This window comes from Flavonifractor plautii ATCC 29863 (assembly GCF_000239295.1).
Classification (GTDB): Bacteria; Bacillota; Clostridia; order Oscillospirales; family Oscillospiraceae; genus Flavonifractor; species Flavonifractor plautii.
This window is the reverse complement of the sequence record NZ_JH417652.1, coordinates 41157-83864: the sequence shown is the minus strand read 5'-3', so window position 1 is coordinate 83864 and position 42708 is coordinate 41157. Positions and strand designations below refer to the sequence as shown.

Below are 42708 nucleotides of genomic sequence, written 5' to 3'. Positions count from 1 at the left end.
TTTTCAATTTGCGAAAATTATTGTACCTTATCAAGGATTTAGCCATAGGCTTAACAGTAAAAAACAGTTATACTTTGCCCTGTAAAAAAAATTTGAGAATGGGGGCGACCCTATGGGGTATTGAAGTTTATGGGCCGGATCGGTCTTTCGGTTCTATTGGGATTCTTGATCGGATTAGAGCGCCAGATTACCGGCCATCCCGCCGGAATCCGTATCAATGTTCTGATTTCAATGGGGGCCTGCCTGTTCCTGATGTTTCCGCTCATGTCCGGCTCGGATGAGGTGTACCGGATTGCCAGTTACATTGTATCCGGCGTTGGATTCCTGTGCAGCGGGGTGATTTTTAAGGAGGGCGGAACCGTCCGTGGGCTAAATACAGCAGCAACTCTTTGGTGTACGGCCGCTGTCGGTGTACTGTCCAGTTCCGGCAGCTGTCTTTTTGCGGTTGCCGCAGCGGTTATTCTGATTCTTTCAAATCTGCTGTTCCGGCCGCTGGCGGTAAAGATCAAGCCCATTACCTGCGGTGAAGAAACGGAACGAACCTACCGCATTTCTGTTACCTGTCAGGAAAATGCGGAAACAGAAATACGCGCGCTTCTGATCAACAGCAATTCGTGTAAAACATTGTATCTTACGAATTTGGAGAGCAGTGATGTAATTGGCGGCAAGGTAGAGATTCAGGCGGATTTTCTTTCCGTTGGTAAAGCAAAGGCTCAGATGGCCGAGGCGATTGTAAACCGACTTTTGACGCTCTCCAGCGTAGTCAGCGCCGGATGGGAATTGGTATAGGAGGGACAGATATGAAGTTTGAATTGCTCTTATCGCATTGGCTTAGAGTGACAAATATTATTTATGCGGCGCTGTCCTCCGGTGTTTTAGCGGCAGTTCTTGCCTTTCCAGAATTCCGCAGGATTCTCTTTCAAAGCTGGCTGGTTGTAACTGATGTGTTTCAGCTTTTTCTCATTATCCTGCTTTTTATACTGCTCTCTAAAATAGCCCAGTTGAACAGGATTGGAAATGGGTGGAGAAATGAAAAAAGGAAGGAGAAGAACCTATGAATCGCGCTTGCCTTTTCCTTGGCATTCTTTTTCTCGCTGCGGGTATTTACTTCTATTCCGGTAAGGCGGTTAATCATATTGCAGCATGGAAGACAATGCCGGAGGAAGAAAAAAGAAAAATCCACATTCGTCCCCTTTGCCGAAATGTGGGGATGATGATCGCCACAAGCGGTATCATTTTTTTACTCAGCGGAGCATGGTACGCGTTTCGTAAAAGCGGGTTTTTATGGTGTATGGTCGGCTGGATGGTCCTATCCGGCGCGGATGTGTACTGGATCGGAAAATCCGGCCGGTACCAGAGTTCAGGAAAATAGCCGGCAGCGTTCCTTACGGTAAAGGAGGTGGTTTTATGGATGCTGGCCCTTCTCGAAGTAGATCGAGCAACCGCACCCGTAAGACTATGGATAGATTTTGGGGGTGGCTGATGCTCATTTAAAAAGTAAAGGAGGTATCGACCCCAATGTATCAAAAGGAAAAGAACCAAATCACGGTTCATAAAACGGCTGCGGATATGGTTCGCAGGGATGAGGCCAACAAAAAGCTGGCCTTTGCAGCAGGCAATAAAATCAAACCGGTTTTGAAGCAGCTTGATACTGCGCTGACCGGACTGGGTGATAAGGCGGTGATTTCCCATCGGATCGCTTTTGGGCGGAATAAAGTAACGCATGAAAAGAAAAAATCGCTTGTTGCAAGATTGGCAGGGGCGTTTATCAATCCATTTACCGCAATTTTGTTCTGCCTGGCAGTCGTATCTATTTTTACCGATATTGTTGTACCGATCCTTCAGCATGCACCGGAGGATGTGGCTCCGCTTACCATCATCATAATTTTGACGATGGTATTTATTTCCGGTACACTTCGGTTTGTCCAGGAATCCCGGTCGGGGAATGCCGCGGAGAAGCTGTTGGCGATGATTACCACCACTTGCACGGTTACAAGAAAGAACAACGGGAAGCAGGAGATCCCTCTGGAAGATTTGGTAGTCGGTGATATTATTCATCTCTCCGCTGGCGATATGGTTCCGGCGGATGTACGGGTGCTGGAGGCCAAAGACCTGTTTATCAGCCAGTCGGCCCTGACAGGGGAGAGCGATCCCATCGAAAAGATTCCGGTTGTCTGTGAGCAGGAATACGATTCCATCACAGATTACCCGAACATCGCCTTTATGGGAAGCAATGTCATCAGCGGGAGTGCAACGGCGGTCGTGGTAGCCGTAGGTGATGATACCCTTTTCGGCTCCATGGCGGTGTCTGTCGCGGGAGAAGCAGTGGAAACCAATTTTACGAAAGGCGTAAACGCAGTTTCCTGGGTCCTGATTCGCTTCATGCTGGTGATGGTACCGGTGGTATTCTTCATCAATGGTCTGACCAAGGGTGACTGGCTGGAAGCGTTTCTGTTCGCCATTTCCGTGGCAGTGGGCCTCACCCCTGAAATGCTGCCGATGATCGTCACCACCTGCCTTGCCAAAGGTGCGATGTCCATGTCAAAGAAAAAGACCATCGTGAAAAACTTAAATTCTATTCAGAACTTTGGGGCGATGGATGTACTCTGCACGGATAAAACCGGCACATTGACCCAGGACAAAGTGGTTCTGGAGTACCACATGGATGTGACCGGAAAGGAAGATATTCGTGTTTTAAGACATGCGTACCTGAATAGCTACTTCCAGACCGGATATAAAAATTTGATGGATATAGCGATTATTGAGCGGACAGAGGAGGAAGAAGCGGCCAATCCCCAGTTGGCCGATCTCTCCGCAGTTTACCACAAGGTAGACGAGATTCCGTTTGACTTCACCAGGCGCCGCCTTTCAACGGTTGTAGAGGATACCAGCGGGAAACGGCAAATGATTACCAAGGGTGCCATAGAAGAAATGCTCTCCATCTGTTCTCATGCGGAATATCAGGGAGAGGTGCAGCCACTTACCGATCAAATTCGGCAGGCGATTCTGAAAACAGTAGCCGATTTGAATGAGGACGGGATGCGCGTAATCGCCATTGCGCAAAAACGGGCGCTTCCTGCCGCTGATACATACAGCGTCAAGGACGAGTGCGATATGGTTCTGATGGGATACCTTGCATTTCTTGATCCACCCAAGGAATCCACCGCGGAGGCGATTCGGGCATTGAAAGCCCATGGCGTCACCACAAAAATCCTCACCGGAGATAACGACCGTGTGACCCGCTGTATCTGCAAGCAGGTGGGCCTCAAGGTAAGCAATCTTCTGCTCGGCTCCGATGTGGAACGCATGAGCGATGACGAGCTGATCCAGGTGGCAGAATCTACGGATGTATTTGCCAAGCTCTCGCCGGATCAGAAGGCACGTGTTGTGACGGCCCTGCGGAGCGGCGGCCATACCGTAGGCTTTATGGGGGATGGCATCAATGACGCTGCGGCGATGAAATCGGCGGATATTGGCATTTCCGTGGACACTGCAGTAGATATTGCAAAAGAGTCGGCGGACATTATCCTGCTGGAAAAAGACCTGATGGTACTGGAGCAGGGTATCATTGAGGGCCGCAAAACCTATGCCAATATGATTAAGTATATCAAAATGACGGCCTCCTCCAACTTTGGAAATATGTTTTCGGTATTGGCAGCCTCGGCACTCCTTCCCTTCCTGCCGATGGAGAGCGTCCATCTAATCTTGCTGAACCTCATCTATGATCTGAGCTGTACCGCCATCCCTTGGGACAACGTGGATGAGGAATTTATCGCTGTTCCACGCAAGTGGGAAGCATCCAGCATTGGGAATTTTATGATCTGGATCGGGCCTACGAGTTCTATCTTCGACTGGACAACATACGCCTTTCTGTACTTCGTTTTCTGCCCGATATTCGTTTCCGGCGGCGTGCTTTATAATGACCTGTCTGCTCATTACAGAGGAGCGGAACTGGCACAAATGCAGACTACTTATGCGGCCATGTTCCATGCCGGGTGGTTTGTGGAATCCATGTGGAGCCAGACGCTGGTGATCCACATGATCCGAACCCCGAAACTGCCGTTTATCCAGAGCCGCGCCTCGGCCCCGGTGACGTTGCTGACCTTTACCGGCATCGCGGTACTGACGGTCATCCCCTTTACCGCATTGGGAAAAATGCTCGGATTTGTCGCCCTCCCCGCAGCTTATTTTGCTTACCTGATCCCCTGCATTTTGTTGTATATGGTGTTGGCGACCAGTATTAAGAAAGCCTATGTGCGTCATTTTGGGGAGCTGCTGTAACAGGAAGGGAGTGTGCATGATATGACAATCAATTGGAACACAATATGGATGAATTTGTTCGGAAGAACGGAGCTGTTCGGAATCAATATGGGGTTTTGGGCAGCGATAACCGTGACGGGACTTATTGTGATCCTGATGAATGTGGTCTTTTGGACACGGAAAAGATTTCATTCATACGGAGACAGTTTATAGCTATTGAACCCCCTGGAGAGCTCCTTCCTGATCCACAAGGCCATGCGCTTTGACAGCAAGGGCGGGAGAATCCTGGATGTGATTTCCGATAACTATGAAAAGCTGGCGCCCTCCGCAGACACCCGGCTGCGGGTCAACCGTAGCGGGATCCAGCAAAAAATCATTATGAAATTCTTGCACATATAACGTAAAACAAGAAGCCCGTTGCAGAATAAAACGGTTCTGCAACGGGCTCCTTTTCACACCAAAATGAAAAAATGCTATAAAGTTGTGGGCAAATATTTAAAGGAAGGGTAAAAGGGGCAGCAACGCAGGCCCTGGGGCAAGTGACGGGCCACCTTCTCCCGTCACGCCGCCTCGAACTGGCTGCGGTAGAGGGAGGCGTAAAAGCCGTTCCGGGCCATCAGTTCCCTGTGGGTGCCCCGCTCCACGATGTCGCCGTCCCGCACCACCAGGATCAGATCCGCGCTGCGGATGGTGGACAGGCGGTGGGCGATGACAAAGCTGGTCTTGCCCTCCATTAAACGTGCCATGGCCTTCTGGATCTCCACCTCGGTTCGGGTATCCACGCTGGAGGTGGCCTCGTCCAACACCAGGATGGCCGGGTCGGTGAGCATGGCCCGGGCGATGGTCAGCAGCTGCATCTGTCCCTGGGACACGCCGGTGGTCTCCCCGGAAAGCGGGGTATCGTACCCCTGGGGCAGGGTGCGGATGAAGTGGTCGCAGCAGGCCGCCCGGGCCGCCGCCACGATCTCCTCCCGGGTGGCGTCCCGCCGGCCGTAGGCGATGTTCTCGGCGATGGTGCCCTCAAAGAGCCAGGCGTCCTGGAGCACCATGCCGATGCGCCGCCGCAGCTCCCCCCGGGGCAGGGCGGTGATGTCCTGTCCGTCGATGGAGATGGAGCCGCCGTCCAGCTCATAGAAGCGCATCAGCAGGTTGACCAGGGTGGTCTTGCCGCCGCCGGTGGGGCCCACGATGGCCACCATCTCGTTGGGGCGCACCTCCAGATTCAGATCGTGGATCAGGGTGCGCTCCGGGGTGTAGCCGAAGCGCACGTGGCGAAACTGCACGTGGCCCTGCGTGATCACGGAGGCATCCCCTGCCGCATCGGGCCGCTCCTCCTCCTCGTCCAGCAGGGCGAACACCCGCTCGGCCCCCGCGATGGCGGCCTGGAGGGAGGTGATGACGTAGGAGGCCTCGGTCACCGGCTCGGCGATCTGGTTGACATACTGCAAAAAGGCCTGCACGGCGCCCAGGGTGATAGCCCCGCCCAGGGCCATGCCGCCGCCCAGGACGGCGGTGGCGATGAAGCCAAGCTGGCCCAGCACGCGGATGGCGGGGTAGATGGCGTAGTCGGCGAACTGGGCCCGGCGCTGGGCGCGGAACTGGGCCTCATTGAGAACCTCCGCCTCCTCCAGCATGGCCGCCTGCCGGTTGAACACCTTGACCACCCGGTTACCCGCGTACAGCTCCTCCACCTTGCCGGTCAGCGCCCCCATGGCCGCCATATTGCCGCCGTAGGCCCGCTGGGCCAGGGCGGAGACGTAGCCGGTGGCCGTCATGCTGAGGGCCAGGGAGACCAGCACCACCAGAAAGAGCCTGGGACTGAGCATCACCATGGCAGCCGCAGCCAGAGCAATGGTAAACACCGCCGACACCAGCTGCATCAGTCCCACCTGCATCACGGAGGACACCTTTTCCAGATCGTTGGTGACCCGGCTCATGATGTCGCCGGTCTTGTGTCCGTCAAAGTAGCGCAGGGGCAGGCGGTTGAGCTTGGCGCTGACGTCCTGGCGCAGGGAGAGGGTCAGCTCCTCCCCCACTGTGGCGATGATATACTGCTGCACATAGGACATCAGGCTGCTGAACAGCGCCGCGGCGGCCACCAGCAGCACGGGCAGCCCCAGGGCTCCGGCGGCGGTCTCCACCACGCCGGCGGAGCCGTCAAAGGCCCGGATGGCGTCCACCAGCCGGTCGATGCCCATTCCAACCGCCAGGGGAATGGCGGTGAAGGAGGCGGAGCTGAGCAGCGCCGCTCCGGCCACCAGCAGCAGCTTCCCCCGCTGGCGGGCCATCCGGCCCAGCAGCCGCCGGGCGGTGGCCCTGGTGTTGCGGGGAATGTCCTCATGGGAGAGCTCCCGCTTTTCGGTTTTCTTTTTGCGTGCCATGCTCACGCCCCCTCTCTCTGCATCTGACTGTCCGCGATGGCCCGGTAGACCGGGCAGGTCTCCAGCAGCTCCCCGTGGGTGCCGGCACCCACCAGCCGCCCCTCGTCCAGCACTAGAATCAGGTCGGCGTCCAGGATGGTGCTCACCCGCTGGGCCACGATGAGCTTGGCGGGGCGCACCACCTGCTCCCGCAGGGCGCGGCGGAGGGCGGCGTCGGTCTTCACGTCCAGGGCGGAAAAGCTGTCGTCAAAGAGGAGCACCCCGGCATCCTTCACCAGCGCCCGGGCGATGGACAGCCGCTGCCGCTGACCGCCGGAGAAGTTGGTGCCCCCCTGGGCCACCGGGGCATCCAGCCCTAAAGGGAGCCGCTCCACAAAGTCGGCGGCCTGGGCAATGCCCAGGGCCCGCCACAGCGCCTCGTCCGTAGCGTTCGGCCGGCCCATGCGCAGATTCTCCGCGATGGTGCCGCTGAACAGGAACGCCTTCTGGGGGACGCAGCCGATGCGCTCCCGCAGCTCCTGCTGGGTGAGGGCGCGCACGTCGGCACCGTCCACGCGGATGGCCCCCTCCCCCACATCGTGGAGCCGCAGCAGCAGATCGGCCAGGGTGCTCTTGCCCGAGCCGGTGCTGCCGATCACGGCGGCGGTCTGGCCTGGATACAGGGTGAAGGAGATATCCCGGAGCACAGGCTCCTCCGCCCCTGGGTAGGAGAAGCTCACGTGGTCAAACTCCACCGCCGGGCGGCCGGGCCCGGCCACAGTGGCGGAAGCGGCCCCGTCCTCCACGTCGGGCCGGGTATCCAGCAGGGCGGTGAGGCGGGCCAGGCAGGCCCTGGCCTTGGGCAGCGTGGTGAGCACCGACACCGCCATGAGCAGGTAGCCCATGGTCAGGATGGAGTACTCGGTAACGGCGGTGATCTGCCCCACCTCCATGCCGCCGCCCAGGGTGAGCACGCCGCCCGCCCACAGCACCACGGCCATGAGGGCGCCCATGAGCATCCACACCACCGGAATGGCCACGGCAAAGAGCCGGTTCAGGCGGATCATGTTGTCGGCGTAGGAGCGGTAGGCGTCGCCGGAGCGGGCCTCCTCATAGGCCTCGTTGCCGAAGGCCCGGATCACCCGCACGCCGGTGACCGCCTCCCGCACCACACGGTTGATGCGGTCCAGGCGCACCTGGATGCTGCGGGAGAGGGCGTTGGACTTTCGAAGCACCACGGCGGCCACCGCCGCCAGCGCCGCCATAAAGCCCACCTGTATGACGGCCATGACCGGGGTGACCATGGCCGTCATCACGATGGACGCGCCTACAATGAGGGGAGCGGGCACCACCATCTGGAGCACCATCCCCATGGTCTGCTGCAGGTTGGTGATGTCGGAGGTGGTGCGGGTGATCATAGATGAAACGCCCACCTCATCGAACTGGTGGAGGGAGAGCTCCTGGCTCTTGCGCAGGAGCAGGGGGCGCATTTCAAAACCGAAGCGGGCGCCCAGGTCGGCGGTCACCCAGCTCCCGGCGGCGGCCACCGCCGCCGACAGCAGGGCCACGGCCAGCATCTGCCCGCCCGTGCGGAGAATGGCGTCCATATCCCCAGGCAAAATGCCCAGGTCCACCACGTTGGCAATCAGGGCCGGGATGAGCAGCGTGCCCACCACCTGGCCCAGCAGAAGGAGCAGGGCCAGCGCCGCCATACCCCGGTGCCGCTTGTAAAAGGATCGCAGGTATTTCATGAGGGCCTCCTTTGCCGTCTTGCTTTTTTTACCGGCAAGAGGTATCATAAACTTTAGAGCGACTTCAATGTCAAGAAAAAATTAAGAGAGCCGGAGGCCCGCCATGAATCAGAAGAAAAAGCTCTCCATCCTGGAGTTCTCCCGCCTGACGGGCATCAGCCGGGACAACCTGCGCTTCTACGACCGCATCGGTCTGCTCTGCCCGGAGCAGCGGGGGGAGAACAACTACCGCTATTACGCCCGGCACCAGCTCAACTCCGCCTATCTGATCGGCTCCCTCCGGCTGCTGGAGGTGGGGCTGGAGGATATCCGGCACTACTCCGCCGGCCGCACGCCGGAGCGGATGCTCGCCCTCTTTGCCCGGCAGGAGGAGCGCATCCAGGCCGAGATCGCCCGCCTGCGGGAGACCAGCGAAATCATGAAGCTGCGGGCCTCCCTGGCCCGGGAGGCCTTGGCCCACGCGGAAGGCGCTTATCTGCTGGAGGAGCGGCCCCGGGAACGCATCTTTTTGTGTCCCCCCGCCCCGGACGGCCTCAGCGGCGAGGAGAGCGAAATCTTTGCCTACGAGTATGCCGCCGGGAAGGGCGTCCATCTGGGCCACCCGGCCGGAGTACTCATCACACCGGACAGCACCGCCAGTGGAGAGCCCGTTTGGCGCTACCGCCTCTATTTTAAAACCGGCGGCCGACGGGGTAACGCCTGGAAGCCGGCTGGGCGGTACGCCGTCGCCTATGGACGAAGCATTCCAGACGATTTCGAGCGGGCTTGGGCAGGACTCCACGCCTTTCTGGCGAGCCGGAGCCTGCGCCCCACCGGCAGCGCCTACGGAGAGCTGCTGCTGGACGAGCTCTCCGTCCAGGATACGGGGGACTATTTCGGACGGTTGGAGGTCCCGGTGACGGTTGATTCCTGTTTGGAAAGAGGAATCTAACTTTTTTTGTGAAGACCCCCCATAAATCTTGTGTTTTCCGGCCATTCCTCTCCGTCTGTACCCTTGACGGAGTATCGCAGGTCTGCTATGATAATGGATTGGAAAAGACAGATTTCGCCTGGTCCCGCCGGGCTTTCCCGCACTGGCGCCAGGCCCCGTTTCAAAGGAGAATGCCATATGTATTGTACCCGCAAGCTGACAGAGCAGGTCTGGTGGGTGGGCGGAAGCGACCGCCGGCTGGCCCTGTTCGAGAACCTCTTTCCCATCACCCGCGGCGTCTCTTACAACTCCTATTTGATCCTGGACGAGCAGACCGCCGTGGTGGACACCGTGGACTCCTCCATCTCCCGCCAGTTCCTGGAGAACGTGCTCCACACCCTGGACGGCCGCCCGCTGGACTACCTGGTGATCAACCACATGGAGCCCGACCACTGCGCCAGCATTGAGACGCTGCTGCTCCGCTTCCCCACTCTCAAGCTGGTGGGCAACGCCAAGACCTTCGCCTTTATGGGGCAATTCTACGATTTCCCCCTGGACGGGCGCACCGTCACCGTCAAGGAGGGGGATACCCTCTCCCTGGGCGGGCATACCCTCCACTTCCATATGACTCCCATGGTCCACTGGCCGGAGGTCATGATGACCTATGAGTCCAGCGAGAAGCTTCTCTTCTCCGCCGACGCTTTCGGCTCCTTCGGCGCCACGGGCGGCAATCTGTTTAACGACGAGCTGAACTTCGACCGGGACTGGCTGGACGACGCCCGCCGCTATTACGGCAATATCGTGGGCAAGTACGGCCTCCAGGTGCAGGCCGCGCTGAAGAAGCTCTCCGGACTGGACATTGCCATGATCTGCCCCCTCCACGGCCCCATCTGGCGCAGCAATCTGGACTACCTTCTGGACAAGTACGACAAGTGGAGCCGCTACGAGCCGGAGGAGCGGGCCGTTGCGGTGCTGTACGCCTCCATGTACGGCGACACCGAGAACGCTGTCAACCTTCTGGCTGCGGGTCTGGCTGACAGCGGGGTAAAGAACATCGCCATGCACGACATTTCCTCCACCCATGTCTCCACCCTTATCTCCGAGGTCTTCCGGTGCAGCCACCTGGTGCTGGCCGCCCCCACCTATAACAACGGGGTCTATCCCGCCATGGCCACCTTCCTCCATGACATGAAGGCCCTTGGCCTGCAAAACCGCACGGTGGCCTTGGTGGAGAACGGCTCCTGGGCTCCGGTCAGCGGCAAGCTGATGCGTGAGATGCTGGGTGAGCTGAAGGGTTTCCAGGTGCTTGAGCCCGTGGTCTCCCTCAAGTCCGCCCTCAAGGACAGCTCTCTGGAACCGCTCTTCCAGCTCAGAGACCGTATTCTGGACTCTCTCAACGGGTAAGTCAAGCAGACAAAATGCGGCCCATCGGTCAATGACCGACGGGCCGCGTTCGTTTTTCAGCCGGGCCGCTCCGTAGCCGGAATCCAGTCCTCCAGAGACAGAAGCCGGCTCCCCACCAGTTCCTCAAACTCCGCCGCAAAGGTGTCCTGATCCACCTCCGCGTCGTCCACCAGATAGGTGAATACCTCCGTGCCATCCTCCTGCGTATCCTGGTGTACCGCCAGGGAGGCGCACTCCTCCGTCTCCCCATCGGGCAGATAGCGGAACACCGTGTAGAGGTTGGAATACCGATTGGGCCCGGTGCCCGTGTCATACTGCCGTACCATGGCGCCGTCCTCCAGGGGGTAGTCCCGGCAGCTCATCTCCACGATGTCGTACTGCCAGCAGCTCAACTCCCCGTCCCCATAGTGGAACACGGCGTTGAACTGTTGGGGCTGCTCTACCATCTGCACCACCAGCTCCGCCCCGCCGTCCCCGTCCAGATCCAGCAGCACATACTCCAGCTCCTCCGCCGGGGGCAGGGTGACCTGGTGCAGCTCCAGCCCCTCCGGCGGGCGATCCAGCGCCCCCGGCTCCCCTGCCAGCAGGGCCCGGTAGTCCGCCAGGGCCTCGGCCGACACAGGCGCGGGGGACAACGGAGGCGAAACAGGCATGGAGTTGGCGGGTTCTTTCAGAGCTTCCAGGGGGGCGGACGCGGGGCTGCTGGACGGTGCCGGCGGCTCTCCGCCTCCCGCGCAGGCGGTAAGGGCAACGGCCAGCAGACAGGCCAGCCCCGTTATGGACGTGTGGTTCACAGCGGTATTCCTCCTTCGGGCCGTTATGCCGTCATGATAACACCCCCACAGCCCGAAGGGAAACCCCTACGCGGTTTCAAATGGTGAAAATTTGGTAACAGGCCCTCAGAAGCCCGGGGCGGAGGCCAGCCGGAGCAACCGCTTCCGCAGGCAGGCGGTCAGCTCCACCTTTTTGGTGCCAACCTCGTCGAAGGCGATCACCGCCACCGCGCCGGAGCGGCTCACCACCATGCCGGGCCCGAAGGCCCGGTGCACCACCGCCGTGCCGGGCAGGTAGTCCTTCTCCCACGCCGCCACCGCGGCGGCGTCAGGCTCCGCCGGGGCCTTGCCCGGAGTCCTGGGTCTCTGGGACGCCCACTCCGGCGTGCCCAGGAACTGCCCCACGAAGGAGGCCGGGGGTGACGGCTCGCCAAAGCGGTTGTCACAGGTGAGCAGAACAAGCTGCCGCCGGGCCCGGGTGGCCCCCACGTAGAAGAGCCGCCGCTCCTCCTCCAGGGCCGCCCGCTCCTCGTCGGACAGGTCGTTTCCCTTCCGGGGGTTCACCGATGGGAAAATGCCGTCCACCGCGTCGATGAGGAACACCCGGTCATACTCCAGGCCCTTGCTGGCGTGGATGGTGGAGAGCACAAAGGGGCAGGCCGGGTCGCCGCCCCCCGCCTCCACCGTGTCCCGCAGCGCCTCCAGGCGGCAGAGAAAGCCCTCCACCCCCGGCTCCTGCCGGGCCAGGGCCAGCAGCAGCTCCACCCGGCTCTTGTCGCCCCCCTGGCTGGACAGGTAGTCCCCATAGCCCATGTATTTGACGATGCGCTGGAGGGCGGCAAAGCTGGAGAGCTGGGGCAGCTTGGACAGGTGGGTGCGCAGGGCCTTGAGCCGCCCCGTCTGCCAGGGCTCGACGCCGCCCCCGTCGATGAGGGCGTCCAGCACCGGCGCGCCCTCCGGCACCCGGCGCAGCTTCTCCTGGAGGATGCTCCGCTTGACGCGCACCTCCAGCTTGTAGTAAATCCGCAGAAACCGCTCCCGATCCGTGCCATCTAAGGCAAAGCGGAGCACGTCGGTGAGATCCCGCACCGCCGGGCTGGTGAAGAAGAAGCTCTCCCGCTGGCGGCAGGCGTAGGGGATGCCCCGGCGCTCCAGCAGGTCGATGAGGGGTAGGGCGCTGTCGTTGTTGCGGTAGAGCACGGCGGTGGACTCCGTGCAGTCCGCCGCCGCCTGGGCCAGATAGTGGGCCTGCTGCCCGAAGTCGTTGAGATTTACGTGGCGCACCGGCTCCCCCTGGGGACGGCTGGCCCGCATGTGCTTGGGGTGGCGGCTGCCGTTGCGCTGGATGAAGGCGTCCGCCTTCTCCACGATGGCCCCGGCGGAGCGGTAGTTGGTCTCCATCAGCAGCACCTCCCCCTCCGGGTAGATCTGCCGGAACTCCATCAGCGCCTGGGGCCAGGCCGCCCGGAAGCCGTAGATGCTCTGATCCTCGTCCCCCACCATGAACAGGTTGCGGCTCCGGGCGGCCAGCAGGCGGAGGATGGCGTGCTGGATTTTGGAGGTATCCTGGGCCTCGTCCACGCAGAGGTAGGGGTATTTGCTCTGGAAGTGGGCCAGGATGTCGGGATACCGGCGGAGAATCCGCAGGGCAAAGACCATCTGGTCGTCGTAGTCCATGCGGCGGTTGCGCTCCAGGTACTCCCGGTAGCCGAAATAGACCGCGGGAAAATCCACCCCGTCCATCTCGATGGCCCGCACCTCCTCGTCCCGCAGCATCCCGTTCTTGCAGCAGGTGATGCGGGTGCGCACCTCCTTCACCTCCTGCTCCCCCGGCCACTCGGCCCCGTGGGACTGCATCAGCCAGCGCACCAGGGCGTTCAGCTCCCCCTCGTTGGTCCACAAAGCGAAAGGCTCCGCCCCCTTGGCCCAGGCGTAGTAGGAGATGATGGACTGGCAGATGCCGTTGATGGTGCGGAAGGCCAGCGCGCCGGCGTGCTCCTCCCCAAAGAGGGCGGCGAAGCGCCGCTTCATGTCCCCGGCGGCGGCCACGGTGTAGGTGACGGTGAGGATGCGCCCCGGCTCCACCCCCAGGCAGTGGATGAGATAGCCCAGCCGGGTCACCAGGGTGGTGGTCTTGCCGCTGCCCGGCACCGCCAGCAGCAGGGTGGGCCCCTCGGCCTGGAGGATGGCCGCCTCCTGCTGGGGATCGGGGGTGAGGGCGTATCTGGCTTTGAATTCGGGGTAGGTCATGGCGTGTCCTCTCTTTCCGTGCGTACTGTTCAGAGTACCCCAGCCCCGGCGGAAAGTCAAGCGGCAGTTGCGGCATGGTCTGGGGCTTGCTATACTGGGTAAAAAGGAGGAATGTCCCATGTCCGCCAACACCCCCCGTCTGGAGACCGAACGCCTGGTGCTCCGCCGGTTTACCCCGGCGGATGTGGAGCCGCTGTTTTCCCTGATGCGCGACCGGGAGGTTAACACCTTCCTGCCTTGGTTCCCGCTGGAGACCGAGGCGGACGCCGCCAGATATCTGGAGGAGCACTACCTGGACTACTACCGCCGCCCCTCCGGCTGCCGCTACGCCGTCTGCCTGCGGGAGAACGACAGCCCCATCGGCTACCTCCATGTGGACGACGGGGAGAGCCATGATCTGGGCTACGCCCTGGCCCGGCCATCCTGGGGCCGCGGCTACATGACCGAGGCCGCCGCCGCGGTGGTGGAGCATCTGCACGCCGACGGCCTGCCCTTCCTCACGGCCACCCACGACGCGGACAATCCCAAGAGCGGGGCGGTCATGGAGCGCATCGGCATGACCTACCGCTACTCCTACGAGGAGCTGTGGCAGCCGAAAAACCGGCTGGTCATCTTCCGTATGTACCAGATGGATTTGAATGGCACGTGGCCCACCTACCGGGCCTACTGGGACTGCTGGCCCCGCCACTGGGTCTGAAATCCGCCCTTGCAATTTGCGGAAAGGCGTGCTATAGTTGCCACAGAAAAGTCTGCACAACTGAATGCTGGGGGGCCGGATGGAATCCGGCTGAGAGTTAGGCTGTTCTGCCTATGACCCATGGAACCTGTTGGGTAATGCCATCGTAGGGAGCGCGGTTCACGCCGTTTTGCCGTTTTTTGCAAAGTCGCTCAGCGAAGGCTGTGCGGCTTTTACTTTTGCCTAAAACGGAGGTATCTGCAAGAATGAGACGAGAACCCTGGAAACTCAAGGACGTGGTCATGATGGCCATACTGGGTGTGCTGTTCGCGGTGGTCTACATGGCCGTGTTTTACGGCGGCACCGCCATTTCGGTGGCCCTCACCCCCCTGGGCCTGTCGGCCTTCGGCTTTGAACTCATCTACGGCGTGTGGTTTATGGCCGCCACCATCGCCGCCTACATCATCCGCAAGCCCGGCGCGGCCCTCATCACCGAGGTACTGGCCTCCGCCATTGAGCTGCTCATGGGCAACTCCGGCGGCGCCACCGTGGTGCTCACCGGCCTCATCCAGGGCGTCGGGTGCGAGCTGGGCTTCGCCGTATTCCGCTACCGGAAGTACAACCTGCTCTCCATGGCCCTGTCCGGCGTCTTTGCCGCCGTGTGCATCTTCTGCTACGAGCTGTACTACCTGAGCTACTATCTGCTGGCCCCCACCATGCTGGCCGCCCAGTTGGCCGTCCGCTTTGCCAGCGCCGTGGTCTTCTCCGGCGTCATCGCCAAGCTGGCCTGCGACGGCCTGGCCCGGACGGGGGTACTGCGCAGCTACGCCGTGGGCGCCCGGCTTGCCCCGGTATCCATCGACGATGAGGAGGAATAAGCAATGGGTAAACTGAATGTGGTTCTGGACTGGTTTGCAAATACCAATCACACCGGCTTTCTGCTGGCGGAGAAGCGGGGCTACTTCGCGGAGGCGGGCCTGGAGGTGCACATCGACGGCGAGGTTCACGGCGTTATGGATCTCCACGGCGCCGATTTCGTGCTGGGCCCCCAGATTTCCATGCTGGACTGCATGTCCCGCGGGGTGGAGCTCACCGGCGTGGCCGTCCTCACCCAGCGTTCCGACTCCGGCATCGTCTCCCTGAAGGAGAGCGGCATCACCTCCCCCCGGCATCTGGAGGGCAAGCGCCTTACCCACTGGGCCCCCCGCTGGTTCCACGGCGTGATCGGCGAGGCCGTGCGCCTGGACGGCGGCGACTACGGCAAGGTGGAGCTGGTGCCCATGGACGTGGGCGACATCGTATCCACCCTGGGCGCCGCGGCCGACGCCACCTGGGTCTACGCCAACTGGGAGAATGAGGAGCTTATCGCGGCGGGCAAAGAGATCAACTTCATCAATCTGGCCGACGTGGATCCCCTCTTCGACTTCTGCGCCCCCGCCATCGCCGCCACGCACCAGGTTCTGCGGGACCGCCCCGCCGAGGTACGGGCCTTCCTGGCCGCCCTGGACCGGGGCTATCAGGAGGCGGCCCGCGATCCGGAGGGGGCCGTCCTGGCGGTGAAGGACGGCCTGCCCGCCGTGTCCGAGGCCATGCTGGTGCGCAGCCAGAGGCACCTGGCCCCCCTGCTGCTGGATCAGCGGGGCCACTGGGGCGCCATCCGCCCGGAGCGCTGGGAGCGGATGGCCGACTGGCTGGTGGCCAACGGCTACTACGACCGCCGCCGCCCCACCGAGTACACCAATGACTTCCTCCCCGTCTGAGGTGGGCCGCATCACCCTGGAGCGCGTCACCTTCCGCTACCTGGAGCAGAGCAAGCGCCCGGTGCTGGACGAGGTCAGCGCCTCCTTTGACCGGAGCCGCATCACCGTCCTCACCGGCCCCTCCGGCTGCGGCAAGAGCACCCTGCTCTATCTGGCGGCGGGGATCTATCCCCAGAACGCCGGGTTCCTCCAGGAGGGCACGGTGCGGGTGGAGGGACAGGAGCCCGCCGCCCTGGGGCCGGGGGAGCGGTGCGCCCTGGTGGGCATGCTGTTTCAAAACCCGGAGCTCCAGTTCTGTATGGACACGGTGGAGAACGAGCTGTTCTTCTGTCTGGAGAACCGGCGGGTGCCCCGGGCGGAGATGGAGGAGCGGCTGAGCGCCGCCCTGGACTTCTGCGGCATCGCCCACCTGCGCCGCCGCCCCCTCCGCTCCCTGTCCGGCGGGGAGAAGCAGCGGGCCGCGCTGGCCTGTCTGGCCGCACTGCGGCCGGCCTGGGTCCTGCTGGACGAGCCCTTCGCCAATCTGGACGACCATACCGCCGCCCTTCTCTGCGGGCAGCTCGCCCGGCTCCACCGGGAATGCGGCACCGGCATTCTGGCCATCGACCACCGGCTGGATCACTGGCTGCCCATCGCCGACGAGATACGCCTCATGGCCCAGGACGGCACGCTGGACGGCGCCGCCTATGCCCCCAGCGCCCTCTCCCCTCAGGCGTGGGCGGAGCGGGGCGTCAGCGTCCCCGGCTGCCCCTACCAGGCCGCCCGGCCGGTCAAGACCGGGCCGGAGGAGGTGGTGCTCTCCCTGCGGGGCCTGCGGGTCTCCCAGGATGGGCGCGAGGTGCTGCGGGACGTGAACGCCGACTTCTTCCGGGGGCGCATCCACGCCATCGTGGGCCCCAGCGGCAGCGGCAAGAGCACCCTGTTCGGCGCCCTCAGCGGCCTTTACCGCTATCAGGGCTCCGCCCGGCTGGAGGGGATGGAGCTGTCCAGGCACCGCCGCCGGCTGACCGGCCGCATGGGCTTCGTCACCCAGAGTCCCCAGGACCAGTTCGTGGCGGACACCGTTCTGGACGAGGTGACGGTCAGCCTGCGCCACAGCGCCGGGGCGGGCGATCCCGCCGCCGGGGCCGAAGAGGTGCTCCGCCGGATCCAGCTCTGGCGCTTCCGCCGCCTGTCCCCCTATATGCTCAGCCAGGGCCAGCAGCGGCGGCTGGGGGTGGCCGCCCTGCTGGCCTACGACTGCCGGGTGCTGGTGTGCGACGAGCCCACCTACGCCCAGGACCGCGGCCGCACCGCCGCCATCATGGACGCCCTCCAGCGGGAGGTGGTGGAGCGGGGCCTCACCCTCATCCTGTCCACCCACGACCGGGCACTGGCTCAGGACTACGCCGACATTCTCTACGAGCTGAAGGAGGGGAGCCTGTATGAAGTCGCTCAATCCCGCCTGTAAGCTCATCGGGCTGGTGGTGCCCACCCTTCTGCTGGCCGGACTCCATCACCCGGCGGTCAACCTGGCAGTATTTGCGGTATGTCTGGCCGCCCTGCTTCTCTCCCGCGCCAACGTCAAGGTGCTGGCCGGGGCCCTTCTCCCCGTGCTTCTGGTGGCGGTGGGCATGTTCTCCACCGGCTACCACTTTCACGCCGGGGCGGGCATGCCCATCAACGCCGCCGCCCAGGCCCTCACCGGGGCGGCGGTGTGGAACGGGCTGGTGCTGGGCAGCCGGGTACTGGCCTTCGCCGGGCTGGGCCTGCTCTTTGTCCTCACCACCGACCGCATCCTCCTAGTGCGCTCCCTCCAGCAGCAGCTCCGCCTCCCCCCGGTGTTCGCCTACGGCCTGCTGGCCGCCTGGGGCATCCTGCCCAATATGATGGAGGAGTACAAGCGCACCCGCGCCGCCTTTGCCGCCCGCGGTATCCGGGTTTTTCCCGTCTCCCCCGCCCTGCTCAAGCCCCTGCTGGTCAAGTCGGTGCGCTGGTCGGAGGAGCTGTCCATCGCCATGGAGTCCAGGGGCTTCGACGGCCGCGTCCCCCGCACGTGCAGCCAGCCCCTGCGCCTGCGGCCGGTGGACGTCCTCTTCCCCATCCTGTCCTGCGCCCTGTTTCTGGCCCTGTTCTTCCTGCTGGGACGCTGAAAAACCGCCGCGGAGCGAGGCTCCGCGGCGGTTTTGCTTTACGGCTTGCACTGGCCGCAGGGGGAATAGCCCTCGTCCAGCAGGGCCTCCCGGCTTCCGGTGTAGTCCGTCCGGTTCTCCGGCTTCATGTCCTCCACGCTGGCGCAGGTGGGCAGGTGGAATTTCTTCGTGTTGGTATTCAGCACGTAGGCGGTACCTGCGGGGGTTGGGCTGGACTGGATCTCCCCCTGTTCCCCTTCCGCCCAGCTCGCGCCGGTGGCGTAGTCGATGCCGATGCCCGGCTGGACGTTGTAGACATAGACGTTGAAGCAGATGCCCTCCCTCTCGTCCTCCACGCTCCCGGCCTCCATCAGCACTCCGCTGGCCACCAGATTGTCCCCCTCATAGAGCGGGGTGACCCGGTAGAGGACGTGGTTGGAGGTCTCCTTCACATAGTCGGCCACCAGGTTCTCAAAGGGCAGCATGCCCTCCACATTCATGTAGCGGGTCCCGGTGATCAGGTTGCGCTCGTTGGCGTTCTCGCCGGTGAGCTGGAACCCGATGAGGTGGCAGCGGTTATAAAGGTACTGACCGCCGTACTCCACGTTGATCCAGCCGGAGGGCTTCACCGAGCTGATGCTCTCCCGCGCCTCGGTGGGCATCAGCTCCTCCCCCACGCAGGCGTAGGCCGTGCCGCAGCGGCCCAGCCCGTCCAGCGCACTGTAGGTCTCAAAGGCCTCGGTGGTATATTCCTCCTCCCCAAAGAAGGGCTGGTTGTCATTGATGACCACATAGGGCTCGCCCGCATAGGCGGGCACCTGGTCCAGATCGTAGCTGACCGCCGGGGCGGCCTCCCCCTGGCAGCCGGCCAGCAGCAGGGCCAGGAGCAGCAGGAGCGGAAAGACGCGTCTCATCGGGTGTAGACCTCCTTTGTAATGCGCTCGTGGGAGTGGCCGGAAAACTCCTCCCGGCGGGCCAGAGTCCATCCCGGAGGGCCGGGCCGCACATCCAGCCAGGCGTCGGCGGGGTAGCGCCGGTTCCAGCGGTAGAGCACCAGCCCCTCCAGCCGGTCCAGCCAGGGCAACAGGGGCGGCTCCTCCACAAAGCAGAGCTCCCCCGGCCCGGCCTGGGCCAGGAAATCCTCCGCCGCGGTCAGATACTCCGGATACGGCGCCTCAAACAGCCGGAGCGTGTCCCGACTCATCCACAGCCGGCGGCCCGCCGCATCCTCCAGGATGCGGGCGCACACCGCCCGGTCCCTGCTCTGCCGCCGCCCGTGGAACGCCATCCCCCAAGCCTCGTCCACGCAGACAATTGCTGTCATCCGGCTACATCTCCTCTCGGCATAAAAAGAAAAGCACCTGTGTAACACAGGTGCTCTTCCGTTGGTGCGCGAGGCGGGACTTGAACCCGCACGTGCGTAATGCACACTAGAACCTGAATCTAGCGAGTCTGCCAATTCCACCACTCGCGCATGTCCCTTTGTTCAGAACAGGTTGTATTTTACCATCTTCTCCCCACCTTGTCAACCCCTTTCATCAAATTTATGACCTCTATTTTTTCTTATTTCAAAATCTGTGCAGCGATTCTCTTTTTAGCTTGATTCTTTTTTCCGTCTTTGATATAATGCTTTTGAGATAAAAATTCTCAATATATTATTCTCAAGAGTGGAGGATCGAAATGAAGCGGATGTTTACAAAGAGCAAGACCAAGGCAGATATCCTGTCCATGCTGGACAGGATGATTGCGCAGCACGGGGATGCAATGTCCATTCCCATGCTCCGTGTGGATCAGAGCGACCACCTCAAACTCTACACCTGCGCTCTCACCACCGGCTTCCTACAGGCTATGATCTGCCGCCTCCCCCGCAGCCTGGAAAACCCAGAGGGCATTCAGCGCGCTCTGGTCATGAAAAAGGTCTCTGAAATTGAGGAGCGCCTCTCCAGCGGCCCGTATGGCTTTCCCAACGCCATTGTTATCATCCTCAGATGCCAGGACAGCCCCTATATAACTGTTGCCCCTCTGGAGAGCCGCACCAGCGACTCCTCCGGCATTGTCCTTTTGACCGTCGCTCTCCACCGTTACCGTGAGCACATCGCAGCCTGTGCGGCAGACGAGGCGGGCTATCTTCTAGCCCCAGAGCAGGAACTGCTGGGCTATATGATCGACGGCCATCACCGCACCGAAGGGGCTTATGCGGCGGGCAAGCTGGACTACCCCTTCCTCACCGGCGTCTACTTGGATCTGGATCTGCGCAAGATGGCGGCCTCCTTTGCTGAGATCAACTGCAACCAGGAGAAGCCCTCCGCCATACATACCAACGCCATCCGCAACCTCTCCGGCCTGATGTCCGACCGGGAGAACACCGCCTTTGACCTGATGGACGAGCTCAATGGCCGGGCCGGCCTCTTTCATGACCGGATCAAGATGTTCGACGGCCCCCGTGCCCGCTCTCTGCCCCGGGCTTATGTCAACTCCAGCAAAATGCAGAAGCTGCTGGAGCATTGGCTCGAGATCAACCTGCAGAACGGCTTTAACTACACCACTTTTTCCGCCCGGGTGGAGGCCATCGAGACTTATTTTTCCGCCTGGAAGGCATGTTACCCGCAGGCCTGGGACAGTTCCGCGCACGTTCTGACCAAAACAATGGGAATCGACATCCTGTTTGATCTATACGGACTGCTGTCGGAGTTCATGCGTTCCTCCATTCTCGCCCCCGGCGCTCTTCCGGAACGGGAGGACTTCATTACCGCCATTCACAGGTGCTTTTTCGACCTTCAGGAGCAGGACGGCACGGCCTTCTATCTTCCCAAGCGGCTCGAGCTCGATGCCCAGAGCGGCGAATCTATCCCTCTGACCTGGGAGAGCTCCACCTTCGGTGGACTGTCCAGCGGCAAGGGAATCCACTTCCTGAAGGGAAAGCTACGCGAGATGATCGCCCTCACACGGCACAGCTTCCCCGTACACTGACTACTCCAAAGCACCCGCCGGACTGCTCCGGGAGGGCGCTTTGCATGGTATGATACGCCTCAGCGGGCGGCTCCAGCCCCGGCTGTTTGCCCGTACAATGACAAACTCCCGGTAGCAGGTCCATATTCCCCAGGGCACGCGCCCACCAGTCGCACTGAACGTTGGAGAACTTCGTCCCCTCCGCCCACCACAGGAATTTCTCGTTCTCACTCTCGGCAATGCGGGAACCGATGAACCGGTCTGCCCTTACCACTTCTTTCCCATATTGATGATTTAATTATCGCAGTCTAATGATCAATATATCAGCTCTGCCCTCTTCTATCAAAAAGCATGCATAGAAGAAGCGCACCAGCCGGCGGCCGGTGCGCTTCTTCTATGTATTTTGGGGGTTAGTCCTCCCGGTCCAGGGTGATGTGGGGGACCATGGTGGTGGTAAAGGTCAGCTCAGGCTGGGAGGTGTCACAGTGGCTGAACTGTACCGGCATATCCATGTCGCTCTCCACAACCACGGCATAACCGACATTCATGGGAACGGGCTCACCCTTGTCGTTCTCCATCAGGTCGAACCGGGCATGCTTGGTCCGGCGGGCAGGCACCACGCTGGTATAGCCGGTCATGGGCTCACGATCCTGGAAGTAGAAGGTGAAGCGCACATGGGCGTCCCGGTCGGTCTCGTTGATGAAGGCGCAGCCCTCATGGCTGGTGAAGTAGCCGGTGCCGCGGGAATGAAGGTAGGCGTCGGGAATATACCACTTGTACTTGTACTCCATATTGATCCACTCACTTTCTATTGTAATTGTTTGTTGCAGTTCACTCAGACCGGCGCGGGGCCGTAGGCTCTGGGATCCGGGTCGTCCACCCAGCCCCAGGAGGGGCACACATCGTGGGCCACGAAGATCCGCTCCTTCTGGATGCCCAGCACCTGACTCAGATCATTCATGAACTCCTCGGAGAGCATCTCGCAGTTCTTGGGGCCGATGTCATAGTCCCCATGAATTTTAAAATTCACAAAGGCCGCGGGGGTATCCCTGCCGCTGAAGAACATCTGCTGCTTGTCCTCCATGACGATCATGAGCCAGCGCTCCCGCTTGGTGGGCACCTTCTCCCATGATACGGCCAGGGCAGTTTTCAGCTCCTTTGCTCTGTCGCTGGGAATCTCCACATTGGTCCTGATGATGATACAGGGCATATGCAATACCTTCCTTTCTGCAATGTTCAGTTCTTGACCCAGCCCCAGGAGGGACATTCATCGTGAGCCACAAAGATCCGCTCCTTCTGAATACCCAGTACCTGACTGACATCGGTCAGGAACTCCTCGTTCAGGATCTCGCAGTTCTCCCTGCCAAGGCTGCCTAGAATCTTGAAGTTGACAAAGGCCGCAGGGGTATCTTTGCCGCCGAAGAACATGGTGGTGTTGTCCCGGATGGTGGTCATGAGCCACCGCTCACTCTTGCCCGGAAGCTTCTCCCAGGAAACCACCAGGGCTTTTTTCAGCTCCTCGGCCTTCTCCTTGGGCACCTCCACATTGGTATACATAACAATACAGGGCATGTCCGTATCCTCCATTCCAATCATTTATCAGCAAGGGCGGTCCCCTTCTCTGGCCGCCGGATTAAAACGCCTCCAGATAGATCTGCTTTACCTCGTCCCGGGTAAGCGCCTTGGTATGATTCCGCATGCTTCCGGCAAAGACGTTGATGCAGTTGTCCGTCATCCAGTCGATTCCGGACTCCTCCACCCCCAGCTCCCGGAGCTTGCAGTTCAGATCAATGGACTTGAGGAAGCGCTCCACCGCCTCCGCGCAGTCGGTCTCGTCCTTGCCGCCCAGCAGACGGGAGATGGCCGCGTAACGCTCCGGCTTGGTGTTGTAAGAGTGGCGGAAGAGGGGGGGTGTCAGGGCCGCCAGTCCCTTTCCATGGACCACGTTATACATGCCGCTGACCGGATGCTCCATCCCGTGGCCGCCGCCCACGCCGGCGGTGTTGATGACAATGCCGCCCAGCAGGCTGGCCAGGGTGATGTTCTCCCAGTCCTCCTGTGTGCCCTCACCGTGGTACACCTTGGGCAGGCTCCCGGCTGTCAGGCGGATGGCGTGCAGGGCAAGCTGGTCGGTAATGGGCTGGCTTCGGGTGGCCAGGTAGCCCTCCATGTTGTGGGAGAGGGCATCGAAGCCCACCGAGGCCAGCACCTCCTTGGGCATGGTCTTCATCAGCTCAGGGTCGATAAAGGACACTTTAGGATAGATCAGGTCTCCCCACAGGGACTTCTTGTCCTTGGTCTCGGGGTTGGTCAGCACCGCAAAGGGGTTGGCCTCGCTCCCTGTGCCGCAGGTGGTGGGTACCTCCAGAATGGGCAGGCAGCCGGTACCCTGCTTTCCACCGGAGATATAGTCATTCACGTCACCGCCGTTCACCGCGCAGAAGGCCACCGCCTTGGCCGCATCCATCATGGAGCCGCCGCCCATGCCGATGACTAGGTCGCACCCCTGCTCCCTGGCCAGGGCCGCGCCCTCCATAACCGTGGTGGTCAGGGGGTTGGGCTCCACCTTATTGAATACCGTGGCGCGGACGCCCGCGGCCTCCAGCAGGGCGATGGAGCGGTCCAGCAGACCGGAGCGTTTCGTGCTGCTGCGGCCCGTCACGATCAGGGCGTGGGTGCCATAGCTCTTGGCCGTGGCGCCCAGTTGGTCGATCACATTGGCGCCAAACAGCAGACGGACCGGCATAAAGTAAGAGAATTCCATACGATTACCTCATTTCTTTGATTTATATCAGCAGGTATAGAGCTCCGGGCGGCGGTCCCGCAGGAGCGGGCCGTTGATCCGGGCCCTATCCGCGTCCTCCAGCTCCATCTCTGCCAGCACCACCACGTTCTCCGCCTCATCTGCCTGGGCCAGTACGGAGCCGTCCGGCCCCAAGAGCATGCTGTGGCCGAAGAACGTGTATTCTCCCTCCTGCCCGGAGCGGTTGCAGGCCGCGAGAAAGAGCTGGTTTTCAAAGGCCCTGGTCTTGAGTTCCGTCTCGAAGACGGGCAGCTCGGAAAAGCCCCCCGGCATAATGCTGCTGGAGATGGAGATCAGAATCAGCCTGGCCCCCTTCTTCATCAGCTCACGGCAGGTCTCCGGGTAGCGCCGGTCGTAGCAAATGGCCAATCCCACCTTCCCGTACCGGGTATCCGCCACCACAAACTCCGGTCCGGGTGTGAAATAGTATCGCTCATAGCTGCGCGTACAGGGTACATGTACCTTCCGATAGACCGCACCGATCGTCCCCTCCGGCGTCAGCAGAACCAGGGAATTATAGTAGGTACCAATCAGACTCTTTTCAAACAGCGGAAGGGCCAAGTAGATCCCCAGCTCCCCCGCCAGGGAACGAAAGCGCCGGACGGTTGGCCCGTCCAACTCCTCCGCGTAGGCAAAGTAGCGGGTGTCCTTATACAGCGGGAAAAACTCATCCAGCGCCAGCTCCGGCAGCACGCAGAGATCGGCCCCCTGCCTGGCCGCCTGAATCAGCAGCCGCTCCGCGCGCTCCACGTTTGCCTCCCGCCCTCCGATGTCCGCCGACATCTGTATGGCGGCAACCTTTACCTTCATTGTTCCGCCCCTTCTCTCCGGCCGGTCATCTCTGCACCACCCAGTCGATCATGTTCTTCCAGAACAGGTGGATATACTCCCATTCACAGAAAGCGGGGGGCATCCAGTGGGGCGCGCAGTCCGAGGCCCAAGCGAAGCTTCTGCCCTTTCCGTACTCATAGAAGGACAGGATGGGGTCTCCCTGGTATTCCACCGCCACCTGTGCCCCCGGCTTGGCTACGGCCTTGTTGTAGCCAAGCAGATAGGGCCATTCCTCGGGCAGCCCCTTCAGTGCCGGATGGCGCTGGGGGTCCACCTTCAGATCAATGCCTTCCGGGTGCTCCTGCCGGTCGTCATAGGGGAGAAAATCGACCGGGAGTGCCTTCTCGATGGGCGAACCGTGGTAGCAGCCCTTGCCGCCGATGCCCTGGAAGGTCATGTAGCCTCCCATCATCCCCAGGGCGCCGCCCTGCTCTACATAGTCCGCCAGGAGCTGTAGGCGGTTGGGGAAACGGACGCTTTGGGTAAACACCAGGGGGTGGAGCAACAGGGTATTGGCCCCCACATCGCTGAGAATCACCACATCATACGTCTTCAGCTCCTCCATCGTAGAGGGGAATTTCTCTCCCACCAGATGGGAGGGCAGGTGGGTGATCTCTGCAAACTCGTCCATCGCGGCATGGATTCGGTCGATCTCCGTTCCATACCCGCCAACCGAGAAGTCGTCCCACCCCTTTACCTCCATGTTATGGGTCAGCCAGGACTCCCCGGCAAACAGCATCTTGTACTTTTTCATATCAAGCTCCCTTCCATCGGTTCAATCGGTTGATTCTGTGCGGCGCAGCGGTGACACTTCACGATGTGGTCCCGTCCCACCAAGGCAGGCGCCGGAATATGCTTGGAGCAGTTCTCCGTCCGGTACGGGCAGCGGGGGTGATACCGGCATCCGGAGGGCGGCCTGATCGGGCTGGGCAGCTCGATCGGCGGCTCCCTGTTGGCCGTACTTAGGCGGGCGTCTCCGCTGATCTGGGGAATGGAGCGCAGCAGCTCCTTGGTATAGGGGTGCCTGGGGTTGTGATAGAGCTCCTCGGAGGTGCTGTACTCAATGACCTCGCCCAGGTAGAGCACCGCAATATGGTCGCTCATGTACTCCACTACGCTCAGATCATGGGAGATAAAAATAATCGAAATGCCGAACTCCTTCTGCAGGTCGTGGAACAGGTTGAGTACCTGCGCCTGCACCGACTTGTCCAGTGCGGACACCGGCTCGTCGGCCAGGATGATTTTAGGCTCCATTGCCAGGGCCCGCGCCACCGCCACGCGCTGCCGCTGCCCGCCGCTCAGGCTGTTGGGGTATTTGTTGAGGAAGGACTTCTGCATTCCAACCGCGTCCAGGTAGCGGTATGCCCGCCGGCATGCCTCATCTCTGGGCACCTGATTGGCCGTCAGGCCGAAGGTGATGTTCTGCAGTACATTCATCTTGGGGTTCAGGGAGGAGTAGGGGTTCTGAAAGACCATCTGCATATTCTTCCGAAAGGTCTGCACATCCTGCCCCGTGGCATGGGCCATGTCGTACTCCTTCCCGCAGAGCTTCATTGTGCCGCTGTCCGGCCGGATGCTGTGAAGGAGCAGCCGCGCAACCGTGGATTTTCCGCAGCCGGACTCACCGACGATGCCCAGCACCTCCCCCTCCTCCAGGCCGAGGGAAACGTGATTTACTGCTGAAACCACGTCGTTTTCACCCAGCAGGCGCTTTTTTACCACAAAGGACTTGCACAGGTCGTTGACCTCTAAAATCTTGCTCATTGTACGCTCTCCAATCACGGCGCGCCGTCATACCGCGCGGGCTTAGCTGTTGGCCTCCATGGCGTCCTTCAGGCCGTCTGAGATGATATTGACACTCAGGGCTGTGACAAAAATGAACAGGCCCGGAATAATGGTAATCAGGGGATTGATGTAGATCTGCTGCCGCAGGGCGTTCAGCATGGAGCCCCATTCCGGCGTGGGGGGAGAAATGCCCAATCCCAGAAAGCTCAAGCCAGAGGCCGACAGGATGCTGACGCTGAATTGCGTGGTACAGTAGATGAAGATCCGCCCAAAGGTGTTCGGTATGATGAAAAACACGATAACCTTCAGTGGGCTGGCCCCGGAGGTCTGCGCCGCCTCAATAAAGTCCTCCGGCATGATATCCTGCACGGTAGATTCGGCCACCCGGGCGATGGGCGGAACCAGAATGACGGCGATTGGAATGATGATGCTGGACAGGCCCGAGCCCAGAACCGAGGACAGCGCGATGGCCAGCAGAATGGAGGGGAACGCATAGAAAATATCCAGGGTGCGCATGATGATCTGGGCATAGGCCTTGCCGAAATAGCCGGAAATGATCCCCAGGATACTGCCCACGATGGTGGCCAGCGCCACCGGCAGGAAGCCCATCAGCAGGCTCAGGCGCCCGCCGTACAGGCAGCGGGTCAGGATGTCGCGCCCCTGCTCGTCTGTTCCCAGCAGATGGCCGGCCGTGCCGATGCCCTGCAGCCGCTCCGCCGCATTGCCCTCAAAGGGGGTATACTGGGTGAGCAGCGGCGCGCCGAGGGCGCACAGCACCACGATCACGAACAGGATCAGCGCGGGAAGGGCCGCCGGGTAACGGAGAAAGGTCCGCACAAAGCGGCTGCGCGCCTCCCTGCGGAAATGGAGCTCCTCCGGATCCGCCGCAGCTCTGGAGCCAATGGATGACAGCAAAACAATCACTCCTTTGTATCCCGCAGGTCTTTATTTTCTCAGGCGCGGATCTGCCACAATGCGGAGCAGATCAATGAGCAGGTTGATGCTGACAAAGATCGCCGCCACAATCAGGATGGCCGCCTGGGTCACGGGAAAGTCGCTGGTGAAGATGCTCTGATAGATGATCAGGCCGATTCCCGGCCAGGAAAAAATGGTTTCCACCATCGTGGAGCCGCCCATCAGGTAGCCGAACTGCAGGCCCGCCACGGTCAGCAGCGTGGGAAAGCTGTTGCGCAGCACATGCCGCATGATGGCCGGCTCACTGAGTCCCTTCGCCCGCAGGGTAGTGACAAAGCTCCGGCTGCGCATCTCGGAGACTGAGCTGCGCACCATCCGCGTCATAATCCCCAGTGTCATGGCGCCGGCCGCGATAGCGGGAAGAATCAGGTGCTGTATGAGGGAGGAGAAGGTATAGTCCCCACTGGTATACATGCCTGTAGACGGCAGCAGGCGCAGGGTGACGGAGAAGATACCGATCAGGATCAATGACAGGCAGTAGTTTGGAATACTGATACCGCCGATGCCGAATACCGTGCCGATCCAGGAGAAGATGGAATTCGGCCGGTACGAGCTGTAGACACCGATCAGGATACTGAGCAGGAACGCGAAGATGCTGGCCCCCAGCGCCAGAATCAGGGTATTGTGGAGGGCCTCGCTGACCACGCTGAGCACGAGCCGGTTGTCGCTGACAGAGTTCCCAAAATTGCCGCGCACCGCGTTGCCCAGCCACATGAAATACTGCATATAGAGTGGCTGGTCAAAACCATACTGGTCGATGATCACCTGCCGGAGCTCCTCCGAAGCATCCAGAGGCACAATGCTGTCAATGGGTTCTCCCGGCATCATCTGCAGCAGGGCGAATACAATAACCGTCACACCGAAGAGCGTGAGGAACGCCAGGCCTATTCGTTTCAAGATAACTCGGACCATACTAACTCCCCTTGTATACTGCGGCCTGCGGCCAGGTTTCACTGGCCGCAGGCCAGAGTCTTTTGCCGGAAATGACAGCGCTTATGAGACGGGGTTCTCTTACTCGACGGTAACCGTCGTCAAATCGACATACCAGGTCTGGGACTGGGCAAAATTCTGCACATTGGGGGCCAGGACCCGCAGGTTCCGGTCGTTGCAGACGATCACCCAGGGCAGCTCCTCGGTAAAAATCTTCTCGGCTTCAATGAACTGCTGGGTGGACTCCGCCTCGTCCGTGGCCGCATAGGCCGCCTCGATACAGGCATCGTACTCCGGGTTGCTGTACTTGCCGGTGTTGAAGGAGCCGCCCGTGCCCGCAAACTTCTGGAACACATTGGGGAACATGGTATAGAAGGAGGTGTTGAGCGCGCCCACATCGGCGTACTCATCCTTGAAGCCCACCTTCATTACGTCCCACACCCGCTCGGATTCCGACATATCCAGCTCAATGTGGATACCGACCTCCTCGGCGCACTTCTGGATGTACTCATTCATAATCTGGGGGAACATGTTGCCGGAGCCGCTGGTGGGGCAGACAAAGGTCGTGGTAAAGCCGTCGGGATAGCCGGCCTCGGCCAGCAGTTCTTTCGCCCTCTCCGGGTTATAGGTATACTCCTCCACACCCTCCGCATACCACGGAGAACCTGGATACATCAACTGCGCCAGTGGTGTGCCCACACCCTGAAGGATGTCATTGCACAGTCCCTCCCGGTCAATGGACATGCTGAAAGCCTGCCGGACGCGGGCATCTGCAAAGGGGCCGGACTCCGTGTTCATGATGTAAAGCCACGCATGGGGGTAGTCGTTCAGCTTGACCTGATAGCCCTGGGACTTCAGAGACTCCAGGGACTCCACGGGAACGACCTCGGCCCAGTCCACCTCGCCGGACTGGAGGGCCGCCAGGCGGGCCGACGCGTCGGAGATGGGCTTGAGGATCAGTGTCTTGATCTGCGGCACGTTCCCCCAGTAGTTCTCGTTTCGCTCCATGACGAGCTCCTGGCCCGCGATCTTGCTGACAAACCGGAAGGGACCGGAGCCTACGGGGGCGTCGGCAAAGCCGTCGCCCTTCTCCTTCACCGCCCCCATGGAGGGAATCATGATATAGGGCAGATCGTAGATCAGATAGGCGTTGTTGTCCTGCACAGTGTCAATGGTGATCGTGTAGTCGTCCACCTTGGCATAGGATTCGATATTGGCCAAGAAGCTGCCCACCGATGCGGCGCAGGTGGTGCTGTAGTACTCAAAGTCAGGATTCATCACGCGGTCCAGAGCAAAGATCACACAGTCCGCATTGAAATCCGTTCCGTCGTGGAACTTGACTCCCTCCCGTAGATGGAACGTCCACCGCTTGGGGTTTTCCGGGTTCTGCTCCCAGGAGGTGGCCAGGCCTGGGATAATCTTGCCGGCCTCAGTTTCCGAGCTCGCATCCCACTTCACCAGGGCATCATAGAGCTGGAAGCTGACGAAGCGGTAACCCTCCTGCCCCTCCGTGGGCTCGGAATCGGTATTGGGCAGGGCCGCGCAGGTCATCGCAATCCGCAGAGTGCCGCCGTCGCCGGTACTGTCCACACCGGAACCGCCGCCGGTGGGCGAGGTTTTCTCATCCGAATTGCCGCAGGAGACACAGCCCGCCAACAGGGCTGCCGCCAGAGAGAGCGCCAGGAATCTTTTCACGTGTTTCATGTCCTCATTTACCTCCAGACGTTACTAAATTCATATGACACGCCGTCATATGGTGCTCATCGATGGGCTTGAGCTCTGGAACGCTCTGCCGGCACGCCTCGGTTGCGTAGGCGCAGCGGTTGGAAAAGGGGCATCCAGGCGGCATATGGACAATGGTGGGCGGCTGTCCCTCGATGGCAACCAGCCGCTCCCGGTTGCCGCTCTTGGGGAGCGCGGCGATCAGCGCCTTGGTATAGGGGTTCGCCGGCGTCTCCAGCACCTGCCTGGTGGCGCCGCACTCCAGAATGATACCGCCGTACATGATGGCGATCTGATCCGCCACCTGGGCCGCCACACCGATGTCGTGGGTCACCATCATGATGGACATGCGGTCGCTCTCCTGCAGCTCCAAGAACAGGTTGAGAATCTGTTTTTGGATGGTGACATCCAGGGCCGTTGTGGGCTCGTCCGCCAGCAGCAGGCAGGGATTGCAGCACAGCGCCATAGCGATGACCGCCCGCTGGCGCATGCCGCCGCTCATCTCGTGTGGGTAGGCGTTCATCCGCTCCCTGGGCGAAGGGATACCCACCTTGACGAAGAGCTCTTCTACCCGCTCCCTGGCCTCTGCCTTTGTCAGGCTGGAGTGCGCCCGGATGGTCTCTACAATCTGATAGCCCACCTTATACATCGGGTCCAGCGCGGACAGAGAGTCCTGATAGATCATGGCCATCCGGTTGCCCCGGATATCCCGGAATTCCTTCTCACTCATTCGGAACAGGTCATTTCCCAGAAACTCCGCCTGTCCCTCTACGGCGGCTGTCTTGGGCAGAATCCGGAGCAGCGCCTTCATATAGGTGCTCTTTCCAGAGCCGGACTCCCCCAATATCACCAGCGTCTTGCCCCGCTCCAGGCTCAGGGAAACCCGGTTCACCGCCCGAACCATCCGATCCTTGATCTTGAAATCTGCACACAGCCCGGTGGTCTTAACAATGATGTCGCTCATCCGCATTCACTCCATGCGCTTCTTAAAATCCAATACTTCTTCATACGATGGGATGGAATCCTGTGCCCCTACCCTGGACACTGCCAGGGCGGACGCCATATTGGCGAAGACGATCGCCTCCCCTGTGGAGCGGCCGTCCGCCAGCTCCCGGGCCAGCGCCGCGTTAAAGGTGTCTCCTGCCGCTGTGGTATCCACCGCCTGTACCTCGGGCGGGCGGTAGAGCGTATGCCCCTCCCGGTTGACATGCAGGGCACCGCGGCTTCCCAGCGTAATGATGATATTCCGCGTCCCTTTCTCCAGCAGGGGTTTGCAGTGAACCGCAAGCTCCTCCACTTCATCGGTCGGGCAGCCGGTCAGGCGCTTGAATTCGCTCTCATTGGGGGTCAGATAGTCCAGTCCCGCATATACTTCATCAGGCAGGCTGTCCGGTGCGGGGGCCGGGTTGAGAATGACGGTTTTGTGCAGCCCACTGGCCAGCTCCACCGCATAGCAGACGCTCTCAAAGGGGATCTCCATCTGGAGCAGCACAATGTCGCTCTCCTCAAACCGCGCCCGGTTCCGCCTCAGATAGTCCACATCGCAGAGGTTATTGGCGCCGGGAATGACAATTATGGAGTTGTTTCCCTTCTCATCCACACAGACCACCGCCATGCCGGTGGATACCCCGTCCACCGTCCTTATTGCGCGGGTGTCCACATTGGCCTGTTGCAGATTTCGCACCAGCTCACCGCCCAGGGGGTCATCTCCCACCGCATTGAGGAACGCGGTGTTCCCGCCCAGGCGCCCGCAGGCATACGCCTGGTTGGCCCCCTTCCCGCCGCAGGTCTTTCGGAAGGAGCGGCACAGGATGGTTTCGCCCAACTCCGGGGCCTGCCGTACTCCGATCACAAAGTCGACGTTCGCGCTTCCTACCACCAAAATCTTTTTCAATGAGAACACCCCTACGTCTTCCTAGATTCTTTCCCCCGCCGGGGCACCGATGCCGGATGATCCGCTGTGCTTATACATATAGAATCCGTTCGCCATAGATGGTCTTGACTGAGCCTCTCACCACCAGCTTGGGCTGGAGGTGGATATTTTTGGTTTCAATGGGCTTACCCACGATTGCCCGGATCAGCGTATCCGCCGCCCGGCGTCCCATTTCGATGGTCGGCTGCTGAATGGTGGCCAGAGGCGGGTCACATAGCTGAGAAAAGCCGATGTTGTCAAAGCCGATGATTTCCACATCCTCCGGGATAGCGTAAGTCAGCTCCTTGAGCGCCTTAATGGCGCCCAGCGCCATGGTATCATTGGCCGCTAGGACTCCGGTAAAGCGGGTGCCCTCTCGCTCCAGCTCCATGATGGCCCGGTATCCGCTTTCAAAGGTGTAGTCGCCATATTTAATGAGCCGCTCCTCAAACGGCAGACGGTACTGCTCCAGTGCATCCCGGTAGCCCTGAATCCGCTCCACCGAGGTGGAGATGTTTCGCGGACCGGAGATCAAAGCGATTTTCTCGTTACGATGCTGAATGAGCAGGCTGCACGCCATGAAAAGGGCGTAGGAGTTGTCCACAAAGATTCCCGCCGTATACTCGGCGCCCGCCAGCATACGGTCCACCAGCACACAGGGCACGCTGTACTTCTTCAGCCTCTGGTAGTGCTCTCCGGCGGTCTGGGCTGTTGTCACTAAAATAATGCCGTCTACCCGCTTGGCCAGGAAGATGGAGAGGTAACGCTCCTCCTTTTCCATGGAGAAATCTGTGTTTCCCAGCAGAACGGTGTACCCTTGCTCTGTGGCCTCCCCCTCGATTGCCTTGACCAGCTCACCGAAAAAGGGGTTTATGATATCCGGGATAATCAGCCCAAGAGTCTTGGACTGGTTCTGGCTCGGCAGGCTGTAGGAGCGGTAGTTCGTCTCCTTCACAATTTGCAATACGCGTCTGCGTGTTTCAGGGCCGACTCCCTGTTCAATTCCGTTTACGACTCTGGAAACTGTCGCTTTTGATACTCCGGCCATTCTTGCGATGTCTTCCATCGTAACTCTCATGTATGCGGTCCTTCCATACAGGGGCCCTGCCCTGCGGTGTCATCTGGTACTGTTTTGTTTGTTAAGTGAATTGTATTTGAGTAACAAAGTTTCGTCAGTATGTAAACATAGCCGAAATTTATAGTACAAAATAAACAAACAGCACAAATCTTTTAAGACACTTTTATAACAACTTGAGAGTTTTTTGTAACTTTACTGCTTAATTGACCTCTGATTCAGAGAAATGAATTTCCCTCCCGTCCCTTCTGTGCACCTCAAAATATTCTCTATCGTTTTTTATGGTTTTAAATATTATAAAAAACGGTTGTCAAAACGCAATAAAGAAACTTCAAAAGCCAAACTGCTTTTAAGCAAACTGCCATTTTTGTCTAGAGTTTGGACAGGATGCGGGTTTTGTCTATTTTCCTTTTGCAAAAACGGCGGTATAGTAGCAACGATGAATGGTATGACATGCCGTGAAAGGGGAAAACCAAGATGAAGATTCCTGACAGTTTGAAGCGCTACGGCCTGGCCAAGGTGTATGATTATCTGGACAAGGACCCGATGAACAACATGGGCAAGGTCATGGATCTGGTCAACAAGTTTGCCGGCGACACCCTGTCCCTCCAGCGGGAGGCATTTGATAAGGTAATTAACGACAAGGACTCCTGTTGGCACCAGCTCATTGAGAAGGTCTGGACCCAGACCGACCCCAGTGTGCTCAAGACGATATTCAACAACTTCTTTGTCAATGCAAACCTGGTGGGCTGGCCCAAGCAGGAGGAACTGCGCAAGAAGTACGGCTGCAACATTCCCTGGGCCATCCTGCTGGATCCCACCTCCGCCTGTAATCTGCATTGCACCGGCTGTTGGGCGGCGGAGTACGGCAACAAGCTCAACCTGACCTTTGATGAGATTGACTCCATCATTACTCAGGGCAAGGAGCTGGGCATCTACCTGTACATCTACACCGGCGGCGAGCCGCTGGTGCGCAAGAAGGACCTGATCGCCCTGTGCGAGAAGCACAGCGATGCGGCTTTCCTCTCCTTTACCAACGCCACCCTGATCGACGAGGAGTTCTGCCAGGACATGCTGCGTGTGGGCAACTTTATCCCCGCCATCAGCCTGGAGGGCTTCGAGGAGGCCAACGACTCCCGCCGCGGAGAGGGTGTGTACGACAAGGTCACCCACGCCATGGCCCTGCTGAAGCAGCACCACCTGCCCTTCGGCATCTCCGCCTGCTACACCAGCGTCAACTACAAGGACATCACCAGCGAGAAGTTTTACGATCTGATCATGGATCTGGGCGCTTACTTCGTGTGGTTCTTCCACTACATGCCCGTGGGCAACGACGCCGCCCCCGAGCTGATGCCCAACCCCGAGCAGCGGGCCGAGGTCTACCGCCGCATCCGCGCCATGCGGGAGACCAAGGGCATCTTTGCCATGGACTTCCAGAACGACGCCGAGTATGTGGGCGGGTGCATCGCCGGCGGCCGCCGCTACCTGCACATCAACGCCAATGGCGACGTGGATCCCTGCGTGTTCATCCACTACTCCGACTCCAACATCCGGGAGAAGAGCCTGCTGGAGTGCCTGCAATCCCCCATGTTCATGGCCTACCATGACAACCAGCCCTTCAACGAGAACATGCTCCGCCCCTGCCCCATGTTGGAAAACCCGGAGTTCATTGAGAAGATGGTTCACGAGACGGGCGCCCACTCCACCGATCCTCAGTCTCCCGAGAGCGTGGAGCATCTGACGGCCAAAACCCACCCCTATGCCGACAACTGGACTCCCATGGCCGACAAGCTGTGGTCCGAGTCCCATCCCGGCTGCGCCGGGTGCGCAGGCTGTGGCAGCACCGGCTGCGGCCAGTAACAACGGTCAGAAAAAAGCGCGTGTACGTAGTTTTCGTACACGCGCTTTAGCCTGTGGAAGAAGTCTTTTCGACAGGCTGAGGGACTTTTTGAAACTTGAAAAAAGTTGAAAAAATGGCCCGCCGGTCTCCCGGCGGGCCGCTGTCTTATTCGGTGGTATAATTGTCGAAATAGCCCTGAATGTAGACGATGGGGGTACCCTTGTCGCCAGAGCCGGAGGTCAGGTCGCACAGGGAGCCGATCAGGTCGGTCAGGCGGCGGGGCGTGGTGCCCTGGGCGGCCATTTTGCCCACCAGGGAGCCGTCCTTCTTTTTGATCTCGTCTTTGATGGCATCCCGCAGCGCCTCGCCGGACAGGGCGGCAAAGTCGTTGTCCGCCAGATACTTGAGCTTGAGCTCGTTGGGGGTGCCCTCCAGGCCGGCGGTGTAGGCGGGAGAGACCACCGGATCAGCCAGCTCCCAGATCTTGCCCACGGGGTCCTTGAAGGCGCCGTCGCCGTAGACCATGACCTCCACGTGCTTGCCGCTCTCCTTCAGGATGCGGGCCTGAATGGCCTCCACCAGATCCTGGCACTCCCGGGGAAAGAGCTTCACCTTGTCCTCGGTGGACTTGTTGGAGCCCAGCAATCCGTACTTGCCGTTGTAGCCGCTGCCGTCGATGGAGGCGGTCATGATCTCGTCCAGGCAGAAGACCTTCTCCGCCCCGGCGGCCAGCAGGCGGCGCTTGGTGCGGGCGCGGGTGTGGATGTCACAGGCCAGCACGTTCTTGGTGTAGGGCAGGATGGCCCGGGGGTCATTGGCGAAGATGACCTCCACCTCCGCGCCGCTCTCCCGGATCAGGTTGGAATAGTAGTCCACATAGTCCACGCCCGTGAAGGGGTGGACGGTGTAGCCGAACAGCTCCCGGTAACGCTCCAGGGTGAGGACATCCTTATAGGGGTCCACCCCCTTCTCGTCCATCGCATCCACATCGATGAGGTGATTGCCCACCTCGTCGGAGGGGTAGGACAGCATCAGGACGACCTTTCTGGCCCCCTTGGCGATGCCCCGCAGGCAGATGGCAAAGCGATTGCGGCTGAGGATGGGGAACAGGACACCCACGGTCTCCCCGCCCAGCTTGGCGCGCACGTCGGCGGCGATATCGTCCACCGAGGCGTAGTTCCCCTGGGCGCGGGCGACAATGGCCTCGGTCATGGCAATCACGTCCCGGTCGCGGATGGTGAGCGCTCCGTCCTTGACAGTCTCCAGAACGGAATTGGTGACGATCTCCACCAGGTCGTCCCCACTTCGGATGATGGGAGCACGAATTCCCATGGATACGGTGCCGACCATGCGGCTCATGCAACAACACTCCTATTATTATTATCTTTCATTTCGGTGCGGCACTTCCGCCGCAACGGATGTATTATACTATAAAGGAGACAGCTTGTAAAACAAAAATTTTGCAAGCCGTCCCTTTTTTGGCTCACACCCCGTCTCCCTGCTCCGCCGGGAAATGCTCCCCCACCCATTGGCGGACGCACTCCAAAAAGCGGGCAGTTAACGGCGAAGGGGAACGGCCGCGGCGTATCGCCAGGGCGATACGCCGGTAGTGTCTCCGCTCCAGCGGGATGGCGGCGAAGGCGTAGCTGGAGGCACGCAGCACCAGCTCCGGACGGATACTCACCCCAAGCCCCTGTTCCACCATGGCCAATGCGGCAAAGTCATCATTGACGGTGTAACGGAGATTGGGCCGGAATCCCTCCTCCTGGAAAATGAGGCCGATCTCCAAATCCCGCTCCTCCGGTGTGTTGATATAGGGATCCTCCCGGAACCGCTCCATGGGATAGTAGGGGGCCTTTGCCAAAGGGTGATCCAGGGGAAGTACCGCCATCAGCTCGTCTCGAAAAAGGGGGTAGGTTTCCAGCCCCGGCCCCGCGGGCAGTCCCAAAAAGCCGCAGTCTGCCTGACCCTGCCGCAGCAGATCCTCCACCTCCGCGAACTCCCAGTTGCTTACCAGGTCAAACTGAATACCCGGGTAGCGGCCGAGGAACTCCTTCATGATAGCGGGCAGCCAGTGGATGGACACGCTGGCGAAGGTGGCCACCCGCAGGGTTCCCCGGGTCAGGCCGTGGAGCTCCGCCACCTGCTCCTCCAGCTCCCTGCCCGCATTGCACACCGCCTGAACATAGGGCAGCAGCGCCGCCCCGCTGCTGCTGAGCACCACCCCCGTCCGGCTGCGGGTAAGAAGCTCCATGTCCCACTCCCGCTCCAGATCGGCAATCACACGGCTCACCGCCGACTGGGTATACCCCAGCGCCTCCGCCGCACGGGTGATGCTCCCCAGCTCCACAGTTTTCAGCAGAATTTGATACTTGTTAAGATTCACAATTACCATTCCATTTCCGCATATTCAGCATGAAAAAGATTCGCTTGTCTCATATCTTATATTATTGTATACTGAAACCGTAAGGAAGGCAAGAGCTTGTGATAGAAAGGAGTTATCACAATGAAAAAGACGATTTGGACCACCGACCACCGTACGCTGGAGCATTACAGGGAAATGAGCAGCATGCCCTTCTCTGTTGATCTTATGCGTGCTTACTGGCAGGGCAGCCCCTGGCGGGCCCTCCGAGTGCTGTTTCCCAGGGGTTGACACCTTGTCCTGCAAGGGTTTCACCATATAACACGCCTCATGGAGCGGCGGGCATGCCTCCCTCCTTGATCTGCACAAGGATTTGTCCCCCTCCAGCCACAGAAGGCCCCCCGCCCGGCGGGGGGCCTTCTGTGCGTTTCAAGCGCCGGTTAAACAATCATCGTACGTTCCTTGGAACTATTTTGCGTGTAACCATCCTTGTTTTCCCCTCTACAATGGAAATACTATGCCTCACAGGGCAAAAATGCTCTGAAAACCGCAAAAGAGGTGTGTCTTATGAAGAAGGCTCATGGAACGAGCAAACAGCTTCCTGCGCTGGACGAGCGCAGCGATGGAATTCTGGAAAACAGGGGCTGGTCCGCCGAGGCCAAGCGCCGCTTCTGGCCCAAGCACTCTTGGAAGGCACTCATGGACTGTTATCGCCACAGCCGCTGAGCTGGTGTGCACAAGGAAAGCCTCCGGCACAGCCGGAGGCTTTCCTTTGCCTTTCCGCACAGAGGGACGCTCTCAGTTCCCGGCCCGCCGGCAGATCTCATGGCGCTTGGGGCCGGTGGAGACGATGGTGATGGGGGCCTCGATGTGCTTTTCAATGAAGTCCACATAGTCCCGGGCGGCCTGGGGCAGCTTGCCGTAGTCAGTGACGCCCCGGATGTCGCACTTCCAGCCCGGCAGGGTTTCATACACCGGCTTGGCCCGGTCCAGCAGAGCGGGCACAGGGAAGTCGGTGGTCACCTTGCCGTCGATCTCATAGCCGGTGCACACCTTGATCTCGTCGAGGTAGCCCAGGCAGTCGATGGCGGTGAGCGCCACCTGTGTCGCCCCCTGCACCATGCAGCCGTATTTCGTGGCAACGGCGTCGAACCAGCCCACCCGGCGGGGCCGGCCGGTGGTGGCGCCGAACTCACCGGCGTCGCCGCCCCGGCGTCTCAGTTCGTCGGCCTCCGCGCCGAACAGCTCGCTGACGAAGGCGCCGGCACCCACGGCGGAGGAGTATGCCTTAGTGACCGTGATGATATCGGTAAGGGCCGTGGGAGGCACCGCGCCGCCCACGGTGCCGAAGCCCGCCAGGGTATGGGAGGAGGTGGTCATGGGGCAGATGCCCAGGTTGGGATCCTTCATGGAGCCCAACTGCCCCTCCAGCAGCACCCGCCTGCCCTCCTTAAGGGCCCGGTGAACGAAGCCCACCGCGTCGCCCACGTAGGGCTCCAGCGCCGCGCGGTAGCCCATCAGCTCGTCAAACAACGCCTTTGGCTCCAGCAGAGGCTTGTGGTAGAGGTGCTCCAGCAGGACGTTTTTCAGGGTACAGATGTGCTCCAGTTGACCCATGAGCCGCTCCTCATTGTAGAGGTCGGCCACCTGAATCCCGATTTTGGCGTACTTGTCGGAATAGAAGGGTGCGATGCCCGACTTGGTGGAGCCGAAAGCAGCCCCCGCCAGGCGCTCCTCCTCATAGCTGTCCAGCAGCACATGATAGCTCATCAGAAGCTGGGTACGCTGATCCACGATGATATGGGGGGCGGGCACACCGCCGTCGGCCAGATGCTTCAGCTCGGCCAGAAACTTCTTCACGTCCAGGGCCACACCGTTGCCGATGATGTTGGTGGTATGCGGGTAAAAGACACCCGAGGGCAGTTGGTGGAGCGCAAATTTGCCGTAGTCACAGATGATGGTGTGCCCGGCGTTGGCCCCGCCCTGAAAGCGGATGACCACATCGGACGCCTCGGCCAGGAGATCGGTGATTTTTCCCTTGCCCTCGTCGCCCCAGTTTGCGCCAACGATTGCTTTGACCATAGTTCGTTCCTCCTGCCGCGGGGATTCGCGCATTGGCCTTTTCCCGCGCGCAACCGCCCGGGAGGGCACCTTCATTTATGAAGGAGTCTCTCCCGGAACGCCCTTTATTATAACGCCGCGGCGGCAGGGCTGACAAGGTAAAAAGTGCAAAAAAACAGCTATTCCTCCGGGGTATTTTCTTTCTGCCCCGGGATTGCGAGAGAAAAGGCCGGAATCCCCTCCGCATAGGGCGCGATGGAGTAAAGCGGAAAGTAGATCACAGGCCCCGCCTCCGTCAAATAGAAACGCTCCGGGTCGAAGCTGCGGGGCAGCCGCGCCTCCCAGTCGGGCGCAAACCAGGACTCCCCCGCGGACAGCCGAGCCCGGAGCTGCCGCTCCACCTCCGCCAGCGCCCATGCCCTCCACCGGAATCCCGGCGGAAACAGCTCCCCCAGCGTCAGGGGGCTCCCCCCCGGCAGCGCCCAGGCGCTTCCCTGCCGCAGGGTGACGCCGTGGGGGCCCCCGGTCCGCTCCGCGGCGTCATAATACAGGCTCAGGCACTCCGGGGTGTGGAGGGTCACGGCGCCGGTGAGGGATGCCTCCCACGGCCGGAAGGGGTGGGAGACCTCCCTGGCCTGCCGGGCGGCCGTGCAGGCCCTGGGATAGAGCTCCCGCTCCCAGCGGGCCGCCCACGCCCCCTCCAGGCGGCGGCACCAGCGTTCCAGCCGCCGCAGGCCGGGTATTCCCTCCGGCAGCTCCAGACGGACACCGGAGACCGCGAGCACCGGCTCCTCCTCCCAGCAGAATTCCCGCCTCCACTCCTTCCAAGCCGGCGCGGCCTTCTCCGTCCCTGTGTGCAGCCCCTTCATCGCGGGCACCTCCCTCTCTCAGAATCCGGTGCTCCATCCTATGAAACTCCGTAAAATCGGTGAAAAAGAGGTTTACTTCTATACTTCACTTTGGTAAAATAGATACGATTTCCGCAGAGACTGACGAGGAGGTCATTGATACCTATGACGAAAAACGAAAAGCGGGAGCATGGGGATGTGCTCTATGAGGCCATTCTTACCCTGAAGGATCTGGATGAGTGCAAGAAGTTCTTTTCCGACCTGTGCACCGTGGCGGAGCTGAGGGCTATGGAACAGCGCTTTGAGGTGGCCATGCTCCTGTCCGACGGCATGATCTACAACGACATTCTGGAGCGCACCGGCGCGTCCAGCGCCACCATCAGCCGGGTCAACCGTTCTCTCCAGTACGGGGCCGACGGTTATCAGGCGGTGCTCCCGCGGATCAAGGAGAAGCTGGGCGGCGATGGCATATGAATTCCTGGCGGGGTGCTACGACGCCTTTACCGCCGACGTGCACTATGCCCGCTGGGCCGACTATCTGGAGAAGCACTTCGCCCGCAGCCGGCTGCCCATCCGCACGGTGCTGGATCTGGCCTGCGGCACCGGGAGCCTGACCCGCGTCCTGGCGGAGCGGGGCTATGAGATGATCGGCGCCGACCTGTCCCAGGAGATGCTGGCCCAGGCGGCGGAGAAATGCCGGGGCGCAGGCCCCATCGAGCCGATCTTTCTGCATCAGGCCATGGAGGAGCTGGATCTCTACGGCACTATCGACGCCTGCGTGTGCTGCCTGGACAGCATCAACTACGTCACCAGCCCCAAAAAGCTGGCCCGGGCCTTCCGGCGGGTGCACACCTTCCTCATGCCCGGCGGCCTCTTCCTCTTTGACATCAACACCCCGCAAAAGCTCCGGGGCCTGGACGGCCAGATGTTTCTGGACGAGAGCGAGGATGCCTACTGCGTCTGGCGGGCCGACTGGTCGGAGCGCCGGCGCATCTGCACCTATGGAATGGACATCTTCCGGCTGGATCCAGGCGGGCTGTGGAGCCGCTGGGAGGAGGTTCACGAGGAGTACGCCTACGAACCGGCGGAGCTGGAGGCGCTGCTCCGGCAGGCCGGTTTCCGGCAGGTCAGACAATACGGCGAGCTGAGGTTCCGCGCCCCCAGGGAGGGGGAGCAGCGGATTTTCTTTGCCGCACGAAAGGAATTTTGACAAGCATGGCAGACAAGATCATTCGCGTTTTGGCCAAGGACGCGCCGGTGAAGGCATCGGCGATCACGGCCAAGGAGATGGTGGAGCGTTCGCGGCAGATTCACAAGACTCTGCCCGTGGCCACCGCGGCCCTGGGCCGCAGCCTGATGGCCGCCTCCATGATGGGCAACCAGCTCAAGGAGAAGGATGGCTCGGTAACCCTGCGCATCAAGGGAGGCGGCCCGCTGGGCGGCATCACCGTGGTGTCCGACAGCCAGGGCAACGCCCGGGGCTATGTGGTCAATCCCCTGGTGGACCTCCCCCTGAAGGGCCCCGCCAAGCTGGATGTGGGCAGCGCCGTGGGGCGGGACGGCTCCCTCACTGTCATCAAGGATCTGTGCATGAAGGAGCCCTATGTGGGCACTGTCCCCCTGGTATCCGGCGAGATCGCCGAGGATATTACCTCCTACTTTGCTGAGAGTGAGCAGATCCCCACCGCCTGTGCCCTGGGCGTGCTGGTGGACGTGGACCAGAGCGTGCAGTGCGCTGGTGGATACCTCATTCAGCTCCTCCCCGGCGCAGATGACGCCGCCATCTCCGCCATCGAGCAGGGTATCGCCAGGGTAGGCCCGGTAACCGAGGCGCTGCGGGGCGGCCTGAGCGCCAGGGAGCTGGTGGAGCAGGTGCTTTCTGAATTTCAGTTGGAGATACTCTCTGAGGAGCCGGTGGAGTACCGCTGCTACTGCAGCCGGGAGCGGGTCACCCGCGCCCTCATCAGTATGGGGCGGGAGGAGCTGAACTCCCTCATCCGGGAGCAGGGCAGGGCCGAGCTCACCTGCCAGTTCTGCGACAAGGTATATCACTATACAAACGAGGAGCTGGAAGGACTTCTGGCCTCACTGTAGGTTTGAGAGAAAAAAAGCAAAAAATTTTGGCTGAAATGGTTGACAACTGGGGGAAGCTTTAGTATAATAACCTTCGCCGCGTGACCAAGAGTGATTTACAAACTGGTCTGCGGCGAGGACAAGGGAGCATAGCTCAGCTGGGAGAGCGCATGCCTTACAAGCATGATGTCACAGGTTCGAGCCCTGTTGTTCCCACCACTCCCGTGAGGGAGCTCCCGTACCCCCTACCGTCTGGCGCGGTAGTTCAGTTGGTTAGAACGCCGGCC

41 protein-coding genes, 2 tRNA genes and 1 riboswitch are annotated in these 42708 nt (G+C 60.7%); of the genes, 19 read left to right on the top strand and 24 right to left on the bottom strand.

From position 1 onward, the window contains the following. The first annotated feature begins 129 nt into the window (after positions 1 to 129). From HMPREF0372_RS02500 to mgtA, 4 genes are all read left to right on the top strand, one after another. The gene (locus HMPREF0372_RS02500; protein WP_007488682.1) at positions 130 to 789 is read left to right on the top strand and encodes an MgtC/SapB family protein; all 660 of its coding nucleotides are present in this window, start codon (positions 130 to 132) and stop codon (positions 787 to 789) included. Positions 790 to 800: 11 nt separating this feature from the next. Next, positions 801 to 1058, top strand: coding sequence for a hypothetical protein (locus HMPREF0372_RS02495; protein ID WP_007488679.1), 258 nt, complete (start codon positions 801 to 803; stop codon positions 1056 to 1058). Beyond that, positions 1055 to 1372, top strand: coding sequence for a DUF3784 domain-containing protein (locus tag HMPREF0372_RS02490; RefSeq protein ID WP_007488677.1), 318 nt, complete (start codon positions 1055 to 1057; stop codon positions 1370 to 1372). Before HMPREF0372_RS02495 ends, HMPREF0372_RS02490 begins: the two co-directional genes overlap by 4 nt. Before the next feature lie 146 nt (positions 1373 to 1518). Further along, positions 1519 to 4281, top strand: coding sequence for a magnesium-translocating P-type ATPase (gene mgtA / locus HMPREF0372_RS02485; protein WP_007488675.1), 2763 nt, complete (start codon positions 1519 to 1521; stop codon positions 4279 to 4281). A 539-nt stretch (positions 4282 to 4820) separates the two neighbouring features. Here the strand turns inward: mgtA and HMPREF0372_RS02470 are convergent. Together HMPREF0372_RS02470 and HMPREF0372_RS02465 are read right to left on the bottom strand one after the other, a co-directional pair. Beyond that, entirely contained in the window at positions 4821 to 6641 is a 1821-nt protein-coding gene (locus tag HMPREF0372_RS02470; protein ID WP_007488671.1) for an ABC transporter ATP-binding protein, read from the bottom strand. A gap of 2 nt (positions 6642 to 6643) precedes the next feature. Next, entirely contained in the window at positions 6644 to 8371 is a 1728-nt protein-coding gene (locus HMPREF0372_RS02465; RefSeq protein WP_039996536.1) for an ABC transporter ATP-binding protein, read from the bottom strand. Between the two features lie 103 nt (positions 8372 to 8474). On the opposite strand from HMPREF0372_RS02465, the gene HMPREF0372_RS02460 reads away from it, so the two are divergent. Both HMPREF0372_RS02460 and HMPREF0372_RS02455 read left to right on the top strand, forming a co-directional pair. Beyond that, complete coding sequence (locus tag HMPREF0372_RS02460; RefSeq protein ID WP_007488669.1) at positions 8475 to 9302, top strand: MerR family DNA-binding transcriptional regulator; 828 nt, start codon at positions 8475 to 8477, stop codon at positions 9300 to 9302. 177 nt (positions 9303 to 9479) lie between these two features. Continuing rightward, complete coding sequence (locus HMPREF0372_RS02455; RefSeq protein ID WP_007488666.1) at positions 9480 to 10685, top strand: FprA family A-type flavoprotein; 1206 nt, start codon at positions 9480 to 9482, stop codon at positions 10683 to 10685. 56 nt (positions 10686 to 10741) lie between these two features. Here the strand turns inward: HMPREF0372_RS02455 and HMPREF0372_RS02450 are convergent, their stop codons facing one another. Both HMPREF0372_RS02450 and HMPREF0372_RS02445 read right to left on the bottom strand, forming a co-directional pair. Continuing rightward, entirely contained in the window at positions 10742 to 11479 is a 738-nt protein-coding gene (locus HMPREF0372_RS02450; protein ID WP_039996534.1) for a hypothetical protein, read from the bottom strand. Between the two features lie 105 nt (positions 11480 to 11584). Then, complete coding sequence (locus HMPREF0372_RS02445; RefSeq protein WP_007488658.1) at positions 11585 to 13708, bottom strand: ATP-dependent helicase; 2124 nt, start codon at positions 13706 to 13708, stop codon at positions 11585 to 11587. A 118-nt stretch (positions 13709 to 13826) separates the two neighbouring features. On the opposite strand from HMPREF0372_RS02445, the gene HMPREF0372_RS02440 reads away from it, so the two are divergent. The 5 genes from HMPREF0372_RS02440 (at position 13827) to HMPREF0372_RS02420 (ending at position 18276) form a co-directional block, all read left to right on the top strand. Next, positions 13827 to 14405, top strand: coding sequence for a GNAT family N-acetyltransferase (locus tag HMPREF0372_RS02440; RefSeq protein ID WP_039996533.1), 579 nt, complete (start codon positions 13827 to 13829; stop codon positions 14403 to 14405). Between the two features lie 58 nt (positions 14406 to 14463). Then, positions 14464 to 14574, top strand: a riboswitch (TPP riboswitch). 76 nt (positions 14575 to 14650) lie between these two features. Next, the gene (locus HMPREF0372_RS02435; protein ID WP_007488657.1) at positions 14651 to 15262 is read left to right on the top strand and encodes an ECF transporter S component; all 612 of its coding nucleotides are present in this window, start codon (positions 14651 to 14653) and stop codon (positions 15260 to 15262) included. A gap of 3 nt (positions 15263 to 15265) precedes the next feature. Further along, the gene (locus tag HMPREF0372_RS02430; RefSeq protein ID WP_007488656.1) at positions 15266 to 16144 is read left to right on the top strand and encodes an ABC transporter substrate-binding protein; all 879 of its coding nucleotides are present in this window, start codon (positions 15266 to 15268) and stop codon (positions 16142 to 16144) included. Continuing rightward, entirely contained in the window at positions 16125 to 17594 is a 1470-nt protein-coding gene (locus HMPREF0372_RS02425) for an ABC transporter ATP-binding protein (RefSeq protein WP_007488655.1), read from the top strand. Before HMPREF0372_RS02430 ends, HMPREF0372_RS02425 begins: the two co-directional genes overlap by 20 nt. Continuing rightward, positions 17569 to 18276: an energy-coupling factor transporter transmembrane component T family protein gene (locus tag HMPREF0372_RS02420; protein ID WP_007488654.1), complete on the top strand. Its 708-nt coding sequence runs from the start codon at positions 17569 to 17571 to the stop codon at positions 18274 to 18276. Before HMPREF0372_RS02425 ends, HMPREF0372_RS02420 begins: the two co-directional genes overlap by 26 nt. A 38-nt stretch (positions 18277 to 18314) precedes the next feature. Here the strand turns inward: HMPREF0372_RS02420 and HMPREF0372_RS02415 are convergent, their stop codons facing one another. The 3 genes from HMPREF0372_RS02415 to HMPREF0372_RS02405 form a co-directional block, all read right to left on the bottom strand. Continuing rightward, positions 18315 to 19169, bottom strand: coding sequence for a DNA/RNA non-specific endonuclease (locus HMPREF0372_RS02415; RefSeq protein ID WP_007488652.1), 855 nt, complete (start codon positions 19167 to 19169; stop codon positions 18315 to 18317). After that, positions 19166 to 19579: a hypothetical protein gene (locus HMPREF0372_RS02410; RefSeq protein ID WP_007488651.1), complete on the bottom strand. Its 414-nt coding sequence runs from the start codon at positions 19577 to 19579 to the stop codon at positions 19166 to 19168. Before HMPREF0372_RS02410 ends, HMPREF0372_RS02415 begins: the two co-directional genes overlap by 4 nt. 62 nt (positions 19580 to 19641) lie before the next feature. Continuing rightward, positions 19642 to 19729, bottom strand: a tRNA-Leu gene (locus HMPREF0372_RS02405). A gap of 206 nt (positions 19730 to 19935) precedes the next feature. Here HMPREF0372_RS02405 and HMPREF0372_RS02400 point away from each other — a divergent pair. Further along, positions 19936 to 21225 carry a ParB N-terminal domain-containing protein gene (locus tag HMPREF0372_RS02400; protein ID WP_007488649.1) on the top strand — a complete coding sequence of 430 codons (1290 nt, stop codon included), beginning with the start codon at positions 19936 to 19938 and terminating at the stop codon, positions 21223 to 21225. Between the two features lie 389 nt (positions 21226 to 21614). On the opposite strand, the gene HMPREF0372_RS02395 is transcribed toward HMPREF0372_RS02400, so the two are convergent. From HMPREF0372_RS02395 to HMPREF0372_RS02335, 13 genes are all read right to left on the bottom strand, one after another. After that, positions 21615 to 21995 carry a sensory rhodopsin transducer gene (locus HMPREF0372_RS02395; protein WP_007488647.1) on the bottom strand — a complete coding sequence of 127 codons (381 nt, stop codon included), beginning with the start codon at positions 21993 to 21995 and terminating at the stop codon, positions 21615 to 21617. A 44-nt stretch (positions 21996 to 22039) separates the two neighbouring features. Continuing rightward, the gene (locus tag HMPREF0372_RS02390) at positions 22040 to 22414 is read right to left on the bottom strand and encodes a phenylpyruvate tautomerase MIF-related protein (RefSeq protein ID WP_009257643.1); all 375 of its coding nucleotides are present in this window, start codon (positions 22412 to 22414) and stop codon (positions 22040 to 22042) included. 26 nt (positions 22415 to 22440) lie between these two features. Next, the gene (locus tag HMPREF0372_RS02385) at positions 22441 to 22776 is read right to left on the bottom strand and encodes a phenylpyruvate tautomerase MIF-related protein (protein WP_039996542.1); all 336 of its coding nucleotides are present in this window, start codon (positions 22774 to 22776) and stop codon (positions 22441 to 22443) included. A 61-nt stretch (positions 22777 to 22837) separates the two neighbouring features. Continuing rightward, positions 22838 to 23968: an iron-containing alcohol dehydrogenase gene (locus HMPREF0372_RS02380; protein WP_007488643.1), complete on the bottom strand. Its 1131-nt coding sequence runs from the start codon at positions 23966 to 23968 to the stop codon at positions 22838 to 22840. Between the two features lie 27 nt (positions 23969 to 23995). Further along, a complete protein-coding gene (locus HMPREF0372_RS02375; RefSeq protein ID WP_007488641.1) occupies positions 23996 to 24817 on the bottom strand; it encodes a carbon-nitrogen hydrolase family protein in 822 nt (273 codons plus the stop codon). Positions 24818 to 24842: 25 nt separating this feature from the next. Then, entirely contained in the window at positions 24843 to 25592 is a 750-nt protein-coding gene (locus HMPREF0372_RS02370; RefSeq protein ID WP_007488639.1) for a glutamine amidotransferase, read from the bottom strand. After that, a complete protein-coding gene (locus HMPREF0372_RS02365) occupies positions 25589 to 26602 on the bottom strand; it encodes an ABC transporter ATP-binding protein (RefSeq protein WP_007488637.1) in 1014 nt (337 codons plus the stop codon). Before HMPREF0372_RS02365 ends, HMPREF0372_RS02370 begins: the two co-directional genes overlap by 4 nt. A 42-nt stretch (positions 26603 to 26644) precedes the next feature. Continuing rightward, positions 26645 to 27547 carry an ABC transporter permease gene (locus tag HMPREF0372_RS02360; protein WP_007488635.1) on the bottom strand — a complete coding sequence of 301 codons (903 nt, stop codon included), beginning with the start codon at positions 27545 to 27547 and terminating at the stop codon, positions 26645 to 26647. 21 nt (positions 27548 to 27568) lie between these two features. Continuing rightward, on the bottom strand, positions 27569 to 28510 hold the full coding sequence (locus HMPREF0372_RS02355) for an ABC transporter permease (protein ID WP_007488632.1): 942 nt from the start codon (positions 28508 to 28510) through the stop codon (positions 27569 to 27571). Between the two features lie 99 nt (positions 28511 to 28609). After that, complete coding sequence (locus tag HMPREF0372_RS02350; RefSeq protein ID WP_007488631.1) at positions 28610 to 30232, bottom strand: ABC transporter substrate-binding protein; 1623 nt, start codon at positions 30230 to 30232, stop codon at positions 28610 to 28612. A 4-nt stretch (positions 30233 to 30236) separates the two neighbouring features. Next, positions 30237 to 31214: an ABC transporter ATP-binding protein gene (locus tag HMPREF0372_RS02345; RefSeq protein WP_035300839.1), complete on the bottom strand. Its 978-nt coding sequence runs from the start codon at positions 31212 to 31214 to the stop codon at positions 30237 to 30239. 6 nt (positions 31215 to 31220) lie between these two features. Continuing rightward, positions 31221 to 32153: a ribokinase gene (gene rbsK, locus HMPREF0372_RS02340; RefSeq protein WP_007488629.1), complete on the bottom strand. Its 933-nt coding sequence runs from the start codon at positions 32151 to 32153 to the stop codon at positions 31221 to 31223. 61 nt (positions 32154 to 32214) lie between these two features. Beyond that, positions 32215 to 33228, bottom strand: coding sequence for a LacI family DNA-binding transcriptional regulator (locus HMPREF0372_RS02335; RefSeq protein WP_131971787.1), 1014 nt, complete (start codon positions 33226 to 33228; stop codon positions 32215 to 32217). 486 nt (positions 33229 to 33714) lie between these two features. Between HMPREF0372_RS02335 and HMPREF0372_RS02330 the strand changes: the two genes are divergently transcribed. Then, on the top strand, positions 33715 to 35097 hold the full coding sequence (locus tag HMPREF0372_RS02330) for a radical SAM protein (RefSeq protein ID WP_007488626.1): 1383 nt from the start codon (positions 33715 to 33717) through the stop codon (positions 35095 to 35097). A 145-nt stretch (positions 35098 to 35242) separates the two neighbouring features. Here the strand turns inward: HMPREF0372_RS02330 and HMPREF0372_RS02325 are convergent, their stop codons facing one another. Together HMPREF0372_RS02325 and HMPREF0372_RS02320 are read right to left on the bottom strand one after the other, a co-directional pair. Then, a complete protein-coding gene (locus HMPREF0372_RS02325) occupies positions 35243 to 36436 on the bottom strand; it encodes a coenzyme F420-0:L-glutamate ligase (RefSeq protein ID WP_007488622.1) in 1194 nt (397 codons plus the stop codon). 124 nt (positions 36437 to 36560) lie between these two features. Continuing rightward, on the bottom strand, positions 36561 to 37472 hold the full coding sequence (locus HMPREF0372_RS02320; protein WP_007488621.1) for a LysR family transcriptional regulator: 912 nt from the start codon (positions 37470 to 37472) through the stop codon (positions 36561 to 36563). A 111-nt stretch (positions 37473 to 37583) separates the two neighbouring features. On the opposite strand from HMPREF0372_RS02320, the gene HMPREF0372_RS19555 reads away from it, so the two are divergent. Then, on the top strand, positions 37584 to 37730 hold the full coding sequence (locus HMPREF0372_RS19555) for a hypothetical protein (RefSeq protein WP_009257632.1): 147 nt from the start codon (positions 37584 to 37586) through the stop codon (positions 37728 to 37730). Positions 37731 to 38006: 276 nt separating this feature from the next. After that, positions 38007 to 38165 carry a hypothetical protein gene (locus HMPREF0372_RS19960; RefSeq protein WP_007488619.1) on the top strand — a complete coding sequence of 53 codons (159 nt, stop codon included), beginning with the start codon at positions 38007 to 38009 and terminating at the stop codon, positions 38163 to 38165. Between the two features lie 72 nt (positions 38166 to 38237). Here HMPREF0372_RS19960 and HMPREF0372_RS02315 read toward each other — a convergent pair whose 3' ends face one another. Both HMPREF0372_RS02315 and HMPREF0372_RS02310 read right to left on the bottom strand, forming a co-directional pair. Continuing rightward, a complete protein-coding gene (locus HMPREF0372_RS02315; protein ID WP_039996530.1) occupies positions 38238 to 39521 on the bottom strand; it encodes an adenylosuccinate synthase in 1284 nt (427 codons plus the stop codon). 158 nt (positions 39522 to 39679) lie between these two features. Further along, positions 39680 to 40369 (bottom strand): DUF3298 and DUF4163 domain-containing protein, encoded by a 690-nt coding sequence (locus tag HMPREF0372_RS02310; protein WP_007488617.1) that lies wholly within the window; start codon positions 40367 to 40369, stop codon positions 39680 to 39682. A 144-nt stretch (positions 40370 to 40513) separates the two neighbouring features. Here HMPREF0372_RS02310 and HMPREF0372_RS02305 point away from each other — a divergent pair, with 144 nt between their 5' ends. The 4 genes from HMPREF0372_RS02305 (at position 40514) to HMPREF0372_RS02290 (ending at position 42640) form a co-directional block, all read left to right on the top strand. Beyond that, positions 40514 to 40822, top strand: a complete 309-nt coding sequence (locus HMPREF0372_RS02305) for a YerC/YecD family TrpR-related protein (RefSeq protein ID WP_007488616.1) — start codon at positions 40514 to 40516, stop codon at positions 40820 to 40822. Then, a complete protein-coding gene (locus tag HMPREF0372_RS02300) occupies positions 40812 to 41558 on the top strand; it encodes a class I SAM-dependent DNA methyltransferase (RefSeq protein WP_007488615.1) in 747 nt (248 codons plus the stop codon). The genes HMPREF0372_RS02305 and HMPREF0372_RS02300 overlap by 11 nt, the downstream gene beginning before the upstream one ends. A gap of 5 nt (positions 41559 to 41563) precedes the next feature. Then, entirely contained in the window at positions 41564 to 42442 is an 879-nt protein-coding gene (gene hslO, locus HMPREF0372_RS02295; protein ID WP_007488614.1) for an Hsp33 family molecular chaperone HslO, read from the top strand. Positions 42443 to 42564: 122 nt separating this feature from the next. Then, positions 42565 to 42640, top strand: a tRNA-Val gene (locus tag HMPREF0372_RS02290). Positions 42641 to 42708: the final 68 nt, after the last annotated feature.

What these genes read in the sequence shown, in the direction of transcription:
- HMPREF0372_RS02500 (WP_007488682.1), top strand. Translation starts at nt 130, where the DNA reads ATGGGCCGGATCGGTCTTTCGGTTCTATTGGGATTCTTGATCGGATTA.
- HMPREF0372_RS02495 (WP_007488679.1), top strand. Translation starts at nt 801, where the DNA reads ATGAAGTTTGAATTGCTCTTATCGCATTGGCTTAGAGTGACAAATATT.
- HMPREF0372_RS02490 (WP_007488677.1), top strand. Translation starts at nt 1,055, where the DNA reads ATGAATCGCGCTTGCCTTTTCCTTGGCATTCTTTTTCTCGCTGCGGGT.
- mgtA (WP_007488675.1), top strand. Translation starts at nt 1,519, where the DNA reads ATGTATCAAAAGGAAAAGAACCAAATCACGGTTCATAAAACGGCTGCG.
- HMPREF0372_RS02470 (WP_007488671.1), bottom strand. Translation starts at nt 6,641, where the DNA reads ATGGCACGCAAAAAGAAAACCGAAAAGCGGGAGCTCTCCCATGAGGAC.
- HMPREF0372_RS02465 (WP_039996536.1), bottom strand. Translation starts at nt 8,371, where the DNA reads ATGAAATACCTGCGATCCTTTTACAAGCGGCACCGGGGTATGGCGGCG.
- HMPREF0372_RS02460 (WP_007488669.1), top strand. Translation starts at nt 8,475, where the DNA reads ATGAATCAGAAGAAAAAGCTCTCCATCCTGGAGTTCTCCCGCCTGACG.
- HMPREF0372_RS02455 (WP_007488666.1), top strand. Translation starts at nt 9,480, where the DNA reads ATGTATTGTACCCGCAAGCTGACAGAGCAGGTCTGGTGGGTGGGCGGA.
- HMPREF0372_RS02445 (WP_007488658.1), bottom strand. Translation starts at nt 13,708, where the DNA reads ATGACCTACCCCGAATTCAAAGCCAGATACGCCCTCACCCCCGATCCC.
- HMPREF0372_RS02440 (WP_039996533.1), top strand. Translation starts at nt 13,827, where the DNA reads ATGTCCGCCAACACCCCCCGTCTGGAGACCGAACGCCTGGTGCTCCGC.
- HMPREF0372_RS02435 (WP_007488657.1), top strand. Translation starts at nt 14,651, where the DNA reads ATGAGACGAGAACCCTGGAAACTCAAGGACGTGGTCATGATGGCCATA.
- HMPREF0372_RS02430 (WP_007488656.1), top strand. Translation starts at nt 15,266, where the DNA reads ATGGGTAAACTGAATGTGGTTCTGGACTGGTTTGCAAATACCAATCAC.
- HMPREF0372_RS02425 (WP_007488655.1), top strand. Translation starts at nt 16,125, where the DNA reads ATGACTTCCTCCCCGTCTGAGGTGGGCCGCATCACCCTGGAGCGCGTC.
- HMPREF0372_RS02420 (WP_007488654.1), top strand. Translation starts at nt 17,569, where the DNA reads ATGAAGTCGCTCAATCCCGCCTGTAAGCTCATCGGGCTGGTGGTGCCC.
- HMPREF0372_RS02415 (WP_007488652.1), bottom strand. Translation starts at nt 19,169, where the DNA reads ATGAGACGCGTCTTTCCGCTCCTGCTGCTCCTGGCCCTGCTGCTGGCC.
- HMPREF0372_RS02410 (WP_007488651.1), bottom strand. Translation starts at nt 19,579, where the DNA reads ATGACAGCAATTGTCTGCGTGGACGAGGCTTGGGGGATGGCGTTCCAC.
- HMPREF0372_RS02400 (WP_007488649.1), top strand. Translation starts at nt 19,936, where the DNA reads ATGAAGCGGATGTTTACAAAGAGCAAGACCAAGGCAGATATCCTGTCC.
- HMPREF0372_RS02395 (WP_007488647.1), bottom strand. Translation starts at nt 21,995, where the DNA reads ATGGAGTACAAGTACAAGTGGTATATTCCCGACGCCTACCTTCATTCC.
- HMPREF0372_RS02390 (WP_009257643.1), bottom strand. Translation starts at nt 22,414, where the DNA reads ATGCCCTGTATCATCATCAGGACCAATGTGGAGATTCCCAGCGACAGA.
- HMPREF0372_RS02385 (WP_039996542.1), bottom strand. Translation starts at nt 22,776, where the DNA reads ATGCCCTGTATTGTTATGTATACCAATGTGGAGGTGCCCAAGGAGAAG.
- HMPREF0372_RS02380 (WP_007488643.1), bottom strand. Translation starts at nt 23,968, where the DNA reads ATGGAATTCTCTTACTTTATGCCGGTCCGTCTGCTGTTTGGCGCCAAT.
- HMPREF0372_RS02375 (WP_007488641.1), bottom strand. Translation starts at nt 24,817, where the DNA reads ATGAAGGTAAAGGTTGCCGCCATACAGATGTCGGCGGACATCGGAGGG.
- HMPREF0372_RS02370 (WP_007488639.1), bottom strand. Translation starts at nt 25,592, where the DNA reads ATGAAAAAGTACAAGATGCTGTTTGCCGGGGAGTCCTGGCTGACCCAT.
- HMPREF0372_RS02365 (WP_007488637.1), bottom strand. Translation starts at nt 26,602, where the DNA reads ATGAGCAAGATTTTAGAGGTCAACGACCTGTGCAAGTCCTTTGTGGTA.
- HMPREF0372_RS02355 (WP_007488632.1), bottom strand. Translation starts at nt 28,510, where the DNA reads ATGGTCCGAGTTATCTTGAAACGAATAGGCCTGGCGTTCCTCACGCTC.
- HMPREF0372_RS02350 (WP_007488631.1), bottom strand. Translation starts at nt 30,232, where the DNA reads ATGAAACACGTGAAAAGATTCCTGGCGCTCTCTCTGGCGGCAGCCCTG.
- HMPREF0372_RS02345 (WP_035300839.1), bottom strand. Translation starts at nt 31,214, where the DNA reads ATGAGCGACATCATTGTTAAGACCACCGGGCTGTGTGCAGATTTCAAG.
- HMPREF0372_RS02335 (WP_131971787.1), bottom strand. Translation starts at nt 33,228, where the DNA reads ATGGAAGACATCGCAAGAATGGCCGGAGTATCAAAAGCGACAGTTTCC.
- HMPREF0372_RS02330 (WP_007488626.1), top strand. Translation starts at nt 33,715, where the DNA reads ATGAAGATTCCTGACAGTTTGAAGCGCTACGGCCTGGCCAAGGTGTAT.
- HMPREF0372_RS02325 (WP_007488622.1), bottom strand. Translation starts at nt 36,436, where the DNA reads ATGAGCCGCATGGTCGGCACCGTATCCATGGGAATTCGTGCTCCCATC.
- HMPREF0372_RS02320 (WP_007488621.1), bottom strand. Translation starts at nt 37,472, where the DNA reads ATGGTAATTGTGAATCTTAACAAGTATCAAATTCTGCTGAAAACTGTG.
- HMPREF0372_RS19555 (WP_009257632.1), top strand. Translation starts at nt 37,584, where the DNA reads ATGAAAAAGACGATTTGGACCACCGACCACCGTACGCTGGAGCATTAC.
- HMPREF0372_RS19960 (WP_007488619.1), top strand. Translation starts at nt 38,007, where the DNA reads ATGAAGAAGGCTCATGGAACGAGCAAACAGCTTCCTGCGCTGGACGAG.
- HMPREF0372_RS02315 (WP_039996530.1), bottom strand. Translation starts at nt 39,521, where the DNA reads ATGGTCAAAGCAATCGTTGGCGCAAACTGGGGCGACGAGGGCAAGGGA.
- HMPREF0372_RS02310 (WP_007488617.1), bottom strand. Translation starts at nt 40,369, where the DNA reads ATGAAGGGGCTGCACACAGGGACGGAGAAGGCCGCGCCGGCTTGGAAG.
- HMPREF0372_RS02305 (WP_007488616.1), top strand. Translation starts at nt 40,514, where the DNA reads ATGACGAAAAACGAAAAGCGGGAGCATGGGGATGTGCTCTATGAGGCC.
- HMPREF0372_RS02300 (WP_007488615.1), top strand. Translation starts at nt 40,812, where the DNA reads ATGGCATATGAATTCCTGGCGGGGTGCTACGACGCCTTTACCGCCGAC.
- hslO (WP_007488614.1), top strand. Translation starts at nt 41,564, where the DNA reads ATGGCAGACAAGATCATTCGCGTTTTGGCCAAGGACGCGCCGGTGAAG.